This is a genomic window from Microbacterium sp. UBA1097 (assembly GCF_002313585.1).
In the GTDB taxonomy this organism is placed as follows: domain Bacteria; phylum Actinomycetota; class Actinomycetes; order Actinomycetales; family Microbacteriaceae; genus Microbacterium.
Window position 1 is genome coordinate 17,400 of record NZ_DCBW01000036.1, and the last position, 57,237, is coordinate 74,636.

Genomic DNA, 57,237 nt, shown 5'->3' on the forward strand with positions numbered 1-57,237 from the left:
TCCACGGATGTCGGGCCCGCGCCGTTGCCCGCATCTCACTGCAGCGGGCAATGGCAGGATCCGGCCGAAACGTGGCCGCAGGAGGGTGCCTGCGGCGCTCTCAATGTCATGACTTGCCTCTAGTGTCGGCATCATGAGCAGCGCAGACTTCTTCGCCACCCGCCTCGCCCACGAGACCGATCCGTCGGACGTGTACGCCGCTCAGAAGGCCGGAGAAGACATCGTGCTCGTCGATGTGCGCGGCGTCGACGCCTGGCGCCAGGGACGCATCACCGGCGCGATCCATATGCCCTACCGCGAGATCGCGGAGCGCGCCCCGCGCGAGATTGCCCCGGACGCCACTGTCGTCGTGTACTGCTGGAGCCCGGGCTGCAACGCCGGCGTCAAGGGAGCGCTCGAGTTCGCAAAGCTCGGCTACGCGGTCAAGGAGATGATCGGGGGGTTCGAATACTGGGCACGGGAAGGCCAGCCGACCGAGAACGATGACGGTCCGCTCCCCCGCGAGTTCGACCCGCTCGTGATGGTCGTGCGCCGGTGAACGAGGGGTCCGATTCCCGCCAGTGCCCTGGCCGCCCCGGCGAGTAGCGTGACCGTCGTGTCCTCGTCGCCGACTCTCGCGCCAGCGCGCTCCAGCACCGTGGTCCTCATGTTCGCGGCGCTGTCGCTGGTGTGGGGAGCGAGTTTCCTCTTCATGAAGGTTGCGGTTGACTCCTTCGACCCTGCTCAGGTGGCTCTGGGACGCATCATCCTGGGCTCTGTCACGCTCGCCACGATCATGGCACTCACGCGTCGACGGTGGCCGCGCGAAGGCCGCCTGTGGGTGCACATGATCGTCGTGGCGGTCTTCTTCTGCCTTCTGCCGTTTCTGCTCTTCGCCTGGGCTGCTCAGAGCCTGCCATCCGGGCTGTCGGCCATCCTGAACGCGACAACGCCACTGTGGACGACACTGGTGGCCGTCGTCGTGCTCCCCAGCGAACGGATGACGGCACGACGCCTGGTCGGGGTGATCATCGGAGCTATCGGTGTCGCGATCGTCATGGGCGTGTGGGATGTCGTCTCCTCCGCAGAGTTCGCCGCATCTCTTCCCGCGCAGCTCGCTTGTCTGGGTGCCACCGCCTCGTACGGCATCGCTCTCGGCTGGATGCGGCGCTTCATCACGGGGACCCACACCCACGACAGCGTGACGATCGCGTCGACACAGATGGCGGTGGCAGGGGTGCTCGCCCTGGCTCTGCTCCCCGTCATCGGTCTCTCGCCGGTAGCCTGGGCCCCGGCCCCGGTCCTCGCGCTCGTCGCCCTCGGATGTCTGGGAACCGGGATCGTCTACGTCTGGAACACGCGCGTTGTCACCGAGTGGGGCGCCGTCGGTGCGTCGACCGTCACGTATGTGATTCCGGTGGTCGGAGTGGCGCTCGGCATCATCGTGCTCGGCGAACGGTTCACGCTGAACGAGCTCATCGGCGCGTTCATCGTGATCGGCGGCGTGCTCCTCGTCCAACGCTCCCGCTAATCAGGGCTCTCAACGGAGAGCGCGCAGCGAGGGGACGGACGCAGGGCCTAGCCGGCGAAGCGGGAACCTAGCGGGCGAAGTAGCCGCGGTAGTACTCGTAGACCCAGCCGATGATCGCGACGACGAAGATACCGAGGCCGATGGGCACCATCCACGCGCCGACCGCGAGCCCGATGATGGCGACAGCGGCCGAAGATGCGAGGACGAGGGGCCACCAGGACCAGGGACTGAACTCACCGATCTCGGGGTCACCGTCGTCGATGTCCGCTGTGAGAACGTCCTCCGGCAGTTCACCACCCTGCGCGCGGTGAACGGCGCCGGTGTAGAACCCGATGAGTGCACCCATCAGAGCGGTGAAGAACAGGGCGACGGTGCCAACCCACTCGAGGTTGCCATACCAGATGACGCTCCAGACGGTGTACGCGATCGCAACGAGAGCGAAGAAGCCCGTGAGGATCCACCACAGCGACACATTGGTGCGCATGGACTACTTCACCTTCCCATCGGCAAGATCGACAACCGGTGTGTGTGGAGCATCCTTGGCCGGGCCGACACCGACCGTCATCGGCGCAGCCTCGGGGTGGTTCAGGTCGAATGCCGGACGCTCGCTACGGATGCGCGGGATCGATGTGAAGTTGTGTCGCGGCGGCGGGCACGACGTAGCCCACTCGAGCGAACCACCATAGCCCCACGGATCGTTGACCGTGACCTTTGGCGCCTTGCGAGCGGTGATCCACACGTTCAAGAGGAACGGAATCATCGAGACAGCGAGAATCATCGACCCGACGGTAGAGAGCTGGTTCTGCCAGGTGAATCCGTCGGCTTCCGCGTAGTCGGCGTATCGGCGGACCATGCCCTCGACGCCCAACCAGTGCTGGACGAGGAAGGTCATGTGGAAGCCGATGAACAGCAGCCAGAAGTGCACGTACCCGAGGCGCTCGTTGAGCATCCGGCCTGTCCACTTCGGCCACCAGAAGTAGAAGCCGGCGAACATCGCGAACACGACGGTTCCGAAGATGACGTAGTGGAAGTGGGCGACGACGAAGTACGAGTCCGACAGGGCGAAGTCCAGCGGCGGCGAGGCGAGGATGACGCCGGTCAGACCACCGAAGACGAACGACACGAGGAAGCCGAGCGAGAAGATCATCGGGGTCTCGAACGTCACCGAGCCGCGCCACATCGTTCCGATCCAGTTGAAGATCTTCACGCCGGTGGGCACCGCGATCAGCATGGTCATCAGGGCGAAGAACGGCAGCAGCACCGAGCCGGTGACGTACATGTGGTGCGCCCACACAGCGACCGAGAGAGCGGCGATCGCGATCGTCGCGTACACGAGCGTCTTGTAACCGAAGATCGGCTTGCGGCTGAAGACCGGGAAGATCTCGGACACGATGCCGAAGAACGGCAGCGCGATGATGTACACCTCGGGGTGACCGAAGAACCAGAACAGGTGCTGCCACAGCAGCACGCCCCCGTTCTGTGGGTCGTAGATGTGCGCACCGAGCACGCGGTCGGCGGCGGCGGCGAAGATCGCGGCGGCCAGCACCGGGAAGGCCATGAGGATCAGGATGCTCGTGATGAGCGTGTTCCAGGTGAAGATCGGCATGCGCCACATCGTCATGCCGGGTGCGCGCATCGTGATGATCGTCGTGATGAAGTTCACGGCACCCAGGATCGTGCCGAAACCGCTCATACCGAGACCGAGCATCCAGAGATTACCGCCGACGCCTGGTGAGAAGGATGCGTTCGCGAGTGGTTGATACGCGAACCAGCCGAAGGAAGCCGCGCCCTGCGGGGTCAGGAAGCCGGAGATCGCAATGATCGACCCGAACAGGAACAACCAGAACGCGAAAGCGTTCAGGCGCGGGAACGCGACGTCAGGTGCACCGATCTGCAGCGGCAGGATCGCGTTGGCAAAGCCCGCGAACAGCGGCGTCGCGAACATGAGCAGCATGATCGTGCCGTGCATCGTGAACAGCTGGTTGTACTGCTCTTTGGTCGGCAAGACCTGCATGCCCGGCTCGAACAGCTCGGCACGGATGATGAGCGCCATCACGCCGCCGAGCAGGAAGAACAGGAACGACGCGATCAGGTACATGTACCCGATCGTCTTGTGGTCAGTGGAGGTGATCCACTTGACGACGATGTTGCCCTTCTGCTCGACACGCGACGACGACATCAGCGCCGCCTGCCGTGCCGGGAGAGTGCGCGGGCGCGACGAGTCCGCGTCCTGAAGCGGCAGCGTGGTGGCCATCACTCGTTCCCCTCATCTGACTGCTGGACCGAGGGATCCGTGGGATCGTTCGGCGTGTTCTGCAGGCGGTCGTATGCGTCGTTGATGTCGCCGGTCTGACCCTTTGCCTCGAGACTTGCGAGGTAGTCCTCGTACTCGTCGGCGCTCACGACCTGGACGGTGAAGAGCATCATCGAGTGGTACTCACCGCACAGTTCCGCACAGCGGCCTGCGTAGGTGCCCTCACGGGTCGGAGTGAAGGACCAGTAGTTGTCCTTCCCGATGTACATGTCCTTCTTGTAGAGGAAGTCGACGACCCAGAACGAGTGGATGACATCCCGCGACTGCAGTTTGATCTGCACGGTCTGGTCGACCGGCAGGTACAGCGTCGGCAGCGCCTCCTGGTCGATGTTGCCGGCCTTGTCGGGCTGGGCCTGAATACCCATCGTCCAGACGGCGTCGGAGTTGTCTTCCTCGTCACCGTTGTACTGGAAGTCCCACGCCCACTGCTTGCCGATCGCGGTGATCGACACGTCCGGGTCTTCGTACTGCGTCTCGATGATCGCCTGGTCCCGCGCCGTGAAGGCGAAGAAACCGATCACGAGGATGAACGGCACGATCGTGTAGAAGATCTCGATCGGCATGTTGTACCGCAGCTGCACGGGCAGGCCGGTCTGGCCCTTACGGCGACGGTAGGCGATCGCGGCCCACCCCATGAGCGCCCACGTGATGACGCCGACAGCCAGCAGCACGATCCACGAGTTGACCCACAGTCCCGAGATCATCTCGGTGTGGTTGGTCGCAGGAGTTCCGTCTTCGACGAAGCCGGGAAGGAATCCGTTCAGCTCCGTCGGCGTACATCCTGCGAGCACCAGGGCCGCGGCGGCACCAACCGGAAGAAGAACCCAGCGGAGTCGGCGTTTGGATGGCACAGGCGCACCTTTCCACGTTGCGAAGTGTGACTGTGGTCAGTCTAGGGCAAGCTCACACCTGCTTGAGGCCAACCACTCAGCATCCACGCACTTTCGGGATACTGAAGGTCGGCCTTCTCGCAGGCTGAAGCTTCTGGGTCAGTGGAAGCTGTCACCGCACGCGCAGCTGCCCTGCGCGTTCGGGTTGTCGATCGTGAAGCCCTGCTCCGAGATCGTGTCCTTGAAGTCGATGGTTGCGCCGTCCAGGTACGGGACGCTCATGTCGTCGACGATGACTTCCACGCCCTCGAAGTCGACGGTCTTGTCTCCGTCGAGATACCGCTCGTCGAAGTACAGCTGGTAGATGAGTCCGCTGCATCCGCCGGGCTGGACAGCCACGCGGAGACGGAGGTCATCGCGGCCCTCCTGGTCGAGCAGGTTCTTGACTTTTGCGGCGGCGGCGTCGGTGAGCGCGACGCCGTGCTCGCGGGCGGTCTGGTCCGTGGTCAGTGCGGTGTCGGTCATGACTCTCCTTATCGGCTGAAGCCGTCGGGGCGGATGCTGAAATTCTACGCCCGCTCTCGGCGAGGACGGCGGAAATGCGGGCGGGTCAGAGCGTGCGCGCGTCCAGCTTCTCCAGCAGCAGCGCCTCGGAGATCAGCGCATGCCGGAAGGTCTCGAGGTGGAGTGACTCGTTGGGACTGTGCGCCCGGGAGTGCGGATCCTCCACACCCGTGACCAGGATCTGCGCGCCCGGGAACTCGCGGACCAGGTCCGCGATGAACGGGATCGATCCGCCCACCCCGATATCGACCGGATCGACGCCGTACCCCTCGGTGAGTGCCTCGCGGGCATCCTGGACCGCCCATCCTGTCGTGTCGACGAGGAACGGGTTGCCGAGGTCGACATCGAAGAACTCCAGCCGAGCCCCGAACGGCGCGTGGGCGCGAAGGTGTGCCTTCAGCGCTGCGTAGGCGTCCGCCGCGGACTGCCCGGGCGCGACGCGCGCGCTGATGACGACGGTCACCTCCGGAGCGAGCGTGTTGGAGGCCGAGGCGACATCGGTGGCGTCGATGCCGATCACGGTGACCGACGGCTTGTTCCAGATCCGCCCGATGATCGATCCCGCGCCGATCGGGCTCACCCCGTCGAGCAGGCCCGTCTCCGAGCGCAGGGTGCTCTCGCTGTACTCAGGGGTCTCGGCCTCGCGCGAGCTCAGGCCCTCGACGCCGACCGATCCGTCGGCGTCCCAGAGCGTGGCCAGCAGCGTGACCGTGGCGAGCATGGCGTCGGGCACCGCTCCCCCGAACATTCCCGAGTGGGATGCGTGATCGAGCGTGCGCACCCGCATCGAGAAGCGCGCGTTGCCGCGCAGCGAGACCGTCAACCCGGGGGTTCGGTCGTCCCAGTTGCCCGAGTCCGCGACAACGATCACATCGGCGCGAAGCGCGTCGGCGTTGTCGCTGAGGAACTGCGCGAACGAGCGCGAGCCGTACTCCTCCTCCCCCTCGATGAACAGGGCGAGACCGAGGTCGAAGTCGGGACCCAGCGCCTCGACAAGTGCACGGATCGCACCGATGTGCGCCATGATCCCGGCCTTGTCGTCGGCGGCGCCACGACCGTAGAGCCGGCCCTCCCGAACCGTGGGTTGGAACGGCGGGGTCTCCCACAGCGCCTCGTCACCGACGGGCTGGACGTCGTGATGGGCGTACAGCAGGACGGTCGGGCGACCGTTCCTCGCTGCACGTGTCGCGAGCACGGCAGGCTGCCCGAACTCCTCCGTGCCGGGAATCGCTGCCCGCTTGATGGTCACGGCATCGAACACTCCCGTGCCTTCGACCAGGGCAGCCACTGCCTCTGCGCTGCGTACGAGTTGCTGCTGATCCATCGATGGCCAGGCGATCGAGGGAATCCGCACCAGATCGCCCAAATCCGCCAGCGCACGGGGGATGCCGGTCTCGGCGGCGTCACGGACAGCATCGGAACGGGAGGCGATATCACTCATGCGGGTAATCTTAAGGACTACCCGTAACGCGACAGCGAGGATCATCGTGGCCAAGACCCCCGCCCCCGAGGCACCGAAGGACGCGTCGACGTCGACCGTCGGCAAGGGAAAGGCGACTCCGAGCCGCGCCGAGCAGGAGGCTGCACGCAAGCGCCCGCTCGTTCCCGACACGAAGGAAGCGAAGGCGCAGCGCAAGGCCGAGCTCGCATCAGCCCGGGAACGCGCCCGCATCGGCATGGCCAACGGTGAGCAGAAGTACCTGCCCGCGCGCGATCAGGGACCGCAGCGCAAGTTCGCCCGCGATTTCGTGGACGCCGGTTGGCACCTGGGCGAGGCAGTCATGCCCGCGATGGTCGTGGTCATCGTCGCAACCTTCATTCCGCTGAACTTCATCCAGTACTGGGCGTTCGTGGCGCTGTGGGTGTTCATCTTCTTCGTGATCGGCGACATGATCATCACGTCGATCCGCGTCAAGCGCGCCGTGAGCGACAAGTTCGGCGCAAGCAAGGTTGAGAAGGGGCTCGGCTGGTACGCCTCGATGCGCAGCGTCCAGATGCGCTTCATGCGCCTACCCAAGGCCCAGGTTCGCCGGGGCCAGTACCCCTCCTGAGATCGGTCTAGCAGCTTGGCGCGCTCCGCTGCGCGGGGGTGCCAGGTGTCGAGACATGTGCCCGTCCGCTGCGCTCACCGCGCGACGCTGATCGCGCGCTCATGGGCGTGCCTCGGATCAGATGTAGATGCGCGGGACGAGCGGTGAGACGCGGACGATGATCTCTTCACCGACCGTGCCGATCGCCTCCGCGAGAGTCGTCACACTGGACTCGCCGCGCGTTCCGGGGCCGAAGAGGTAGACCTCATCCTCGACAGCGGCGCCCGGCCACGGGTCGATCAGCATCGTCGCCGGGCCGATCTCGCGGACGAGACGCGGGCCAGCGGGAGTTCCCACCGACATCCGACCCGCGAGCGTCGACGGCAGGCCGTCCAGATACCCGTAGGAGACCGCGACGGCAGAGTCTCCGACGTCGCTCACGGTGGCGATCAGGGTAGCCGCGGGCGCGATTCCCTCCAGCTCGGGGCCGCCCGTCGAACGGATGCCGTAGCTGAAGGCACCGAAGCGGACGAGGTCGAACCGGAACTCCGGCCGTGCGAAAGCCGCCGCACTGGCTGCGAGGTGGCGAACCTGAGGGCGCAGGCCCACGTCCTCGGCAATCCTGATCGCCTCGAGGAACGCGGCACGGGACAGATCGTCGTCCTCGTCGCTGGTTTCGGCGATGTGGCTCCAGATTCCGACGACCCGGATGTCGCCGCTTGCCTCGAGCTCCGCGGCCCGGGTGACGAACGCCGGCCACGCCTCCGGCCTGACGCCGTTGCGGTGAAGTCCGGTGTCGATCTTGATGTGCACCGGAGCTCCTCGCCCCGCCGACACCGTCGCGATGTCTTCGAGGTACGAGGCATCACCCACGCCGAGTTCGATGCCGGCCTCCAGCGCGACCTCGATCTCGGGCTGGGTGATCGTCACCCACGAGAAGACGCGAGCGTCGGGGCCCGCGGCAGCTCTCGTGCGGACACCCATCGGCACGTCGAAGGCCCCGAACCAGCGCACGCCGTGAGCTGCAGCGGCGGCGACGACACGATCGACGCCGTGGCCGTAGGCGTCGTTCTTGACAACAAGCATGTACTCGGCCGGCGCGATGCGCCCCCGCAGCACGTCGATGTCGGCGAGGATCCGACCGAGGTCCACGACCATCCGCGCGCTCAAGCGACCACCTCCCGCGGTAGCCGCAGGCCCAGCGCACAGACGAGTTCGGCAGCAGTGAGTCCGGATGCCGCCTCCCACGTGGCCAGCGCCGGACCAGCCGGGCCGTCGCCGCCGAAGTAGATGACCTCGTCACCGCGCGCGATGTCGGCGTCACCGATGTCCACGACACAGACATCCATCGCGACCCGTCCGACAATGGGATACAGGGCACCCCACACCTCGACCGAGACCTGGTTGCCGAGCGAGCGCGCCACCCCCTGGCCGAAGCCGCCTGAGACGAGCGCGATCCGTGTGTCCCGCGGGGCAATATGCGTGTAGTTGTACGAGACTCCCTCGCCGGCGCGCAGAGCCTTGATCGAGAGCACGGAGCCGAGAAGGCTCATGACCGGCCTGGCGGGGTCCTCGGAGGCACCGGGGAGACCGAAGATCACGGCGGGGTCCAGCGTAGGAGCGTCCGCGGCCGGGGCGATCCCCATGCTCTGAGCCGCATCGACGGATTCAGCGTCGAGCATCGCCGCACGGATGCCGACCCGCGCCAGAGTCTCAGCGACGAACTGCATGCCGTGGCCGTAAGCATCGCGACGGAGGTCGGGAACGGCATCCGCTCCCCCGGCCTCGATCGCCCGGCCGGCGCCGGCGACAAGCGCCGAGCTACTCAGCCGGACGCGCGGCCCGGTCGGACTGATCAAAAGCCCATCGCCTTCTGGTATCGAGGGCGGTGTCCGGTACGGATGCCGAGCACGCTCGGCTTGTTCTCGTAGACGCCCGTGGCCCAGTTGCCCTCGATGAGCACGGGGCCGTCGGGGGTCACGGCGATGTCCCACCCGACGTACTTCACCTGCGGGACGTGACGGGCGACCTTGTCGACGAAGGCGATGACCTCATCGAACATCGGCAGCTGGAAATCAGCGATCGGGTAGCCCGAATCGGGGTGGAGCTTGTGCACGTGTCCGTGCGAGTCGTAGCCGTCGCCGAGCGAGGCTCCGGTCTCGGGGTCGAGCATCGTGTAGAAGCCGCCGAAGTCCATCTGGTCTGCGACCTGACCGCGACCGAACTTCTGCGCGATCGCGAGGATGTGGGTCTTCTCGCCGTCGAAGAACGCAGCGACGCGGGTCGAGTTGACCGTGCCGGCACAAACGGCGGCGACATCGGGATGCTGCACGATGTTCTCTTCGATCAGCAGCTCACCGCGCTCGCGCAGCTGCGCGTGGAAGTCTGCCCAGTCCTCGATCTCGGTCGAGTAATACCGGTTGATGGCAGCCCCCGAGCGACCCGCCTGCTTCTTGGTGATGAGCACGGGATGTGCCTCACCGAAAGCGCGCAGTTCGTCGACGTTGTCGTCGGTGACCATCATCCAGTCACGACCGAGGTACTCCGAGAAGACGCGGTCGAACTCCCACTTGTCGTAGAAGATCCCGCGGTACTCAGGATCATCGAACGTGTACGAGTACTTGTTTGAGTGCGGATGCGTCATCATCGTGCGCCGCTCGCGCCGGTTCAGGATCGCGAAATCGTAGTCGACATAGTCCTGAAAGCCGACCTGGTGGAAGGTCGCCTGCCAGAACATGTCCACGACCACCGCTGGGGTCCACTTGTGAAACTGGGCTGATACCTCGCGGGCGCGCTCGATGACCGAGGGGAGGTCGATGACCTTCAACCGGGCCACCATGTAACCGAAGCGCGAACCGAGTCCTCGCGATGCCATCGCTCTCTCTTTCCGAAGGGTGCTGCCCTCACACGTCGGCCGGCACCCGTCGGGGCGCCGGCCGCGTGCGATCAGCGAATGTCAGGCGCCTACCAGCTCGTTCTCCACCACACGGGGGTGGTTGATGCGGCGGTCGGCGGAGCGTCCGAGGTCATCGGTGATGATGACGCGCTGCAGCCAGCGGTCGGTGCCGTCGTAACGCGGTTCGAAGGGGGTCCGCGCGTGCATGACGCGACGGTTGTCGAACAGCAGGATGTCGCCGGCACCGAGGGTCACATAGATGCCCTCCTTGTCGGCGCCGTCGTGGAAGGCCTGGAGCGCCGCGGCAGCTTCGTCATCGCCGGTAACGGCGGCGGCGCAGTCCATGTCGATGCGGACGAAACGCTTGCCGTCCTCGCCGTAGAGCGCTGCGCCCTGGACACCGTCTTCGGGACGACCCGTTCCGCCGGATGCCTTGTCGATGCCGTGCATGAAGCGCGGTTGACGGAGGACCGCCTCATCCTCGGCCGACAGGTCGATACGGTCGACCGGCGCCAGCGCCGTCTGCACGCGCTCATCACCCCGGACGCAGAAGAGGCCGACGAACTGCGGGTGGGCGTCGTCGAAGGCATCCTCCGAGTGCCAGTCGAGCAAGCTCCGGCTTCCCGTTCCCACGGCGTCGTACTCGTGGCCGGGGATCGGTGTGACGTTCTGGATCAGCGCACCGCGGTGCTGACGGGCGAACGAGAAGACCTCGCCGGCCACCGAGGCAAACGCCAACAGTGCAGCCTCCGTCACGGGGTCACGATCCTTGCCCTCGAACGCAACCGGGTCCCGCGGGCTCTCACCCATGTCGTCCTGATCGACGGTGAGGCCATGGAAGAGAACTCCCCCGTCCGGGACCTCGGCCCGCGCGAACTGGCGGATGATCTCGACGGTCTCGGGGTCGGCCGCTTCGAATGCTGCCTTCGCCTCGGCGAGCAGCTCCTCGAAGGCTGCGTCATCGGAGTAGATACCCCGACGGCCTCGGGCGACATCGATGAAGATCGCGGCGACTTCGGGCTTGATGTGACGTTCGATCACAGAGGTTCCTTCCCATGGCGCGACGGCCGCGCTGAAGCACTCGACGACGCGAATGCCGGTGTTGTGCTGTCGGGAGTATATCCGAGGAGGTCCCCCGCATTCCCGAGGAAGTTAGGGCTTCCTAAGTCTTCGGGGCAGATGCCCCTCATGCGCGGACAAGCCCCCGGTTGATCTGCCGCGCCCAGAGCGGCCCTCGGTACAGAAACCCGGTGTATCCCTGCACCAGAGTTGCGCCGGCATCCAGCCTTTCGCGGACGTCGGCAGCAGTCTCGACACCACCGGCCGAGATGACGCAGAAACTGTCAGGCACCAGGGAGCGAACGAGACGCAGCACCTCGAGGGCGCGCGGAGCGAGTGGCTTTCCCGACAGCCCACCAGCGCCGGCTGCCGTGACCACCGCCGGGTCGGTGACCAGCCCGAGGTCATCGCGCGCGATTGTCGTGTTCGTGGCGACGATGCCCTGCAGGCCCAGTTCGAGCGCCAGGGCTGTGACATCGCGGATGTCGTCATCAGAGAGATCGGGCGCGATCTTGACGAGCAGGGGGATATCTTCAGCGGCATCCTTCACCGCGGTCAGCAGGGGCCTCAGCGACTCGACGGCCTGCAGGCTCCGCAGACCCGGGGTGTTCGGCGACGACACATTGACCACGAGGTAGTCGGCCACGGGCGCGAGAAGCCGCGTGCTCGTGACGTAGTCGACTACCGCGTTTTCGACATCCACGATGCGGCTCTTGCCGATGTTGACGCCCAGGACCGTGCGGTGACGCCGACGACGGGCGCGTTCAAGCCGACCCGCCGCGGCGTACGACCCGTGATTGTTGAACCCCATGCGGTTGATGACCGCGCGATCCGGGATGAGACGGAACAGACGCGGCTTCGGGTTTCCGGTCTGCGGAATCGCGGTCAGCGTGCCGACCTCGACGTGACCGAAACCGAGAGCGTGCAGACCGTCGACGCCCACGGCATCCTTGTCGAACCCGGCCGCGACGCCGAACGGCGCGTCGAAGGTCAATCCGAGCGTCTGCACGCGCAGCGACGGATCAGGCTTGGTGAGGGCCCGCGCCACCCACGAGAACGGCCGGAAACCGAGCAGCCGGATGACGAGCATCGCCGCGTGATGTGCTGTCTCCGGATCCATCCTCGAGAGGAACGTGCGAAACAGCCACGGGTACATGCTTACTCCTCGAGGTCGGATGCCAGGCGTTGATGATCCGCACGCAACTGTGCGATCGCCGACTCAAAATCCTCCAACGAATCGAACGCCTGATACACGCTCGCGAACCGGAGATAAGCGATTTGGTCGAGTTCGCGGAGTGGCCCGAGGATCGCCAGGCCGATCTCATTCGTGTCGACCTGCGACGATCCGGTCTGTCGAACCGCCTCCTCGACCGTCTGGGCCAGAACGGCAAGATCGCCCTCGGTCACGGGGCGCCCCTGACAGGCCTTGCGCACCCCCGACATGACCTTTTCGCGACTGAATGGTTCGATCACGCCCGAGCGCTTGATGACGTTCAGGCTCGCGGTCTCGATGGTCGAGAAGCGACCACCGCACTCGGGGCATTGACGGCGACGACGGATGCTGAGACCGTCGTCGCTGGTGCGGGAGTCGATCACGCGCGAGTCAGGGTGACGGCAGAAAGGGCAGTGCATAGCAGCCCCAGACTACGCGGTGAAGCGGGCGCGAACTGCTTCGCCGTGCGCGGGGAGCACTTCGGCGGTCGCAAGCGCCACGATGGCGTCAGAGACTTCCGCGAGGGCGTCCCGGTCATACTCGATCACCTGCTGCGGCCGCAGGAACGTCGAGGCCGATAGCCCCGCCGCATATCGTGCTTGCCCGCCGGTGGGGAGCACGTGGTTGCTCCCCGCGAGGTAGTCACCCAGGCTCACCGGCGAATAGGGACCGACGAAGACTGCCCCGGCGTGCACGAACCGGTGCGCAGCGGGGTCGGCAAGGTGCAACTCGAGGTGTTCGGGAGCGTACGCGTTCGAGAAGTCGACGGCGGCGTCGAGGTCGTCGACGAGCACGATCGCGGACTGCGGTCCCGTCAGCGCCACCTCGATGCGTGCGGCGTGGAGAGTCTGCGCGGCCAGCCCGCCGATCTCTGCCTGCACAGCGTCGGCCAGGCCCATCGACGTGGTCACGAGAACCGCGGATGCCTGCTCGTCGTGCTCGGCCTGGCTGATGAGGTCGGCAGCGACAAGCCGCGGATCGGCGGTGTCGTCGGCGACGATGAGGATCTCGGTCGCGCCTGCCTCCGAGTCGGTGCCGACGCGACCGGCTACGGCGCGTTTTGCTGCCGCCACGAAGTTGTTCCCCGGTCCCGTCACGACATCCACCGGATCGAGGCCCAGGCTCGCGGCCCCGTAGGCGAATGCACCGATCGCACCGGCGCCGCCCATCGCGTACACCTCGGTGACCCCGAGGAGTTTCGCGGCGGCAAGAATCACCGGGTGGACTCGCCCGTCCTCTCCCCGCTGGGGCGGGGACGCGAGAGCGATCTGCTTGACGCCGGCCGCCTGGGCCGGCACGACGTTCATCACGACACTGGAGGGGTACACCGCCTTGCCGCCCGGCACATACACCCCGACCCGGCGCACCGGTTGCCACCGCTGGTGAACGAGAGCTCCCGGGGCCAGCGTCGTGGTGGTCGGCGGCGGAACCTGCACGGCCGAGGCAGCCCTCACGCGGTCGATGGCCTGCTCGAGCGCCGCGCGAACCGCAGGATCGAGCTGCTCGAGAGCCTCGTCGAGGTGCGAGGCTGGAACACGGATGTCGTGACCGGTCACCCCGTCGAACTGTTCGGCCTGCTCGCGCAGCGCCGCCTCGCCGCGCGAGGCGACGTCATCGACGAGGCGCGCGGCGGTCGCGAGCGCCTCGGAACGGGCTGCGGTCGCGCGAGGGACGGCGGCGAGCAGCTCTGCGGGCGACAGGGATTGCCCGCGCAGATCAAGGGTGCGAAGCATCCATCTACGCTATCGCTCGCGCGAGGCGTGAAGCGCCCAGGGCATGCATCGCCCGAACGCAGTTCGGTCGCCGTACGGGGCGGAGCTACCCGAGGCACTGCGGGCCGAGGAGACCCTTGAGTTCGCCGTACAGGTCGGCAGTGACGCTCACCGGATGCGGTACCTCGAAGACCTTCGCCACGCCTGCCTTGTGGAGGCGCAGCGTCACCTCCGTGTCTCCCCGGTGACGGCGTAGGCAGTCGGCGAGATCGCCGATGACCGCTTCGGTGGCCCGCTGCTCGGGAATCACGAGCACGAGCGGTCCGGATTCGTCGACGGAGCCGAGGTCGGGTGAGAACGCCGCCTGCGCGTGAAGGTTCATGCCGTCGTCGCGCCGAGAGACGCGTCCGCGGACCACGAGGATCGAGTCGGCCTGCAGCATCGACTGGAACTCCGTGTAGGTCTTTCCCATGAACATGACGGTGATCTCGCCGTCGAAGTCCTCGACGGTGATCATGCCGTACGGATTGCCGCTGGACTTGGCGACGCGATGCTGCACACTCGTCACCAGGCCCGCAATGGTCACCTGATCGCCGTCAGCCAGGTCTTCGGAGGCCAGCAGGTCATGGATGTTGATCGACGCGTGTTTGGCGAGGGGCACCTCGAGGCCGGCGAGCGGATGGTCCGAGACGTAGAGCCCCAGCATTTCGCGTTCGAAAGCGAGCTTGTCTTTCTTCGTCCACTCGGGGCGATCGGGAACCTTGTTGACCTGTTGCGGTTCGTCCGCTCCCCACAGCGAATCGAAGTCGAACCCGACCTCGCCGTTGGCTTCGCGGCGCTTGTCGAGCACAGCCTGCTCGGTGGCATCCTCGTGGATCTCCAGCAGAGCGCGCCGGGTCGCACCGAGCGTGTCGAACGCGCCGGCCTTGATCAGCGACTCTACCGTTCGCTTGTTCGCTACCGAGACCGGCACCCGAGCGAGAAAGTCGTGGAACGACACGAAGGGCTCATCCACGCGCGACTGTACGATGGCCTCGACGACGTTAGCTCCGACGTTGCGCACGGCGCCGAGCCCGAAGCGGATGTCGTCACCGACTGCCGCGAAGTAGCGGATCGACTCGTTCACATCGGGGGGCAGCACCCGAATGCCCATCCGTCGGCACTCGTTGAGGTAGATCGCCATCTTGTCTTTCGAGTCGGCCACGCTCGTGAGGAGCGCTGCCATGTACTCCGCGGGATAGTGGGCCTTCAGGTAGGCGGTCCAGTACGACACGAGCCCGTAGGCGGCGGTGTGCGCCTTGTTGAAGGCGTAGTCGGCGAACGACTCGAGCACCTTCCACAGGGTCTGCTGCGCGGCATCCGAGAACCCGCGCTCGGTCATGCCGCCGAAGAAGACCTCTTTCTGCTTGTCGAGCTCGGACTTCTTCTTCTTGCCCATCGCGCGGCGCAGCAGGTCGGCCTGACCGAGTGTGTAGCCGGCGACCCGTTGGGCTACGGCCATCACCTGCTCCTGATAGACGATGAGCCCGTAGGTCGTGTCGAGGATGTCGGCGAGGGGCTCTTCGAGCTCTTTGTGAATCGGCTCGATCTCTTGCTGCTTGTTCTTGCGCAGGGCGTAGTTGATGTGCGAGTTCACGCCCATCGGACCCGGGCGGTACAGCGCGAGGACTGCCGAGATGTCCTCGAAGTTGTCGGGCTTCATGAGGCGAAGAAGGGACCGCATCGGACCGCCGTCGAGCTGGAACACCCCGAGGGTGTCGCCGCGGGCGAGCAACTCGTACGATGCCCGGTCGTCGAGGTCGAGCTCCTCGAGGACGAGGGGCTCACCGCGGTTGGCTTCGATGTTGTCGAGCGCATCGTTGATGATCGTGAGGTTGCGAAGCCCCAGGAAGTCCATCTTGATCAGGCCGAGCGACTCACACGACGGGTAGTCGAACTGCGTGACGATCTGGCCGTCCTGCTCACGGCGCATGATCGGGATGATGTCGATGAGCGGTTCGCTCGACATGATGACACCGGCTGCGTGCACACCCCACTGGCGCTTCAGGTTCTCGAGGCCCACCGCCGTGTCGAAGACCGTCTTGGCTTCCTGGTCGGTTTCGATGAGAGTGCGAAACTCCCCCGCCTCCTTGTAGCGGGGGTGATCCTTGTTGAACATGTCGGTCAGCGGCACGTCCTTGCCCATGACGGCCGGCGGCATGGCCTTGGTGAGGCGCTCGCCCATGCTGAAGGGGAATCCGAGCACGCGACCGGCATCCTTCAGGGCCTGCTTCGCCTTGATCGTGCCGTACGTCACGATCTGCGCCACCCGGTCGTCGCCGTACTTCTCGGTGACGTACTGGATGACTTCACCGCGGCGACGGTCATCGAAGTCGACATCGAAGTCGGGCATCGAGACGCGGTCGGGATTGAGGAACCGCTCGAAGATGAGGCCGTGCTGCAGGGGGTCGAGGTCGGTGATGCGCATGGCATAGGCAGCCATCGAACCCGCGCCCGATCCACGGCCCGGGCCGACGCGGATGCCGTTGCGCTTTGCCCAGTTGATGAAGTCGGCGACAACGAGGAAGTAGCCCGGGAACCCCATCTGCACGATGACGCCGACCTCGTATTCGGCCTGCTTGCGGACCTCGTCGGGGATCCCCGCCGGGTACCGCTCCTCGAGGCCGGCCTCGACCTCTTTGACGAACCAGCTCTCCTCGGTCTCGCCGTCGGGCACGGGGAAGCGGGGCATGTAGTTGGCGCTGGTGTTGAACTCGACCTCACAGCGCTCGGCGATCAGCAGCGTGTTGTCACAGGCGTCGGGATGCTGCCGAAAAATCTGGCGCATCTCGGCCGGCGTACGGATGTAGTAGCCGTCGCCGTCGAACTTGAACCGCTTCGGGTCATCCAGCGTCGAGCCCGACTGCACGCAGAGCAGGGCTGCATGACTGTTCGAGTCATGCTGGTGTGTGTAGTGCGAGTCGTTGGTCGCGAGGAGCGGAATATCGAGGTCTTTCGCGATCCGCAGCAGGTCGGTCATCACCCGACGCTCGATGTCGAGACCGTGATCCATGATCTCGGCGAAGTAGTTCTCTTTGCCGAAGATGTCTTGGAACTCCGCGGCGGCCGCGCGCGCCGCATCGTATTGGCCCAGGCGCAACCGGGTCTGCACCTCGCCGGAGGGGCATCCGGTGGTCGCGATCAGGCCCTTCGAGTAGGTCTCCAGAAGCTCCCGGTCCATGCGGGGCTTGAAGTAGTACCCCTCCATCGAGGCCTTCGATGAGAGTCGGAACAGATTGTGCATCCCGGCTGTCGTCTCCGACAGCAGCGTCATGTGGGTATACGCGCCCGAGCCCGAGACGTCGTCGTCGCTCTGCTCGGGTGACCCCCACCGCACCCGCGACTTCTCGGACCGGTGCGTGCCTGGCGTCACATACGCTTCGATGCCGATGATCGGCTTGATGCCGGCATCCTTCGCCGCCTTGTAGAACTCGAAGGCCGCAAAGGTGTTTCCGTGGTCGGTGACGGCGATCGCCGGCGACCCCTGGGCTGCAGCCTCCTGCACCATCGCGCCGATCCGGGCGGCTCCATCGAGCATCGAATACTCGCTGTGGACGTGCAGGTGGACGAAGGAGTCGGACGCCATGCCGAGAGTCTACGTTCGGGCTCGGACGCCGGCTCGCCTGGCCCGCCGAGGCGGCTACGGTTGCCGTGTGCCAACTCCCGACTTCATCCTTGAGCTGCGCCGATTCGTCGGCACCCGCCCGCTCCCCCTCGTCGGCGTCACCGCTGTCATCATCCGCGGCGGTGAGGTCCTGCTGGGCCGGCGCTCCGACAATCACGCCCTGACCCCGATCACCGGCATCGTCGATCCGGGCGAAGAGCCGGCGGATGCCGCGGTGCGGGAGGCTGCCGAAGAGGCCGGTGTCGTCATCCGTGCCGATCGGCTCGCGTGGGTGCATCAGGTCCCGAGGATCACCTACGCCAACGGGGACCAGAGCGACTACCTCGACCTCACTTTCCGGTGCACATGGATTTCGGGCGACCCGGTTCCCGTCGACGGCGAGATGACGGAGGTCGCCTGGTACCCGCTCGATGCCCTGGGCGACGTGGATGCCGACATGCGCGCTCGCATCGCTGCGGCAACGCCGGATCATGGCGAGGCTCGGTTCGTGACAGGCGGCAGCGACGCGCAGCCTCCCTCTGCCTGATTAAGTCCGGCTCGGCCGTCGACGCAGCGCCCTGACCGGTACCGACAATGGGCGGGTGGCCCTGCACCGACCCACCGTCGCCCTCGCCGTCTTCTGGATCGTCGGCGGGATCCTCGGCGCCATCGTCGCGTTCCTGCTGTACCTGGAGTACATCGGTCAGCTCACCGGCGCGGATGCGATCATCTCGTGTCAGTGGGGTGTGTTGGTCACGTGCGGCCCCAACCTGCTCTCCCCCGGCGGCAACATCCTCGGATTCAGCAACTCGATAGCGGGCATGGTGCTGTTCCTGGGCCCCGTCTACGCCGGCGTCAGCGAGCTGGCATCACCATCCGGCCTTCGTCGGTGGTACTGGCGGACGTACGGCATCTTCGTTGCCGGGGCGTTCGTTCTCGTGCACTACTTCGCATTCCAGAGCATCTTCGTCTACGGATCGTTGTGTCCCTGGTGCATGATCATCTGGCTCGTCACGATTCCGCTCTTCTGGTTCACCACAGGCTGGATGCTGCGCGACGGAGTGTGGACCGAAGCGCCTGCGGCGCGGCGCGTGGGAAGCGTGATCTTCTCGTGGGCGTTGCTTGCCACCGTGCTGGACTACGCGCTGATCGCGGTCACGGCCCAGCTGCGGCTCGATCTGCTCGGCAGCTTCTGAGGTCCTCGGAAGCTGCAGGGCTCAATCCAGCTCCTCGCCGCGGAGGATCGCGAGGGCATGAGCGAGATCAGGCGCATAGGGCGAGTCGAACGAGACCCACTCGCGGGTTGCGGGGTGCGCGAAGGCAAGCGTGCGCGCATGCAGCCATTGGCGGGTCAGGCCCAGCCGCTCTGAGATCGTGGGGTCGGCGCCGTAGAGCGGATCGCCGACGCACGGATGCCGGTGTGCTGCCATGTGGACACGGATCTGGTGGGTCCGCCCGGTCTCCAGGTGGATTTCCAACAGTGAGGCTCCGGGAAAGGCCTCGATGGTCTCGTAGTGAGTGATCGAGGGCTTGCCGTCGCGGGTGACCGCGAACTTCCAGGAGTGCGAGGGATGACGCCCGATGGGAGCGTCGATCGTACCGGCGAGCGGGTCGGGATGGCCCTGAACTACCGCGTGGTAGATCTTATCGACGGTGCGATCCTTGAACGCAGCCTTCAAGACGCCGTAGGCGTGCTCGGACTTGGCCACGACCATGAGTCCACTGGTGCCGACGTCCAGGCGGTGAACGACGCCCTGCCGCTCGGGTGCGCCGCTGGTCGCGATCTGGAACCCCGCAGCTGCGAGTGCGCCAAGCACCGTCGGGCCTTCCCACCCCACCGAGGGATGGGCTGCCACACCCGCCGGCTTGTCGACCACCACGATGTCGTCATCGTCGTACACGATGCCGAAACCGGGCACGACGACGGGGATGACTTCGGGCTCACGACGGTCGGTCCACTCGACCTCGATAACCGTTCCTGCCGTCAGGCGGTCGGACTTCCCGAGGATCCTTCCGCCTTCGCTGACTCCCCCGGCCTCGGCGACCTCGGCGGCGAAGGAGCGCGAGAATCCCAGCATCTTGGCCACACCCGCATCGACCCGGGCACCATCGAGCCCGTCCGGCACCGGCAACATCCGCGCCGGCACGTCAGCCGCCGTCTCGGGCGCGCCGGCCGTCGGGGACAGCACCTGCTCGCCAAGCGAAGCGGCTCACGAGTCGCGGCGGGATTCCTCGTCGGCGATCCGGTCGGCCTCTCGTGCGACAGCCTCCTGCTCGGCCTCTGTGAGCGGCGGGAGCCCGATCTCGTCACGGGGCACGCCCGCGTACGGGTCGGCGACGGGGAACTCCGAGTCGAACCCTCCGGCAACTCCGCCGCCGGGAGGAAATTCGTCTCCGGCGGCGCCGAGAATGGTCTCCTCCTCGGTGGGATCCGTCTCACGGTGATGGTGTCGCTTACCGTCCATCTGTACTCCTACGATCACGAGCAGTGCCACCCCGATCATCATCGACACGATGAAAATGTCGGCGATGTTGTAGATGGCGGGGCTCATCCAGAACCACATCCACGGTGTGTTGATGAAGTCTACGACGTGTCCCACGGGGAATCCGGGTTCACGGAACAGGCGGTCCGTGAGGTTTCCCAGCACCCCGCCCAGCAGAAGTCCCAGCACGATCGCCCACAGGCGTGACTGCACGCGGGTGGCCGCCAGCCACACGATCACCCCGGCAACCACTGCCAGGGCGATAGTGAAGATCCAGGTGTACCCCTCACCGAGCGAAAAAGCGGCACCGGGGTTCTTGACGAGGTAGAACTGCAAGAACTCACCCAGGACGGGAACCGACTCCTGCAGCGGGAGGTTGGTCAGCGCGAGGTACTTCGTGAACTGGTCGACGGCCAGCACCAGGATTGCGAGCAGCGCAATCGTGATGCCGGCCGCCGCGTGACGCAGAGGTGGCCGGGACGCCAAGAGCGTCCTCAGTTCGTGATGTTCGCGACCGACGCGCTGTCGGTCGAAGAGGAGTCGAGGTCCTTCAGGTGACCTTCGATGAAGTTGCGCAGCTGCGAGCGGTAGTCGCGCTCGAACTCACGCAGTTCGCCGATGCGGGCATCCAGTTCGGCCTTCTTGGCCTCCATGCGAGCGATCTCGTCGCGTCCGCGAGTCTCAGCGTCGGAGATGATCGAGGCAGCCTGAGCCTGGGCCTCGGCGATGAGCTGGTCGTGGCGCGCCTGGCCTTCGGCGACGTGCTCGTCGTGCAGACGCTGCGCGAGCTCGAGCAGGCCGGCGCTTGCCTGGGTCGGAAGCGGCGTGCTGGCCGGAGCAGCCGGGGCGGGAGCGGGGGCTGCCTCTTCGGCGGGCGCCTCTGCCGGTGCCGCGGGGGCCGCGGGCGCGCCGGACTCGAGTTCGGCGATGCGTGCCTTGAGCTCTTCGTTCTCGGCCAGGGCTTTACGCCACTCGACGACGATCTCGTCGAGGAAGTCATCGACCTCGTCGGGGTCGAACCCTTCCTTGAACCGGACGTGCTGGAACTGCTTGGTGACGACGTCATCCGGAGTCAGTGGCATTTCTTCCCTCTTTCGTTCGCCCGGCCGCTGGCCGATCGCGCCTTCCGGCACGCGGTTGTGGACGGTTGATAACAGCAAAGCATAGTCGTGGGTGGATTCATCCTGCGAAGGCGCGTGTCACCGACAGGAGGATGAAGCACGAGAGCATCGTGAGCGCGAACGCGAAGTCGATGGCGATGCTGCCGATTCGCAACGGGGGGATGAAACGACGGAGGAAACGGATCGGAGGGTCCGTCGCGGTGTACACACCTTCGGCGACAACGAGCATCGCGCCACGAGGACGCCACTCACGGTCGAAGACGGGGATCCACTCGAAGACGAGTCGGGCCAGCAGCACGAGAATGTAGATCAGGACTGCCGCGTTGAGGATTCCGGCAACGATCTGGATGACGTTCACGTATCAAGTCTGCGGGAAAGGAACCGCCTCCGGATCCGCTTGCGCCACGGCACCCTCACCCGACACCGCAACATTCTCGGGTGAGAGCAGGAAAACCTTGCTCGTCACGCGCTCGATGCGGCCGTACAGGCCAAGCGACAGGCCGCTCGCGAAGTCGATGAGACGACGCGCGTCGGCGTCGCTCATCTGCGAGAGGTTGATGATCACGGGAACGCCCTCGCGGAAGCTTTCGGCGATCACCTGCGCGTCGCGGTACTGCTTGGGGTGCACCGTGACGATCTCGTTGAGAGCGCCGACTGCGGGCTGACGAACCACCGCCGGACGGTGAATCGGCGTGACCGGGGCGGCCTTCTCGACGGATGCCGCGGCAGACTTGCGCGTGGGCGCAGGCGCTGGCGTCTCGTCGTAGACCTCTTCCTCGTCGGCGAGGCCCAGGTAGACCATGGTCTTCTTCAAGGGGTTCGACATCGCATCCTCCGTTTGCTCGTCTGCTCCGAGGTTAACCGCGCACAGGGCGCGGACCCGTGATTGCCGTGCCGATGCGCAGGTGTGTCGCGCCGGCGTGAATTGCAGCTTCGAAATCGCCGGTCATCCCGGCCGAGATCCAGGTGGCGTCCGGGAAGACACGGCGCACGGTGTGCGCGTGGCCGGCGAGCCGTTCGAAGGCTGCGGCAGGTTCTTCGCCCAGGGGGGCGACAGCCATGACTCCCCGGACCCTCAGTCCGAGACACCCGGCGGCGTGCTCGGCGAGCGCCGAAAGACTCTCCGGGGCGACTCCCCCGCGCCCGGGGTCGTCGGTGAGGTTCACCTGGATCAGGACGTCCAGGGGCACCTCGGCCTCGGCATCCAGCGCATCGGCGAGCTTCGGGCGGTCGAGCGAGTGGATGACCGAGGCCACGCGACGCACCGCCCGCGCCTTGTTGGTCTGCAGCTGACCGACGAAATGCCACCGCAGGTCGGACAGATCCCCGACCCCGACGACCTTCTCGAGTACTTCCTGAACCCGGTTCTCGCCGACGTCGCGCACGCCGAGGCCATAAAGCTCCTCGACCAGCGACGCCGGATGGAACTTCGTCACGACGATACGAGTGATGTCTTCAGGCGAACGCCCCGCTTGCCGCGCAGCAGCAGCGATACGATCGTCGATCGACGCCAGACGATCCGCGAGCTGCGCGTCCGACTCAGTCACAACTGCCGCCTCGAGCCGCGCACCCTCGCCGGCGCGGATGCGGTCACTTCAGGAAGTCGGGGATGTCGAGGTCGTCGTCCCCGAACGCCGAATCGAAGGCTGCATCCGAGATCGAGGGCACCGGAGCCAGTTGCTCAGGACGCTGCGGCTCGTCTTCGGAGTCTGCGGCTGCACGCTGCTCGACGGGCTCGCGACGGACCACCGGGGTGGCATCCGGACGCGCTTGCGGCTCGCCACCGTCGAACCCGGCGGCGATCACCGTGACGCGCACCTCGTCACCGAGCGTGTCGTCGATGACGGTACCGAAGATGATGTTCGCCTCAGGGTGGGCGGCTTCCTTCACCAGCTGGGCGGCGTCGTTGATCTCGAAGATGCCGAGGTTGGAGCCACCCTGAATCGACAGCAGCACACCGTGCGCACCCTCGATGGATGCCTCCAGCAGCGGCGACTCGACAGCAAGCTCTGCAGCCTTGATCGCCCGGTCCGCACCGCGTGCCGAGCCGATTCCCATGAGCGCTGAGCCCGCCCCCTGCATGACGGATTTCACGTCGGCGAAGTCGAGGTTGATGAGTCCGGGCGTCGTGATGAGGTCGGTGATGCCCTGGACACCGGCCAGCAGCACCTGGTCCGCGGTGGCGAAAGCCTCGATCATCGAGATCCCGCGGTCGCTGATCTCCAGCAGCCGGTCGTTGGGCACCACGATGAGGGTGTCGACCTCTTCTTTCAGGCGCGCCACTCCCGACTCGGCCTGGCTCTGGCGGCGGCGACCTTCGAACGAGAACGGCTTGGTCACCACACCGATCGTGAGCGCGCCGATCGACTTCGCGATCTTTGCGACGACGGGCGCACCGCCCGTACCGGTGCCGCCACCCTCACCGGCGGTGACGAACACCATGTCGGCGCCGCGGAGCGCCTCTTCGATCTCTTCGGTGTGGTCCTCTGCGGCGCGGCGACCCACCTCGGGGTCGGCGCCGGCACCCAGCCCTCGGGTGAGTTCGCGCCCGACGTCGAGCTTGACGTCGGCGTCGCTCATCAGCAATGCCTGGGCGTCAGTGTTGACGGCGATGAACTCGACCCCGCGCAGGCCGAGCTCGATCATCCGGTTGACGGCGTTGACGCCTCCGCCGCCGACGCCGACCACCTTGATGACTGCAAGGTAGTTCTGGTTCTGGCTCATGCCGACTCCTGTGCTCGTGTCCTGCAACCTTCAACCTCAACTGGAGGTATAAAGTATTGCCGGGTATGTATTTCCTAGACACGAAGCTAAGCGTCGACTCCCCCGATTCCGCGCGCTTGCGGGGGCGTGTCGCACATCCCGTTCTTTCGTGCACCCGCTCGGCCCGGTGGGCTCAGCGGATCACTGGATGACGACGGCTGACGGCGACGAGACGTCGTAACGCGAGACCGTGTCCGGCGGGCGCGATTGCATCGCCGCAGCCAGCGCCACCGACTTGTTCGAGGACTCGTCAGCGTTGCCCCAGACGATCTCGGTGCCGGTTCCACCGAGGGTGAGGGTCACGTCGTTGGGGGTCGTCGCCGACGCCGCGGTCACCTGCGACATGATCGTGTCGGGAAGCGACCGCAGCACGTGCCCGACCGCCTCGAATGCTTCGGATGCCGTTCCACCGGTGATCTCCAGCACGGGTCTGCCGGGAGCCGGGGTCTGTGTCGTCGAGAGCGCGACGCCGGCGGCATCCACGAGGGTGAACCCGGCAGGTGAGGCGATGACCCCGATCGGGGTGCGTTCGACGACGCGCACGATCAGATCATGCGGAGGCCGGGCCTCGACGGTGTACGACTCGACGAGCGGGAACGCGACCAGCGCCGCTTTGATGGCGCTCTCGTCCACAAGTGGCAGTGGCGTGCCCAGCTGTGACGACAACGCGTCGGATACCGCTGCGGTGTCCAGCTGCTCAGCGCCCGCTACCGTGATCGTCTCGACAGCGAACAGCGGGCTGTACGCCGCCCCGACGCTGCCGAGCGCTACGAGCACGACTGCCGCGATGGACCCGAGCCAGATCGCGCGACGGCGACGGGCCCTGACGGTGAACCGCCGCACCTCGGACTTGAGCGCGCGCCGCCGCGCACGCGCAGCGCGCCACACCTCGCGCATACCCACCGGCGACGAACCGTCAGAGCCGGGCGCAGCTGCATCTTCCGCGAGCGGCTCGGTTGCTCCGGCCTCGTCTGCGCCGAGCGCCCAGGTCGGAACGCCGGGAAGGACGGAGGCGGCATCCCGAGCGCTCGAGCCGGTGCCGGCATCGGTCGGGAGGGGCCAGACCGGTGCGGGAGCGGTGATTCCGGTGAGGTCGATCGGCTCCGTCGGGGCGTTCTCGACGGGAACCGATGCCGATTCAGCCCACCGGTCCGTGGGGGCAGCTCCGCGTTGCTCGGGTGAGACGCCCCGTCTGCCGTCTCCGCCGGATGGGGTGCGCAACGAGGATTCGTCGTCAGCGCCCGACGGGGCCCCGGAGGGCGGGAGCGGAGTCGGCCGGCGCACCGCTACTCCGCCGGTGCGCCCTGCTGGCCGAGCGCGGCGAGCACGTCGGGAATGATGAGGTAGACGTTTCCACAGCCGAGAGTGATGATGTAGTCCCCGTCCCGCGCGATCGATGCCGTGTAGGCAGCTGCGGCCGCCCAGTCCGGCTCGAAGTGGACGCGTTCGGCATCCGTGAACCTGCTCGACACGAGTTCGCCGGTGACCCCCGGGATCGGGTCCTCGCGCGCGCCGTACACATCGAGCACGACGGTGTGGTCAGCGTGGCTCTCGAGCACCTCGGCGAATTCCGCGGCCATGTGTTGCGTCCGGGAGTAGGTGTGCGGCTGGTGCAGCGCGATGATGCGTCCATCGCCGACGACGGTGCGGGCCGCGGCCAGGGCTGCGGCGACCTCCGTCGGATGATGTGCGTAGTCGTCGTAGACTCTGACGCCGCGCACGATCCCGTGGAGTTCGAAGCGACGCACCGTTCCGGCGAACGACTCGACGGCCTTCACGGCATCGGAAAAGGCATGCCCCAGGGTCAGGAGCACAGCCACGGCCCCGGCCGCGTTGACCGCGTTGTGCTCTCCGGGAATCGCCAGCGCGGCCGAGACCGTTTGCCCCGCGTGGGTGAGCTCGAACGACACAGGCCCGTCGGTGCGGATGCCGTGCACGCGCACATCGGCATCTTCCGCCTTTCCGAAGGTCATGACGCGCGGGTGGGTGAGGTGAGGAAGGATCCGACGCGCGCCCTCGTCGTCCGACGACAGGACGACGGCCTCGCGCGCCTTGTTCGCAAAGCTCGCGAACGCGGCATCGAAGGCTTCCCGGCTGCCCCAGTGGTCCAGGTGGTCGGGGTCGATGTTCGTGATCAGCGCGACAGCCGTGTCGTAGAGAAGGAACGTGCCGTCGGACTCGTCTGCTTCGATGACGAACAGATCGTCAGCACCGGTGCCGCCGGAGACACCGAGATCGGCAATGACTCCCCCGTTGACGAAACTCGGGTCGGCACCGAGCGCACGCAGCGCCGTGACGATCATCCCCGTCGAGGTCGTCTTGCCGTGCGCTCCCGCAACCGAGACCAGCGGGCGGCGGCCGATCAGCCAGTAGAGCGCTTGAGAGCGATGGATGACGGGCAGTCCCCGTTCCTTCGCCGTGACGAACTCAGGGTTTTCGGGCCAGATCGCCCCGGTGTGGATGACAGTGTCGGCACCCTGCAAATGCGCGGCGTCGTGCCCGACGTGGACACGCGCTCCTCGGGCAGCGAGGGCCTGGAGTGCCGCACTGTCGGCGCGGTCGGATCCCGAGACGCGGATGCCGCGATCCAGGAACATGCCCGCCAGGCCCGACATCCCCGAGCCGCCGATACCGATGAAGTGCGCTGCCTCGATGGTCTCGGGGATCGGGAGGCTGAGGTCGGGTCTGATCATGACCCGACAATCCTAGGTCGGCGTCGCTGAGGAACTCCTTCGGCACGCGGCCTATCGCAGGCTCACCGTATCGATATTCCATGATCGGGAATATGCTCGGGGTCATGGCTACCGCGCGACCTGACACGACCTTCTGGATTCTGACGGCGCTCGCGAACGGACCGCAGCACGGCTACGGCATCCTCCGGAGCGCGTTCGAGGCATCCGGCGGCGCGGCGTCCCTCAAGACCGCGACCCTCTATGCGACGCTCGATCGCCTGACCGCGAGCGGCGCTGTCGAGGAGTCGGGCGAACAGATCGTGGATGGGCGCGCGCGCCGCTACTTTCGCCTGACATCCCAGGGCGTTGCGCTGCTCGAGAGCGAAACCGCCGAGCTCGAGCAGCGGGTCGCCGCCGCCCGCCGGGCGCTGGGCACCGCAGCGGGCGGCGGTGCGAGACCGCGCCCCGCTCATCCGCGGAGCGCGCTGGCATGAGTCTCGACCGAGACCGCTTCGAGCGCCTCGTCCGCTGGTACCCGCGCTGGTGGCGCGACGCGAATGCCGCGGTATTCGTGGGCACAGCTATGGATGCCGCCGAAGCGGGCGGGCTGAGCGCGCCATCGCGCGGTGAACGAATGGCAGCAGCGCTGGCGGGCCTGGGCACCCGCCTCGACGCCACCACCGCGCGCGTGGCCGGCGTTGCCGCGCTGGCCGTGTCAGCTCTCGTTGCGGCAGCTGGCCAGCTCGGGCTCACCTACGCTGCCCCCTGGCTGTTCACGACGATTCTCGTGACTCAGGTCGGGCTGGTCCCGGCTCTGTGGTGGACGGTAGCCCTCGCCAGTGCCCGGCATCGTCTTCATCTCGATCCGATCCGCACGCTGGTCGCGCTCGGCATTTCCATGATCGCGACAACGGGCGCCGCGCTCGCCTTCACGGCCTGGAGCGTCGGGTTCGATGAGGCGGACGCCGGCGACCCTCGCTCCCTCTTCTCGGCCCTGTTCCCCGCCTTCATCGCACTCGGATCGACAGCAGCCGCATGTGCAGTGGTCGTGGCGGTCAGCGACCGGCTCGCGCGTCGCCGCGGGATGCGGGTCCTGATCGTCGGGACGAGCATCATCGGGGCCGCGCTGTCGCTTCCCCTCGCGGCCGTCATGCTCATGTCACCGATCACGACATTCCTCGTCTCTGCCGCGGCGGTCGTGATCGTCGCCCTCGTCTGGCCCGGGCACCGGGAGCGCAGCAGTGCGACAGCCTCTGCTGTCGACTCGCATGCGGGCCGGGTCGGACGGCGACGCGCTGCGCGTGCGCTTGCCGTTGCCGCCATCATTACGTCGCTGCTGTCGATCACCTTCGCGGTGACAGGGTCTCTGTACACGAGCCTCGACGGCACCGAAGCGATGCTCGTCGGCATGCGCGCGTCAGCCGGATGCGGCATCCTGGTGATCCTCGCGCTCGCCCTCCGCGCGCCGCGGCGGACCGCGACGCAGCAAAGAGCAGTGTGGGGGGCCACAACGCTGGGTGCGCTCACGCTTGTGCTCGTCGTGACCGGATGGGGAACCATGCTCCCGTCTGGCAACCCTCGCCCGATAGGCGCCGTCGTCTGGCTTCTTCCGGCTGCCGCGATCGTCTGGCTCGTGTGGGCCGCCTCGTGGCGAAACCGATCCCTCGCCCTGGCGGTCAGCCTCATCGTCGCGGTGGCGTTGCCGATCATGGGGCAGATCCTTGCGGCTGTTCTCGGCATCCTGACGCCGATCGTCGCGATCGTGTTGGTATGCCTGCGAGTGAGCGCACCGGTGCCGCAGCACATGCAGGTCGAGCTGGCTTGAACCTCATGGAACTGTATCGACACATTGCGACAATATTGATACAAAAGAGACATGTCTTTCGAGTTCGGCATGGTCTGGTTCACCGCCGCGATCTTGTGCGCGCTCGCCCTGGTGCCGATCATCTACCTGATCAGAAGCCGACGGCACGACCTGAGCGCGCAACAAGCCGCGCGATACGAGCGAGTCGTGAAGCTACCGTTCGGAACCGGCGAGAACTACCTGCGTCAGCCCTGGCGGCGTGTTCTGGCCCCCATAGCCCTCGGAACTGCGTCTGTGGGCGTGGCCGCTGTCCTCGCGTGGCGTTTGGTGCAGCCCAGCCGCATCGCGACCGAAACCGTGCTGTGGTGCGCCGGGCTTCTTGTCTTCGCGATCATCGTTTTCGTCGTGATGCGCGTGATGGAGCGGATCGTGCTATCCCAGCCGCAGGTCGCCAGCGATGACCTCCAGCTGGCGTGGGACGACCTGTTCCGCGCGGACGCGCTGTGGTCCCTGCGCAGCGCCGCAACAATGGCCGCAGCACTACCGCTGGGAATCGCTGCGGGAACGCTCACCCTGACCCCGATTGCCGCCACACCCCCGGAGTTGTCGACGCTGATGAGCCCATGGACTCCGGTGTTGATCGCCGCAGCGCAGGTGACGTACTCGCTGCGGCTCGGGAAGATGGCCGCGTCACGATATCCGGCCGCGTTGCGCCCGCAAAGTCGGCGATTCGCGAGCACGTCGGTCGAGCTTGCCCGGGGAGAAGGCGCATGATCGTCATCGACCCCGCCTCGCCCACACCTCCGTTCGAGCAGCTGCGCGCGCAGTACGTTGCGGCGATAGCGAGCGGTGAGCTGCCGCCAGGCTCTCGGCTGCCGACAGTGCGCCGACTCGCCGGCGACCTTGGACTTGCGCCGGGCACGGTGGCTCGGGCCTACCGGGAGCTCGAGACCACGGGCCTCATTGAAACGCGCGGCCGTTACGGCACGTTCGTGTCCGTCGACGAGAACGCCGCGCTCGGCCAGATTCAGCGAGCTGCCGCAGCCTTCGCCGAGCAGGTCCGTGGCCTGCGCGTCGACACCGATCAGGCCATCGCGGCCGTGATCGCAGCGCTGAAGACCACCGAACCGACGAACTCCCCGCCTGAGGTGGCAACCGTGCGCGCCGACGGTTAGGCGAGGGCCTCGTCGATCATCGCGATGAGATTCTCGGTGCCGGTGCGGATGCCGATCTCCGCGGCTTTCTCGGCCATACCCGCCCGCTCGTCGGCATCCGTCAGCAGGGGCAGGATGCGGTCCCGGACCGTCCCCGGGGTGAAATCCGCATCGGGGATCAGGATCGCAGCGCCATGCGCCACTGCGGAGGCAGCGTTCAGCGCCTGCTCCCCGTTGCCCACGGCATAGGGCACGTAGACGGCGGGGATTCCGAGCGCGCTGATCTCGCTCACCGTGGCAGCCCCCGACCTCGAGACGATGAAGTCGCACGCCGCGAAAGCGAGGTCCATGCGGTCGACGTAGCGACGGAGGGCGTATCCCGGCTCCCCCGGGTCCTCGAGATCGGAGCGATCACCGGTGACGTGGAGCAGCTGCCACCCGGCATCCAGCACGTCGCGCCACGAGCCTGCGATCGCGGTGTTCAGCCGCAGCGCTCCCAGCGACCCGCCGAAGACCAACAGGGTCGGCGCTTCCGGACTCAGGTCGAAGTGAGCAGCAGCCTCGGCGCGACGCGCCGCACGATCGAGGTCCTCGATCTCGCGGCGCAGGGGCATCCCGACCAACCGGGCCCGGGGAAGCGGCGTGCCCTCGAAAGCGACACCGACACCAGCGGCTCGGCGGGCACCGAGGCGGTTGGCAAGTCCCGGCCGGGCGTTGGCCTCGTGGACGACGAACGGAATGCCGGCGCGCCGGGCTGCAACGTACGCGGGGGCCGACGCGTAGCCACCGAACCCGACGACGACATCCACCTCGTGTGTCGCAATGTGTGCCCGCACCTGGGCCACCGCGCGGCGGAACCGGCTCGGAAACGCTGCGGCAGCACGATCGGGTCGCCGTGGAAACGGCACCTTGTCGACGACAAGAAGCTCGTAGCCCCGCTGCGGTACCAGCCGCGACTCCAGCCCCTCCGCGGTCCCGAGGACGCGCACATCGGCACCCGTGCCCCGAGCGCGCAGCCCATCAGCAACGGCCAACAGGGGGTTCACATGCCCGGCGGTCCCGCCGCCGGCCAGCAAGTAGGTCGTCACCGTCCGACCCTATCTCGCCCCGCCGAATAGCTGCGGGCGGCGACCTCAGCGGCGAGCGGCCGACCGGGGCGCCGGCCTCGCGGTCACCGGAATCGTCCGGGCGAACGCCAGCAGAACCCCGGTCGCAACGAGCACCGACACCAGCGACGTGCCACCCTGAGACATGAACGGTAAGGGGACACCGAGCGGCGGGAACAGCCGCAGCACGACGCCGATGTTGATGAGCGCCTGACCGACGATCCATACGGTGATCGCGCCGGCAACGATCCGCACGAAGGTGTCGTCGGTCTTGCGGATGATGTGGAAAGCGCCGATCGCGTAGATCGCGAACAGCCCGAGCACGACGATCGCGCCGATGAGGCCGAGCTCTTCACCGACGATGGCGAAGATGTAGTCGCTGGATGCCGCGGGCAGCCACTCGTACTTCTCTTTCGAGTTCCCAAGTCCGAGGCCGAAAATGCCGCCGCCGGCCAGTCCCCAGATACCGTGCAGCGGCTGGTAGCAGGTGCTGAGGTAATCGGCGGTGCAGTCGGTGTTGAAGACGCTGAGGATGCGCTCCATGCGGTTCGGGCTCGTGACCGCCAGCGCCGCGACTGCCACGATCGCCAGCAACAGCGGGATGACGAACACCCGCAGCTTCACACCGGAGAAGAAAAGGGCGCCGAGGGCGAGCAGGAACAGCACCATCGCCGTTCCGAGATCGTGCCCGGCCAGAACCGTCGCGATCACGGCGGCGGCCACCGGCACCACCGGGATGAAGACGTGCCGCCAGTCGCCGAGCAGCGTGCGCTTTCGGTAGAGGATGAAGCCGAGCCAGAGGGCCAGCGCGAGTTTCAGAAACTCCGAGGGCTGAGCCTGAATGCCAGCGATGAGGATCCAGTTTCGGTTTCCGCCATCCTCGACGCCGAGGGGCGTGAACACGAGGAGCTGGAAGGCGGTGGTGACGATCAGCGCGGGCCACGCGATCCGCTTCCAGAAGCTCACTGGCAGTCGGCTCGCGATGAACATGAGCGGCAGGCCGATCGCGGCGAACACCGCCTGCTTGATGACCGCATCGTACGGAGCCTGACCCGCCGCGGTCGCCGTTGCGCTGGTGGCCGAGAGCACCATCACGAGACCGAAGATCGTCAGCAGGACTGCCGTGGATGAGATGAGCAGAAACTCACCGGCAACCGGGCGGAACAGCGATCCGAGAGAGACGCGGGCAGCAAGCCCGCGCTTGGGCGTCGGCTCGTCAGGCTCCTGCGGGAGCGGACGGATCGGCGTCGGTGTCGCCATGTTCGCCCCTTCCCACTCGCTGCCTGACCGCCGCAGCGAACTTCTCACCGCGATCCGCGTAGGAGGCGAACTGGTCGAAGGATGCCGCGGCCGGTGCGAGGAGGACGACATCCCCCTCGGCCACGAGTCCGATCGCCAGGTCTACGACCTGCGCCATGACGTCCCCAGTCTCATCGGCAATGACCTCGTGCAGCGGAACGTCGGGCGCGTGTCGCTCGAACGCCGCCCGAACGGCATCGCGCTGGTCACCGATCACGATCGCTGCCTTTGCCAGACGCCCCCGCGTCGAGACGAGCGTGGTGATGTCGACGCCCTTGAGCAGTCCCCCCACGATCCAGATCGATCCGGGGTAGGCGGCAAGCGAGGATGCCGCAGCGTGCGGGTTGGTCGCCTTCGAGTCATCCACCCACGTGACACCGGCGACTGTCGCAACGATCTCCATCCGGTGGGGGTCCAGCCGGAACTCGCGCAGTGCAGTGGCTATGGCCTCGGGCGGTACGTCGAGCGAACGGGCCAGCGCACTGGCAGCAAGGATGTTGGCAACGACGTGTGGGGCCGCGAGGCCGAGCTCTCGAAGCTCGTCGATCGTCGTGAGTTCGAGAGCGCTGGTGCGCCGCTCGACAAGGAACGCGCGGTCCACGACGATGCCGTCGACCACGCCGAGGTCGCTCGGACCGGGAACGCCGAGGTCGAACCCGATCGCTCGCGCTCCCTCGATGACATCGGCTTCTTCGACCATCTCGCGCGTCGCGAGGTCGGCCTTGTTGTAGACGCAGGCGACGCGGGTGTGGTTGTACACCTGCGCCTTCGCGTCGCGATACGCCTCGAAGGATCCATGCCATTCGAGGTGGTCGTCGGCGAGGTTCAGACAGACCGCAGCGTGCGGCGAAACCGGTTCCGGCGAGGACTGCAGGCTGAGGTACCAGAGCTGGTGGCTGGACAGTTCCACGACGAGGACGTCGAAGCCCGACGGATCACGGACGGCATCCAGGATCGGCGTGCCGATGTTTCCGCACGGGACTGCCCGCAGACCCCCTGCCACCATCATCGTGGCGGCAAGGCCCGTGGTTGTCGTCTTTCCGTTGGTGCCGGTGATCAGCACCCAGTCGGCGGGAGCGCCGCCGGGGCGGACTACCTTGTCGCGCACGCGCCACGCGAGCTCGATGTCTCCCCACAGCGGGATGCCGCTTTCGAGCGTCCAGCGCACGAGCGGGTGCGTCGGGCTGAAGCCGGGCGAGGCGATCACGACCTCGGGAGCGAAGTCCACGAGCTCGGCGGGCGGCGTGCTGAGCGACCCCATCGATGACCGCACCCCGATGACGGGTAGCAGGCGCTCATAGGCCGGGTCGGCGGATTCGGCGAGAACGAGAACCTCCGCGCCGAGTTCTGCCAGCGTGTCGGCCACCGAGAAGCCGGTCACCGAGAGGCCGAAGACGGCAACCCGCAGGCCGCGCCAGTCGGCGTGCCAGCTGGTCAGTCCATCCAGCCGGGAGGATTCACCGGTCATGTGCGCGCGAGCCATTCAACGTAGAAGAAGCCGACGCCGGTGACTGCCAGTCCCGCGGCGATGATCCACATCCTGATGACGATGTTGGTCTCCGACCACCCGCGCATCTCGAGATGGTGGTGGAAGGGGCTCATGAGGAACAGACGTTTGCCGCGGGTGAGCTTGAAATAGATCCGCTGCAGGATGACCGAACCCGATCCGATGATGAACGCCCCGGCGGTGAGGACCGTGAGGATCTCGGTGTGAGAGAGGATCGAGACCGCGGCGATCACGCCACCGATCGCCATCGACCCGACGTCCCCCATGAACACCTGAGCCTTCGGCGCATTCCACCATAGGAACCCGACCAGAGAGGCAGCGAAGGTCGCCGCGATGATCGTCAGGTCGAGCGGGTCCCTCGTCTGGTAGCAGGCCTGCTGGTAGGCGGCCACGAGGTCTGCGCCGTCGCAGCGCTGCTGGAACTGCCAGAACGTCGTCAGGCTCATCGCTCCGATCGTGAACACACCCACACCGGTGGCCAGGCCGTCGAGGCCGTCGGTGACGTTCGTGCTGTTGGACCAGGCGACGCCGATGAAACTGATCCAGGCGATGTAGAGCAGGATGCCGATCGCAACCGGCAACGCCAGGAAGTTCAGCACCGAGATGTCGCGGAAGACCGAAACGTAGGCCGTCGCGGGGGTCTGGCCCTGGGCATCCGGGAACTGAAGTGCGACGAGCGCCCACGGCACGATGACGATCACCTGACCGACGATCTTGCGCCAACCCGACAGACCGAGGCTTCGCTGGCTGCGCAGCTTCATGTAGTCGTCGATGAAGCCGACGAGCGCGAAGCCCACCATCATCCAGAGCACGAGGAAACCCGAGATCGTGGGCGGGTTGCCGCCGGCGTAGGTTCCGATCAGGTACGCGATCGTCGTCCCCCCGACGAAGATGACGCCACCCATCGTGGGTGTACCGCGCTTGAGTTCGTGCTGAGGGTTGTTTCCCGCGTCGGGGGTACGGATGACCTGGCCCCATCCCCACCGGCGGAACAAGCGCAGGAAGACGGGTGTGAGAAAGAGCGAGAACGACAGGGCGATCGCCGACGCCATCAGGAGGGATCTCACGAGAAGGATTCTCCCAGACGGTCGCCGAGGTGCCGGAGGCCCGCGGAGTTGGACGATTTCACGAGCACCCGATCACCCTCACGCAGCTCGGACATCAGGTAGTCGTACGCTTCGTCAGCTGTCTCGAAGAAGACTGCCTCGCCATCCCACGACCCCTCGCTGATCGCCGAGAGGTAAAGCCGGCGCGCAGCAGAGCCGATGACGACGATCCGTTGGATGCGCAGCCGCACCGCGAGAAGACCGACGCGGTCGTGCTCCTCCCCCGCGTACTCGCCGAGTTCGCTCATCGCGCCGAGAACGGCGACAGTGCGCTGATCGGGCGCAGTGATCTGCGCGAGAGTGCGAAGCGCTGCGGCCATGGAGTCCGGACTCGCGTTGTAAGCATCGTTGATGATGCGCACGCGCTCCGAGCCCATCGGCTGCATCCGCCACCGCTCTGCCAACTCCATCGCCTGGAGCCGCTCGATGCAGGCTTCGGGACGGATGCCGAGACTTGTCGCCGCAGCAATCGCGGCCAGCGCATTCATGACGTGGTGCTCGCCGAGCACGCGCAGAACGACCGGAAACTCGTCGCCGTCGATGACGGCACGGAATCGCGTTCCCTCGGGCGTGACCTCCACGTCCTCGGCCCGCACATCCGCTGCCGAGCCTCGCCCGAACCAACGGACTGTCGCGCCGCGTTCGGTGGCGATACCGGCCATCGCTGCCACGCGCGGGTCATCCGCGTTCAGCACTGCCACGCCCCCGGGCCGGACGGCGTGGATCAGCTGCGACTTCTCGACGAAGGTCGACTCGATGCCGCCGAACCCGCCGGCGTGCGCCATCCCGACCATGAGGACGACCCCGATGTCGGGGTGGACGAGACCGGCAAGACGCGCGATCTCTCCCGGTGCACTGGCGCCGAACTCGCTGACGAGATAGCGGGTTCGTTCGGTGATCCGGAGCATCGTCAGCGGCGCACCGACTTCGTTGTTGAAGGATGCCTGCGGCGCTACGGTCTCATCCTCGGCCTCGAGGATGCGCGCCATCATGTTCTTCGTCGTCGTCTTGCCGTTCGAGCCGGTGATCCCGACGATCCGAAGGGCACCGCGTGCCCGCACCTCGCCCACAACGAAGCGGGCGAGGTCTGCCAGGGCATGCACAGCCCCCGGCACCACGATCTGGGTGATGGCGGCATCCAGCGGTCGCTCGACGATGGCGAGCACCGCACCCCGCTCGATCGCGGCGGCAACGAAGTCGTGGCCGTCAGCGTGCTCGCCCGGTTTGGCGACGAAGATGTCGCCGGGGCCGATCAGTCGAGAGTCGGTGTCGACGGTGCCCGAAACCACCGTGTCAGCGGAGTCGGCGCCGCGGAGGACGAGGGTTCCGCCGAGGACATCGGCGATTCGGGACAGAGTCAGACTGATCATGCGCAGGAGGCGTGCCGTCGAGATCAGCCGAATGTCGGGAGATCGGGTGAGGCGGAGTTCGAAGGCATGATTCGGTAGGTCTTGAGCACCTGGGTCATCGCCTCGCGGAACGCCGGAGCGTTGGCACTAGACGACTTTATCGTGGTCGGCTCATCGAGTGTCACCACGACGACGTACTGGGGATCGTCGGCGGGGGCGAAGCCCGCGATCGTCGTGAAGTACGAACCGACCTTGTACGTCCCCGCGCCCGGATCGACCTTCTCAGCGGTTCCGGTCTTGAGCGCGATCCGGTATCCGGCGATGCCGACCTTCTCAGAGACCGACCCCTTCGTGGCGACGTTCTCGAGCATGTCGGTCACCTGGCGGGCGGCCTCGGGACTGATCACCTGCGTGGGCTCGCCGTTCTCGGGGGTGGTCACGGTGCCATCAGCAGCAGTGCACGACTCCACCAGCCGAAGCGGCAGCTTCAGGCCGCCGTTTGCGATCGCCTGGTAGGCGTTCGCCAGCTCCGGAACCGTGGTCGTCAAACCCTGGCCGTAGGAGGTGTTGTACTTCGTCTGGTTGTCCCACTGGCCGGGGTCGCGAACGAGGCCGTTCGCTTCTCCAAGGAAGTCGACGTCAGTGCCCTGCCCGATCCCGAATCTCGTGAGGTAGTCGTAGCGAGCCTGGTCGCTCATCATCCCGGCGAACGTGGAGATACCGACGTTCGACGAGTTCACGAGCACACCGTTGAGCGTGTAGTCGTAGTCCGGGTGGGGAAGATCGTCACGAACGCTCGCACCGTTGTCGAAGGTCTGGCGGAAGGGCACGCGGACCACCGAGAAGGGGTTCGCGGTACCTGAGTCGACGAGCATCGCTGCCGAGAGCGCCTTGAACGTCGAGCCCGGCTCGAAGGTGTTGCGGAAGATCCGGCTTGCGCGATCGGACTCGTCAACGACTGTCGGAGCGTTGGGGTCGACGGTCGGGTACTCGGCTGCCGCACGGATCGCACCGGTCTTGACCTCGACGACGAAGATCGAGCCGTTCAGCGCCCCGGTGTTCTGCGTCTGCTCGGCGATCAGTTGCTGCAGATACCACTGCAGGTCACGGTTGATCGTCAGTTGCAGCGTCCCCCCGTCGATGGCGGGTATCTCGGTCATCGTCCCGGGGATGATGACGCCGTCACCGCCGCGCTGATACCGAATCTCGCCGTCGGTCGAGGCGAGGCATCCGTTCTGGGAGGACTCCAGCCCAGCGAGCGCCGTGCCATCGGACCCCACAAAGCCGACGAGGTTACCGCCGACCGCGCCGTCGGGGTACGTGCGCGCCGGGTGCGGGAACATCGCGAGGTACGGGATCTTCATATCCGCGAGTTCCCGGTACTGCGCCGTCGTGAGGCCCCGCGTGAGCATCGCGTATCGACTGTCGGGGTTCTCCGCGAGGGCGGCAGCGACGATCGCCTGAATCTCTTCGGCGCTCTGACCCGTGACGGCGCCGATCTCAGCTGAGATCGTCTCCCACGGAACCTTGACGTCCTCGCCGTCGATCTCACGGTCGATCGGGCCGACGAGTTTCGGATCGAGCTGCGCGTCGTAGAGCACGATGCTGCCGGCAAGGGTCGCGCCGTTCTCGTCGACGATCGCACCGCGGGTTCCGTATGTCTCCTGCGAGCTCGACAGCCCCAGTTCCAGGGACTGCTCGATGTGCTCCTTGGCATTGACGACCTGGATGTCGACAAGACGGATGACGAAAGCACCGATGACTGCCAGAACAACGAACATGGCGACGACGGTGCGGCGCCGTGGGCTTCGTGTGCTGCGTCCGGTCATCGTGTCGTGGGGGTCGGCAGGCCGTCGGTGAGCGCGGGCGGGATAACCGATTGACCGGTCTCGTCCGTGACCTCGACGGGAGTTCCTTCGATGGTCGCGGCGGGGTCGGTGACCAGTGGCGTCTGGGTGATGAGGGCGTTTGCCACTGCTCCCCTTCCGACGGCGTCGATCGATGACTGCCACCCTGCGGCCTGCGAGGCTCCCACCAGCGCTCCGTCCGAGAGACGGAGGAAGGTAGGCGCTTCGCTGATGACCATACCGAGGGCCGACGCGTTTGCCGCGAGGTACTGCGGCGAGCTGAGACCTGCAACCTCGTCGTAGAGGATCTGCCGGTCCCAGGTGAGCTGTCGCTGCTGCGAGGTGAGGGCCGAGATCGCGTACGTGTCTTGCGTCGTGAGGATCGACACCACCATCTGGGCCGCGACGATCGCCGCGGCTCCGAGGACCGCGACGATCCCGTAGGCGAGGCGCGGACGGCGCCGCGCTGCGGTCTGCTCCACCGGACGCAGCCGCGGGGCTTGTGTCTCGACCGGGCGAGCACTCGGGGCGAACTCATCAAGGGCTGCCAGCAGATCCGCGCTCATGCGGCATCCTTCACTCGTTCGGCCGCGCGCAGCCGCACGGGCGTGGCACGGGGATTGCGTAGCTTCTCGTCGTCGGAGGCCATTTCGGCGCCCTTGACGATGAGACGGAACTGCGGGGCGTGCTCGGGGAGTTCCACGGGTAGGCCCGCGGGGGCTGTCGAGCGGACCGCCTGGGCGAGGACGCGCTTGACGAGGCGGTCCTCGAGGGACTGATAAGACATGACGACGAGGCGGCCACCGACTGTCAACGCGTCAAGCGCGGCGGGAAGTGCCGTCTCGAGGGCCGCAAGCTCCGCATTCACCTCGATGCGCAGGGCTTGAAACACCCGCTTGGCGGGATGACCGGCGTTCTTGAGGGCAGCGGGAGTCGCGGCCTGCAGGATGTCGACGAGCTGAGCAGACCGCTCGATGGGCTGTTCGGTTCGCGCCTGGATGATGGCTCGGGCATACCGTCCGGCGAGCTTCTCTTCGCCGTATCGCTCGAAGATCCGGCGCAGGTCTCCCTCGCCGTACGTCGCGAGGACGGTCGCGGCTGTCACTCCCCCGGACTGGTCCATCCGCATGTCCAGCGGCGCATCCTGGGCGTAGGCGAAACCGCGGTCCGCGACATCCAGCTGCAGCGACGAGACACCGAGATCGAACAGGATGCCGTCCACGCGCGTGAATCCGGAGCGTTCGATCGCCCCGGCGATGCCGTCGTAGACGGTGTGCACCGGGATCAGGCGGTCACCGAACCGGGCGAGACGCTCGGAGGCGATGCGCAGGGCGTCGGTGTCGCGGTCGAGCCCGATCACCGTCAGCGCGGGAAACCGCTCCAGCAGCGCCTCGGTGTGCCCGCCCATTCCGAGCGTCGCATCCACCACGACGGGGTTCTCGCCGCCGAGCGCGGGAGTCAGCAACTCGATGCAGCGCTCGAGGAGGACGGGGGTATGGATGTCGCGCAGGTCCATGATGTCGGGCCGGACCACTGGGCTCTGATCCCCACCCGCTGAAGACCTGGCGCCGGGGAAGTGCGTCAGGGCCCCGCAGATGGGCATCACAACCGAGGGTCAGAACAGGCCAGGGATCACCTCCTGCTCCATCTCTGAGTAGGTGGCTTCGTTTCCTTCGAGGTAGTCGTTCCAGGCCCGCGCATCCCAGATCTCGGCGTGAGCGCCCACACCCGTGACGACGAGCTCGCGCTCGAGCCCGGCGTAGGCGCGCAGTGGCGGCGGGATGGTGATGCGGTTCTGGCTGTCGGGAGTCTCAGCGCTGGCGCCCGAGAGGAACATGCGCAGAAAGTCACGTGCCTGCTTGTTGGTCAGCGGCGCCTCGCGTATGCGGTCGTGGACTCGCTCGAACTCCTCAGCCGAGAAGACGTAGAGGCATCGCTCCTGCCCGCGCGTCACGACGATGCCGGCGCCGAGATCGTCACGGAACTTGGACGGCAAGATGACGCGTCCTTTGTCGTCCAGCTTCGGAGTGTGAGTCCCCAGCAGCATCCCGCGTCACCCCCCTTCGTCCGGCCCCTCCAGGTTGCTCGCCACTTTACTCCACTTCCCTCCACTTTGTCACCACATTCACGTCATAGTGCTCCCCCGGCGCGTCCAGGCGCGCCAAAGGAAGCGAAAGCTGACACCGGAAGGCGCTGTCGACCGGATGCCGAACCCGGCGGTTAACGACGAAACGCCGACCCGGAGGTCGGCGTTCGGTGGCCCGTCAGAGGGCGGTGGAGCGGTGTGGAGTCAAGCGGTGGAGCGCAGTGGAGGGCTCAGCCTCGATCGGTCAACGACCTTCCTGGCGGCGGTCCCAGCGCTCGTTCATACGGTCCATGAAGCTAGCGTTCGTGCGGGCCGTCGCTTGACGCTGATCAGCGCGCGGGGGTTCTGCGCTTGTGCGCTTGGCTGGCGTAACGGCGACGATCACTCCGGCGATCATCGCGAGGAACCCGAGAACACCCACGATGATCAGCTGCATTGCGACACCGACGATGAGGGCACCGATGCCCGCGAGCACGAGGATCGTGCCGTACACGACATTGCGATACGAGAGACCACCACCGCTGGACGCCGAAACGACATCGGCGTCATTGCGCATGAGATGGCGCTCCATCTCGTCGAGCAGACGCTGCTCCTGTTCGGAGAGTGGCATGAGATCCCCCTCGGGCTGGATCGGTGGCACGATTCTACGCGCGCCGTCGATTACTAGGCTAGGCCCGTGTCAGTAGGTAGTGATCCGGTCGCGGCAGTTTCTCAGCGAGTCGAGGACTTCTTGGCAGCACGGGAGGCCGAGGTCGAGCTCTTCGGCGATGAGGCGATCCTCCTCCACGGCGCCGCCGCCGAGTCCGTTCGCGGCGGAAAGCGGCTGCGCGCCCGCTTCTGCTTTGCCGGGTGGCGCGCTGTTCGCGAGCACTCCAGCGAAGCTGTAGCGCCGACCGAGGACGTGCTCGCGGTAGCGGCTGCACTGGAGGTCTTCCACGCCGCCGCCCTCGTGCACGACGACATCGTCGACAACTCCGACACGCGGCGCGGCCGTCCCTCCGCTCATCGCGCCCTCGAAGCCGCCCACCGCGCCCGCGGCTGGGTCGGCGACCCCGCACGCTTCGGCCGTTCGGGGGCCCTCCTCCTCGGCGATCTTCTGGTCGCGTGGAGCGATGATCTCCTCGAAGAGGGCCTCGCCGTGGCCACTCCGGCACACGCCGCTGCCGGTCGCCGCGAGTTCGCGCTGATGCGCAGCGAGGTGACGATCGGGCAGTTCCTCGATGTCGCCGAGGAATCGGCCTATGTGACAGAGGCTGACGACCGCCACGCCGAGCGCGCGCTGCGGATCGCATCCCTGAAGTCAGCGAGATACAGCATCCAGCAGCCGCTCGTCATCGGCGCGGCGATCGCGGGAGCGGACGCCGCACAGCAGGGGGCTCTGGTCGCGTTCGGGCACCCGGTCGGTATGGCCTTCCAGTTGCGCGATGACGTGCTGGGTGTCTTCGGCGACGCCGAAGCGACCGGCAAGCCGTCGGGCGACGATCTGCGCGAAGGCAAGCGCACGGTTCTCGTCGCGTACGCGCGGGAGGCGCTCCCCACGGGATCGCGCCGGCTGTTCGACGAGATGCTCGGCGATCCATCTCTCGAACCCGACCAGATCGCGGCGATGCAGCAGACGATCCGTGACACCGGCGCGCTGGAGCGGGTCGAAGACCTCATCCTCGACTACACCCGTACCGCCGAGCGTGCGCTGTCGGGCGCGCCGCTCGGCAACCGATCCGTGAGCGAACTGCGGGAGCTTGCTCGCGCAGCCACCGTGCGCACAACCTGAGCGCGCCGCCCGCCTGACTCCCGGGCGAGCATCTACTTCCTTAGGCGAGCGTCTGGGCCACCCGCCGGACCTCGCTCTTACGTCCCGCCCGGAGCGCCTCGATGGGCGCCACGCCGATCGTGTCATCGGGCGCGAGCATCCAGTCGATCGCTTCGTCGTCGGTGAACCCGGCGTCGTGAAGCACAATGATCGTGCCCCGCAACGACGGCAACGGGTGACCGTCCACGATGAAGACGGCGGGCACCGCGAAGGCGCCGTGGCGCTTGGAGCCGATCAGCTGTGACTCGTCCAGAAGTCGACGCACGCGGCCCAGCGGTTCGCCGAGAACCTCGACGAGTTCGGGCATCGTGAGCCAAGCGGTTTCGGTTGCAGGAGATGGGTTGGTCACGACAGCCATGATCTCACCACGGGCAGCGTCGCGACCGCGCTGCGACCAATCGACGCGCGATACTGCTCATCCGCTTCTGTGAGCCGCTCCCAGGTGGGGCCGCTCCTGCTCCGTAGACTCGGTGCGTGAGCACCAGCGCGCAAACCGATCCGTTGATCGGCCGTCTCGTCGACGGCCGATACCGGGTGCGCGCCCGGATCGCGCGGGGCGGCATGGCCACCGTCTACGTTGCGACGGACCTGCGCCTCGAGCGCCGTGTAGCGCTGAAGGTCATGCACGGCCACCTGAGCGATGACACTGTTTTTCAGAGCCGGTTCATCCAGGAAGCCCGTGCGGCAGCACGGCTCGCAGACCCCCACGTTGTGAACGTCTTCGATCAGGGCAGCGACGGCGAGATCGCGTATCTCGTGATGGAGTACCTCCCCGGCATCACGCTGCGCGAACTACTTCGCGAAGAGAAGCGACTGACGGTGCCGCAGACGATCTCGATCATGGATGCCGTACTCTCAGGTCTTGCCGCGGCCCATCGCGCCGGCATCATCCATCGCGACGTCAAGCCCGAGAACGTGCTGCTGGCAGAAGACGGCCGCATCAAGATCGGGGACTTCGGGCTGGCCCGGGCAACCAGCGCGAACACGGCGACCGGCGCACAGCTGATGGGGACGATCGCCTACCTTGCCCCCGAGTTGGTCACCCGGGGCACCGCGGATGCCCGCAGCGACATCTACAGCCTCGGGATCATGCTCTACGAAATGCTGACCGGTGAGCAACCGTATCGCGGTGAACAGCCGATGCAGATCGCGTTCCAGCACGCGACCGACTCGGTCCCCCGCCCGAGCGTCAAGAACCCCGGCGTTCCTGAGCAGCTCGATGAACTCGTGCTGTGGTCGACCGAGAAGAAGCCCGACGATCGACCCGCTGACGCGATGGAGATGCTGCAGCGGCTGCGGGAGATCGAGCGAAACCTCGGCATCTCACCGCAGGTCGTCACGGCGGCGACCTCCGGGATGATCGACCGCGAGGATCCAACCGAGCTGACGAAGGTTCTTCCCGCCACCACCGGCGCGACTGCTGTGCATTCCGAGGTCGACAATGCGGCGCGCCTGCGGCGCTCGGCGAACCGCCAGGGCGCGCGCACCGCCTGGATCGTCACTGTCGTGATCCTCCTCGCCGCCCTGGCCGCCGGAGTCGGGTGGTGGTTCGGCTCGGGCCCCGGCTCCCAGGTCTCCGTCCCTGCCGTCGCGGGACTGGACTACGAGGGCGCAGCTGCTGCCATCGAGGCCCAGAACCTCGTTCCGGAGCAGGCGGGTGAGAACAGTCTCGAGGTCGAACAGGGTGTCGTCATCCGTACCGATCCCCCGGCGGGCGACCGCGTCGACAAGGAGTCGACGGTTCGGATCTTCGTGTCGCTGGGCCCGGCTCAGCACGACATCCCCTCGGTGGCAGGGCAGTCAGCGGCCGATGCGCGCGCGACACTCACCGGTTATCAGCTCATCGTCACGGAACCCGACGCCGAGCTCTTCTCCGATGCCCCAGCCGGCACCGTCGTCGCGGTCTCTCTCACGCCGCGCCTGCAGAGCGATCCGGTGAACTGCACGGACGGGTGCACGGCGTTCGAGGGCGATACCGTCACGCTGACTGTCTCGCTCGGTCCCGTGCCCGACGTCCGGGGTATGTCGGTGGAAGCCGCTACCCAAACGCTCGAATCCGCGGGTCTGAGTGTGTCGGGCGAGAACATCGAGCAGTACGACAACGACGTCGCCGCCGGTGAGGTCATCGGCATCGCCGAGCGCCAGGATGGCGGACAATGGCGCCCGGGTGACACGGTGACCCTTGTCGTGTCCAAGGGTGTTCAGCCGGTAGAGGTGCCCGCGGTCATCGGTCTGTCGGTGCGCGACGCGGTCACCGTGCTCGAGGATGCCGGGTTCCAGGCCGAGACGGCGCTGCCGGAGGGCAGCCTCTGGGACGTGTTCCGCGTCAATGAGATCGACCCGAAGGCGGGAACCTTCCACGTGCCCGGCACCGTCATCACCATCACCGATATCGGGATCGGTGGCGGTAACGGCGGGGGCAATGGCGGCGGGAACGACTGACCCGCCCGGCGCTCAGCGCTTCTCGAGCTCCTCGGCGACGAGGAAGGCGAGCTCCAGCGACTGCATGTGGTTCAGTCGCGGGTCGCACAGCGACTCGTAGCGCGTTGCCAGACCCGCTTCGTCGATCATCTCGGATCCACCGAGGCACTCGGTGACGTCATCTCCAGTCAGTTCGACGTGGATGCCGCCCGGGTGCGTACCGACGGCCCGGTGGGCTTCGAAGAACCCGCGCACCTCGTCGACCACATCGTCGAAGCGACGGGTCTTGTAGCCCGTCTGCGACGTGATGCCGTTGCCATGCATAGGGTCGGTGACCCACAGCGGGGTCGCGCCCGAGTCCTTGATGGCTTCGAGCAGCGGAGGCAGCGCGTCGCGGATCTTGCCGGCGCCCATGCGGGTGATGAAGGTCAGACGGCCCGGCTCGCGCTCCGGATCCAACTTGTCGATGAGGGCCAGCGCGGTCTCGGGAGTCGTGGTCGGGCCGAGCTTGACCCCAATGGGGTTGCGGATGCGCGAGAAGTAGTCGACGTGCGCACCGTCGAGTTCGCGGGTGCGCTCCCCGATCCACAGGAAGTGGCTCGACGTGTTGTACGGCGTTCCGGTGCGGGAGTCGATCCGGGTCATCGGGCGCTCGTAGTCCATGAGCAGGCCCTCGTGCCCGGTGTAGAACTCGACGCGTCGCAGTTCGTCGAAGTCGGCGCCCGCGGCTTCCATGAACTTGATGGCGCGGTCGATCTCGGTCGCCAGGCGCTCGTAGCGCTGGTTCGCGGGGTTCTGCGCGAAGCCCTTGTTCCAGCTGTGCACCTCACGCAGGTCGGCGAACCCACCCTGCGTGAACGCACGGATGAGGTTCAGCGTCGATGCTGCAGTGTGGTACGCCTTCAGCATCCGTGCCGGGTCCGCTCGCCGCGAAGCTTCGGTGAAGTCGTAGCCGTTGACGATGTCGCCGCGGTACGCGGGAAGGGTGACGTCTCCGCGGGTTTCGGTGTCCGACGAGCGGGGCTTGGCGAACTGCCCGGCCATGCGTCCCATCTTGACGACAGGCATCGAGGCGCCGTAGGTCAAGACGACTGCCATCTGCAGCACGGTCTTGATGCGGTTGCGGATCTGCTCGGCAGTCGCACCCGCGAAGGTCTCGGCGCAGTCTCCGCCCTGCAGCAGGAACGCCTGCCCGGCGGCGGCGCGCCCGAGCTTCTCGCGAAGGATGTCGACCTCGCCGGCGAAGACGAGCGGCGGGAGTGTCGCGAGCTCAGCCGATATCTCGGCGGCGGCCTCCGGCGCATACCACGACGGCTGCTGCTTAATCGGGAGCGTGCGCCAGTGGTCGAGCGGGTCGGTCTTGAGGAGCATCCGCTCAGTCTATCGGGGCGGGAACTGCCTCAGAGCGCGGCGGGGCGGCCCGGTTCTTGACCGTCGACGCGTACACGTCGTCGTACTTCTGTTCCCCCAGCCGCTGCAACGCGACCATGATCTCGTCGGTGATGGAGCGGAGGATGTAGCGGTCCCCCTCCATCCCGTGGAAGCGGGAGAAATCGAGGGGTTCGCCGATGACGACGCCGACGCGCACGACGTTGGGGACCCGCTGCCCGATGGGCATCATGGTGTCGGTGTCGACCATGACGCACGGCACGACGGGGACGCGGGCTTCCAGGGCCATCCGGGCGATGCCGGTGCGCCCGCGGTAGAGCTGCCCGTCGGGACTGCGTGTGCCCTCCGGGTAGATGCCCAAGAGGTCGCCGCGACCCAGGACCTGGAGCCCGGTGTTGAGGGATGCCTCGGAGGCCTTGCCGCCGGAACGGTCGATGGGAAGCTGCCCGGTGGCCTTGAAGAACACGCGCGTCGCCCACCCCCGAATCCCCTTGCCGGTGAAGTAGTCGCTCTTGGCGAGAAACGTCACGGGGCGGTCGATCATGAGGGGAAGGAAGATCGAGTCCGCGAACGAGAGGTGGTTGCTCGCGAGGATCGCAGCGCCGGTCTTGGGGATGTTGCGCCGTCCCACGATCCAGGGGCGGAAGATCGCCTTCACGATGGGGCCGATGACCACGTACTTCATGAGCCAGTAGAACACCGCTCGCACGCTCCTTTCCCCGTCGCAGATGCCTCTGAAGTCTAGTCACGACGGACATCGCTCTCAGCCCGCTCGCCCTCCACTGCTGGCAACACGATCGGAGCTGGAACGTGGTGTCATCCCGACTGGGATCGAGTCTCATCCGGTAGGATTGGCCGTCAACCGATCCGCTTTTCACCGGTACCGAAGGAGTTGCCGTGGTCCAGTTCGAGACACCCGCGGTCGTGGCCCCCGATCCGCAGGCCAACATCACCGATCTGCTCGTGGAGCGGGTGAAGAAGACGCCGCAACTCGCGCTCTTCGCCGTGCCCGAGGGCACCGGCTGGCGAGACATCACCGCATCCGACTTCCTGAACCAGGTGGTGGCGCTGGCCAAGGGTCTCGTCGCAGCCGGCATCGAGCCGGGCGACAAGGTGGGTTTCATCGCGCGAACGACCTACGAGTGGACGCTCGTCGACTTCGCGATCTTCTTCGCCGGCGCCGTCATGGTCCCGATCTACGAGACCAGCTCCCCCACCCAGATCGCGTGGAACCTCTCCGATTCGGGAGCGGTGGCCTGCATCTGCGAGTCGGCCGATCATGAGGACCGGGTGCAGGAAGTGCTCGCCGAGCTCCCGAACGTCCGCTCGACGTGGGCGATGCACAAGGGCGACCTCGACGCGCTCGTCGAGAAGGGCGCCGCCGTCACGGATGACGAGATCGAACGGCGTCGCTCCCTCGCCGTGGGCGCCGACATCGCAACGCTCATCTACACGTCGGGGTCGACCGGTCGCCCGAAGGGCTGCGTCCTGACGCACAGCAACTTCGTCGAGCTCTCCCGCAATTCCGCGGAGGCACTGAACGAGGTCGTGGCCAAGCCGGGCGCATCGATGCTCCTGTTCATCACGACAGCCCACGTGTTCGCGCGGTTCATCTCGATCCTCAACGTCCACGCGGGCGTGAAGACCGGGCACCAGCCCGACACCAAGCAGCTTCTCCCCGCGCTCGGATCCTTCAAGCCGAGCTACCTCCTGGCCGTTCCCCGGGTGTTCGAGAAGGTCTACAACTCGGCGGAGCAGAAGGCGGAGGCCGGCGGAAAGGGCAAGATCTTCCGCGCGGCCGCGCACACCGCGATCGAGCACTCGAAGTACGTGCAGGAGGGACGCAAGGTCCCGTTCATGATGGGCGTGAAGTTCCGCCTGTTCGACAAGCTCGTGTATTCGAAGCTCCGCGAGGCGATGGGCGGGCGCGTCGAGTACGCCGTGTCGGGATCCGCGCCGCTGGGTGAGCGCCTCGGCCACTTCTTCCACGGCCTCGGCGTCGACATCCTCGAGGGGTACGGCCTGACCGAGACGACCGCGCCCGCGACCGTCAACCTCCCGGGCAAGTCCCGGATCGGGACTGTCGGCCCTGTGCTTCCCGGCGTCGGCGTACGCATCGCGGAGGATGGCGAGATCGAGGTTCGCGGCATCGTCGTCTTCAAGGAGTACTGGCGCAACCCCGAGGCGACAGCCGCCGCCTTCGATGGCGAGTGGTTCAAGACGGGGGACATCGGCGCCTTCGACAAGGACGGGTTCCTCCGGATCACCGGCCGGAAGAAGGAGATCATCGTCACAGCTGGCGGCAAGAACGTCGCACCCGCCGCGCTCGAAGACCCGATCCGCGCCAACCCCATCGTCGGACAGGTCGTTGTCGTCGGCGACCAGAAGCCGTTCATCTCGGCCCTGGTCACTCTGGACCCCGAGATGCTGCCGACGTGGCTGGCCAACAACGGTCTGCCCGGTGACATGTCCCTCGACGATGCCGCATCCCACGACGCAGTCCGCGCCGAAGTGCAGAAGGCCATCGACGGGGCCAACGCGTCCGTCTCTCGCGCCGAGTCGATCCGCAAGTTCGTGATCCTGCCGACCGAATGGACTGAGGCGAGCGGCCACCTCACCCCCAAGATGAGCATCAAGCGCAACGTGATCATGGCCGACTTCAGCGACCAGATCGAAGAGCTCTACTCGGTACCGGTCTCGACGTCGAACCTGTCGCTGTCGTAACCGACGCCGCCTGAGCGGATCAGAACCAGTCGGACTCGCGGACCTCGCGCATCGCTTGCTTGCGACGCGCGGGGTCCAGCCGGTCCAGGTAAAGAGTCCCGTCGAGGTGATCGGTCTCGTGCTGAAGCGCCTGCGCCATGAGCCCTTCCCCCTCAAGCACGACGGGGTTGCCGTCGAGATCGATGCCGTGCACAACAGCGTGGGGATAGCGCAGGGTGTCATGCCACAGGCCCGGCACCGACAGGCATCCTTCACCCACGAGCTCGGGCTCCCCCGACACCGAGACGAGCACGGGGTTGAGGACATACCCGATCTCGCCGTCCACGTTGTAGCTGAACGCGCGAACGCCGACCCCGATCTGGGGGGCTGCCACTCCCGCGCGCCCCGGCAGGGCGACGGTGTCGAGCAGGTCGGCGACCAGGGCCTTCGTGCCCTCGTCGATCTGCTCGATCGGAGCGCTCGGGGACTTCAGGACAGGGTCACCGAACACACGGATGGGACGAACTGCCATTCGAGCCTCAGACCGTCGCCGGAACGCGCAGCGACTCGACGACCGCTGCTGCCAGCTGGCGGGCAGCTTCCCGGGTCGCGGGGTGGATCTCGTGGAAGCCGATCGCCGCACCCGAGGCGATGTGGGAGTCGTACGGCATCCGAATGACCGAGCGGACGCGCGTGCGGAAGTGAGCCTCGACCTCGTCTGCGCGAACCAACGGTGAGCCAGGACGCGTCGTGTTGAGAACGACGACGGCGTTTCGAACCCGATCGCCGTATCCGTTGGTCTCGAGCCACGTCAAGGTCTCGGATGCCAGGCGTGCTTCGTCGATGCTGAGGCCTGCGACCACGACCAGTGAGTCGGCACGTTCCAGGGTTGCCGACATCACGGAGTGCACGATGCCGGTTCCCGTGTCGGTGAGGACCACCGAGTAGTAGTGCGCCGCGACCTCGGCAGCGGCGCGGTAGTCATCATCGCCGAAGGCCTCGGAGACACGCGGGTCGGCATCCGAGGCGAGCACATCAAGTCGCGTCTCGTCGCGGGCGACGATCGTCGAGAGGTCGTTGTAGCCGACGACCTCGTCTTTGATCCGCACGAGATCGCGGATCGTCTTGCCGCTGGTGCGGGCGATCCGCTCGGCGAGCGTGCCACGGTCGGGGTTCGCGTCGACAGCGACGACGCGGTCATCGCGGGCGTCGGCCAGCGCCATCCCGAGCAGCGTCGTGACGGTGGTCTTGCCGACACCGCCCTTGCGGCTGAGAACCGGCACGAAGCGTGCTCCCCCGGGAAGCGGCGCCGCAATGCGCCGGCTCAGCTCCTTGCGCTCACGCGCCTTCTTGCTGTCGCCGAGGTTGATCAGAGTGCCGGATGCCCGGTACAGCGCACTTTGCCAGAAACCCTCGGGCTCCACCTTCGCGACGTGATGCGGATCGAGCAGGCGGTCGGCGGTGAGCACGTCGGCACCCTCCCGGCTGACCTCGAGCTCACCCAGTCGCTTCGAGGCGAGCGTCACATCGAAGGCCACCGGTGAGGGCTCGACGGCACGGACCGGCTGCGCCACGGGAACAGCGACGCGCTCGGCGGGCGCTGTGGGCTCGTCTTCGCGGTCTGCCACGGCATCCTCCCGGGCCTCTTCCACGGCATCCTCGATGTCAGCGTCGTGGGTGTCGGTGTCGTTTGCATGCGTGTCGTATGCGTGCGTGTCGTTTGCGTGCGTGTCGTAGACGTGGGTCGCGTGCTCTGCGTCCACCGGGGTCTCGTCGACGTCATCGATGATCTCGGCTTCTGCCGTGTCGGTGTGCAGGGGCATGCCGTAGTCGGCCGCGATGTGCGCCGGACCGGAAGTTTCGTCGAAGTCCTCGTCGATCGAGTCGTCGTCATCGGCGGGCACCGGAAGGGTCACGTCGACCTGCGCCGTCGACCCGCCGAGGAAGATCCCAGAGGTGTCCACGCGCTCCTCGTCGAGGATGCCGTGCTCTTCGGTCTCCGCTCGTTCCGGGTCCGATCGATCTGCCACGTGCTCTCCCTGCCGTCGTTGTGGCGCGATGCGCCGCCCCTCAGGCTATCCGGCGGGTCGCACGACGAGCAAAAGATCTCCGGCGTCGACCTGCTGCGGGGACCCGATCACGAGCCGTTCGACGACACCGTCGACCGGCGACGTGATGGCGGCTTCCATCTTCATCGCCTCGATCGAGGCAACCGGCTGACCCGCGGAAACCCGATCGCCTTCGGCGGTCTTCAGTGTGACGACGCCCGCGAACGGTGCAGCCACCTGGCCGGGCTTCGAGGTGTCGGCCTTCTCGGCCTGGCGCACCTCGACAGAGATGCTGCGGTCTCTCACGAAGACGGGGCGCAGCTGACCGTTGAGCGTGGTCATGACGGTCCGCATGCCCTTCTCATCGGCTTCGCCGATCGCTTCGAGCCCGACGAACAGCTGTACACCGCGCTCGATCTCGACGACGTGTTCGGCGCCGTGTTCGAGTCCATAGAGATAGTCGACGGTGTCGAGCACGCTGACATCGCCGAACGTGTCCCGGACACGCTCGAACTCTTTGGTCGGCGCCGGGAACAGCAGCCGGTTGAGGGTCGCGCGACGCTCGACGGACGACCCGGCGAGCTTCTCGGCATCCTCTGCCTGCAACGGTGCCGAGCCGACGTGATGCTCGCGCCCCTGCAGGACCTTCGAGCGGAAGGGTTCGGGCCAGCCACCGGGCAGATCGCCGAGTTCCCCGGCCATGAAGCCGACTACCGAGTCCGGGATGTCGTAGCGCTCGGGGTTTGCCGCGAAGTCGGCGGGGTCGGCCTTCACCGCAGCCAGGTGCAGCGCCAGGTCTCCCACGACCTTCGAGGACGGGGTGACCTTGGGGACGCGCCCGAGGATGTCGTTGGCCGCCGCATACAGGTCCTCGATGAGCTCGAAGTCCTCGGCAAGTCCCAGGGCGATCGCCTGCTGGCGAAGGTTCGACAGCTGGCCGCCCGGGATCTCATGCCGGTAGACCCGGCCGGTGGGGCCGGGAAGACCGGACTCGAAGGGGCGGTACAGGTGACGCACAGCCTCCCAGTACGGTTCCAGATCGGATGCCGCTGCCAGGTCGATTCCGGTGTCCCGGTCGGTGTTGGCAAGGGCCGCCACGAGCGCCGAAAGCGAGGGCTGACTCGTCGTGCCGGCCATCGGTGCGGCAGCGACATCGACGGCGTCAGCACCGGCCGCGGATGCCGCCAGCAGCGTCGCCAGCTGCCCACCAGCGGTGTCGTGGGTGTGGACGTGCACGGGCAGGTCGAAGCGGTCGCGCAGCGCCGCGACGAGCCGGGATGCCGCTGCGGGCCGCAACAGACCTGCCATGTCCTTGATGGCGAGGATGTGCGCGCCGGAGGCGACGATCTGATCGGCGAGTCGCAGGTAGTAGTCGAGGGTGTAGAGGTCCTCGCCGGGGCTGAGCAGGTCGCCGGTGTAGCACATGGCGACCTCCGCGACGGCGGTGCCGGTGGCCAGCACGCTGTCGATCGCAGGACGCATCTGGGAGACGTCGTTGAGCGCGTCGAAGATGCGGAAGATGTCGACGCCGCTAGCTGCGGCCTCGGCGACGAAGGCATCGGTGACCTCCGTCGGGTACGGGGTGTATCCCACCGTGTTGCGCCCGCGCAGCAGCATCTGGATCGCGACGTTCGGCAGGGCTTCCCGAAGGCGGTCCAGCCGCTCCCACGGGTCTTCACCGAGGAAGCGCAGCGCCACGTCGTAGGTGGCCCCGCCCCACGCTTCGACCGAGAGCAGCTCGGGCGTAAGCCGAGCGACGTAGGGCGCTACAGCGACCAGATCCTTCGTGCGCACGCGCGTGGCAAGCAACGACTGGTGCGCATCGCGGAAGGTCGTCTCGGTGACGGCGAGCGGAGTCTGTTCGCGCAGCGCGCGGGCGAATCCTTCCGGGCCAAGCTGGAGCAGACGCTGGCGCGAGCCCGCGGGCGGCTCCTGGGTCAGATCGGCGGCGGGAAGCTTGAGAGCGGGGGTGACCGTCAGCGGGTTGTCGCCGTTGGGGCGGTTGACGGTGACGTCGACCAACCAGTTCAGCATCTTCGAGCCGCGGTCCTTGGACTCCCGCCCGCGCAGCAGCTCGGGCCGCTCGTCGATGAACGCCGTCGACAGGTCGCCGACGAGGAAAGCCGGGTCTTCGAGCACAGCCTGCAGGAATGGGATGTTGGTCGAGACCCCGCGGATGCGGAACTCGGCAAGCGCACGCCTGGCCCGCAGCACGGCGGCGCCGAAGTCGCGCCCGCGGCAGGTGAGTTTTGCGAGCATCGAGTCGAAGTGCGGGCTGATCTGGGATCCTGCCGCGGTCGTGCCCCCATCGAGCCGGATGCCGGCACCGCCCGGCGACCGGTAGGTCGTGATCTTGCCGGTGTCGGGACGGAACCCCTGAGTGGGATCTTCGGTCGTGATGCGGCACTGCAGTGCGGCACCTCGAAGTCGGATGTTCTCCTGCTGAAGTCCCAGCTCCTCGAGGCTCGCACCCGCGGCGATCAGCATCTGCGACTGGACGAGGTCGACATCCGTGACCTCTTCGGTGACGGTGTGCTCGACCTGGATGCGGGGGTTCATCTCGATGAACACGACCTCGCCGGTGCGGGGGCCCGCGGTTTCGAGGAGGAATTCGACGGTGCCCGCGTTCTCGTAGCCGATCGACTCGGCAAATGCCACGGCGTAGCGGTGCAGGTCATCGCGAACCGTCGGGTCGAGGTTCGGCGCCGGCGCGATCTCGATCACCTTCTGGTGGCGACGCTGCACCGAGCAGTCACGCTCGAACAGGTGAACGGTGTGGCCGGCGCTGTCGGCGAGGATCTGCACCTCGACGTGCCGCGGGCGCTGCACTGCCTGCTCGAGGAACACTCGCGGGTCACCGAACGCGCTGCCCGCCTCGCGCATCGCCTCGGCAAGAGCCGGCGGCAGCTCATCCGCGGTCTCGACCCGGCGCATGCCGCGCCCGCCACCGCCGGCGACCGCCTTGACGAAGATGGGGAAGCCGATCTCGGCAGACTGCGCCACGAGCGCGTCGACATCGTCCGAAGCATCCGTCGACCGCAGCACCGGCACCCCGGCACCCACGGCGTGCTGCTTGGCCGTGACCTTGTTGCCAGCCATCTCGAGGACCGCGGCGGGGGGCCCGATGAAGGTGATGCCGGCTGCTGCAGCTTTCTCGGCCAGTTCCGGGTTCTCGGAGAGGAAGCCGTAGCCCGGGTAGATGGCGTCGGCGCCGCTCTCTCGGGCGACGCGGATGATCTCGTCGACATCCAGGTAGGCGCGCACCGGATGCCCCGGCTCGCCGATCTGGTAGGCCTCGTCGGCCTTCAGCCGGTGCAACGAGTAGCGATCCTCGTAGGGATAGACAGCCACGGTGCGGGCCCCGAGTTCGAAGGCCGCTCGGAAGGCTCGGATCGCAATCTCGCCGCGGTTTGCTACCAGGATCTTGCGGAACATCACACCTCGCTGTTGGTGACGGGGCCTGCCTGAGTGTGCACCCAGCCTAGGGGACGGTAACGTAGAGCCTCGTGCACGTACTGTCGGTGAGCTCGCTCAAGGGTGGTGTCGGCAAGACCACTGTCACGCTGGGGCTTGCCTCCGCCGCCTTCGCCCGAGGTGTCCGCACCCTCGTGGTCGATCTCGACCCTCAGTCGGATGTCTCCACCGGCATGGACATCCAGGTGGCCGGCAAGCTCAACGTCGCCGACGTCCTGGCCAACCCGAAAGAGAAGGTCGTGCGCCAGGCGATCACCGCCAGCGGCTGGGCGAAGGTCCACCCCGGCACGATCGACGTCATGATCGGGTCGCCCTCGGCGATCAACTTCGATGGCCCGCATCCGAGCGTCCGCGACGTGTGGAAGCTCGAGGAGGCACTGGCGACCATCGAGGCCGACTACGACCTGGTCCTCATCGACTGTGCTCCCTCCCTCAACGCACTGACGCGAACGGCGTGGGCAGCGAGCGACCGCGTGATCGTCATCACCGAGCCGGGCCTGTTCTCGGTTGCGGCAGCTGACCGGGCCCTGCGTGCGATCGAAGAGATCCGTCGCGGCCTCTCCCCCCGTCTTCAACCGCTGGGCATCGTGGTCAACCGGGTGCGCCCCCAGTCGATCGAGCACCAGTTCCGCATCAAGGAACTGCGCGAGATGTTCGGCCCGCTGGTGCTCTCGCCTCAGCTGCCCGAGCGCACATCGCTGCAGCAGGCTCAGGGTGCGGCAAAGCCGCTCCACATTTGGCCCGGCGACTCGGCTCAGGAGCTGGCAGCAGACTTCGATGCGATCCTGGACCGCGTTATGCGCACGGGGCGTATCCCCTCCCCCGACGCCGCGGCATCCTGATCACGCCGCCGCCCTGATGAGGCGCCGTCCCGCGCCCGCGGAACCCACCCTCGCCGAGACTGCACCGTGCCCGCCAGAGTGCGTCAGAAACGCGCAGCCTCGCGGGCAGACTGCAGTCTCGCGGATCGCAGAGCGGATGCAGAAGTCGGGGAGCCGGCGTTGTGCGGCTCAGGCTGAGCGCGCGGCGCGCCGCGCGGCGAGTTCGTCGACGGCATCCGGTGCCTGCGGGTCGAACTCGACGAGCGTCGACTCGACCTCACGCCACACCTTGCCGACCGCGATGCCGAACACGCCCTGCCCGCGGCTGACGAGGTCGATGACCTCATCGTTCGAGGTGCACAGGTAGACCGAGGCGCCATCGCTCATGAGGGTGGTGCCGGCAAGATCACGGATGCCGGCGGCACGCAGCTGCTCGACGGCGGTGCGGATCTGCTGGAGTGAGATGCCCGTGTCGAGCAGCCGCTTCACGAGCTTGAGCACGAGGATGTCGCGGAAACCGTAGAGACGCTGCGACCCGGAGCCTGAGGCCCCGCGCACGGTCGGCTCGACGAGTTCGGTGCGAGCCCAGTAGTCCAACTGACGATACGTGATGCCGGCAGCTCGCGCAGCGACTGCTCCGCGGTAGCCGACCTCGTCGTCGAGGGCCGGAAGGCCGTCGGTGAACAAGAGGTCTGCCGTCAGGCTGGGCGTCGACTCCGCCTCGCGTGCCGTCATGGCGACCTCCCCAGTTCGATCGGACATGTCAACGCTAGATCAGCCGAGAGGCTCGGGCAACGACATCCGGCCGTTGCGTCTCGGCGTGTCGCACTATGAGAGGAATCGTTCGAGGGCCGAGCGCAAGAAGATCGAGCGCACTTCCTCCAGGCGACGCGCCAATTCGGGCGCGAGTTCCTCGGCTCTGCCTCGGGATGTTGCATCGGTGCGGCGGGACAGCGGCGCGACGGCGGATTCGACGAGGGCGGCGTCACGCTCGGCACTCTGACGCAGCGTCCTGATGTGACGGGGCTCGATACCGTGGCGATCGAGGGCCACCAGGCACCGCAGCAGCGCCACGGTCTGCTCCGTGTAGCTTTCGGCGGCGGCGATCACCCCGGTGCTGATCGCGTCGTTGAGCAGCTGCGGTGCAGCCCCGGCAGCAGCGAGCAACTCGTCACGCCGATAGCGCCGCGGCGCCGCGACGATCGAGGTCGGCGGCGCGGGGATCGGGGTGACCGGGTCGCGCCCGGCATCCACATCATCGAGGTACCCCCGGATGACATGGAGGGGCAGATAGTGATCGCGCTGCAGCGTGAGCGCAAGCCGTAGCCGCTCGACATCCGCGGGTGCGAACTTGCGGTATCCCGACTCGGTCCTGGTCGGAGTGACGATGCCCTGTACTTCGAGGAAGCGCAGTTTGCTCGAACTGAGCCCGGGAAACTCGGGAGAGAGCCGCGCGAGGACTTGGCCGATGCTCAGAAGCCCCGCAGACGAGGCGCGATCACGGGCGGGAACGCCCGCCATCACTGGTCCGCCGCGGGCTCGAGGTCAGCCGGCGAGACGAAGAAGTTCAACCGGAACTTGCCGACGCGCGCCTCTGAGCCGTTCGTCAGGACGGCCCGGTCCACGCGCTCGCCGTTCACGTACGTGCCGTTGAGCGAGCGCTGATCGACCAGCTCGAACGTCGTACCGGAGCGGGTGATCTCGGCGTGACGGCGAGAGACCGTCACATCATCGAAGAAGATGTCTGCCTCGGGGTGGCGGCCGACCGTCGTCACGTCGGCATCCAATAGGTAGCGGGCGCCCGCGGTGGGGCCCGACCGGACGATCATGAGTGCCGACCCCGACGGCAACGCCTCGATCGCCTCGAGCTCGACCTCGGTCAGTTCGGCGCCGAATGGCACGAATGACAAGTCGGAATCGTGTCCGAATGAAGCCGTCGTATCCGTGCCTCGACCACCGGGAGCAGCGGCTCCGGGGTCGCCGGAGGCGCGACGGATTTCGTCGGGTTCAGCGGGCGCATTGTGTTCCACGGGAGGCCTCCTCAGGCTCCCCAGGATAGTCGGATTTGGCAGGCGGATGTCGAGTGGGTCGTCGCTGTTCTCAACCCGGCTGCTGGCGCCGGCGGATTGTCTCCGAGGGATAGGCTGGGACCATGCCTCACTACGACGTCGTCATCCTTGGTGCCGGCCCCGGCGGCTATGTCGCGGCCGTTCGCAGCGCTCAGCTGGGCCTGTCTACAGCGGTCATCGAAGAGAAGTACTGGGGTGGGGTGTGCCTGAACGTGGGATGCATCCCCTCGAAGGCGCTGCTGCGCAACGCCGACCTCGCTCACACGTTCCACGCGAAGGCCGATCTGTTCGGCATTTCGGGCGATGTGCACTTCGACTTCGGTGTCGCCTGGGACCGCAGCCGTGAGGTGGCGGCCGGCCACGTCAAGGGCATCCACTACCTGATGAAGAAGAACAAGATCACGGAGTACGACGGCCGTGGCTCGTTCGTCGAC

54 protein-coding genes and 1 pseudogene (1 of these 55 cut by a window edge) are annotated in these 57,237 nt (G+C 66.8%); 14 read left to right on the forward strand and 41 right to left on the reverse strand.

What is annotated here, in order from left to right:
* Window positions 1-133 precede the first annotated feature (133 nt).
* Together B4F19_RS08425 and B4F19_RS08430 are read left to right on the forward strand one after the other, a co-directional pair.
* Window positions 134-538, forward strand: coding sequence for a rhodanese-like domain-containing protein (locus tag B4F19_RS08425; protein WP_228178618.1), 405 nt, complete (start codon window positions 134-136; stop codon window positions 536-538).
* Window positions 539-586: 48 nt separating this feature from the next.
* The gene (locus B4F19_RS08430) at window positions 587-1,510 is read left to right on the forward strand and encodes a DMT family transporter (protein WP_292734134.1); all 924 of its coding nucleotides are present in this window, start codon (window positions 587-589) and stop codon (window positions 1,508-1,510) included.
* Between the two features lie 67 nt (window positions 1,511-1,577).
* Here the strand turns inward: B4F19_RS08430 and B4F19_RS08435 are convergent, their stop codons facing one another.
* The 5 genes from B4F19_RS08435 to B4F19_RS08455 form a co-directional block, all read right to left on the reverse strand.
* The gene (locus tag B4F19_RS08435) at window positions 1,578-1,994 is read right to left on the reverse strand and encodes a cytochrome c oxidase subunit 4 (RefSeq protein ID WP_228178616.1); all 417 of its coding nucleotides are present in this window, start codon (window positions 1,992-1,994) and stop codon (window positions 1,578-1,580) included.
* Between the two features lie 3 nt (window positions 1,995-1,997).
* Window positions 1,998-3,764 carry a cytochrome c oxidase subunit I gene (gene ctaD, locus B4F19_RS08440; protein ID WP_292734137.1) on the reverse strand — a complete coding sequence of 589 codons (1,767 nt, stop codon included), beginning with the start codon at window positions 3,762-3,764 and terminating at the stop codon, window positions 1,998-2,000.
* Window positions 3,764-4,675, reverse strand: a complete 912-nt coding sequence (gene coxB, locus B4F19_RS08445) for a cytochrome c oxidase subunit II (protein WP_228178614.1) — start codon at window positions 4,673-4,675, stop codon at window positions 3,764-3,766. The genes ctaD and coxB overlap by 1 nt, the downstream gene beginning before the upstream one ends.
* Before the next feature lie 138 nt (window positions 4,676-4,813).
* A complete protein-coding gene (gene erpA, locus B4F19_RS08450) occupies window positions 4,814-5,179 on the reverse strand; it encodes an iron-sulfur cluster insertion protein ErpA (RefSeq protein ID WP_228178613.1) in 366 nt (121 codons plus the stop codon).
* An 85-nt stretch (window positions 5,180-5,264) separates the two neighbouring features.
* A complete protein-coding gene (locus B4F19_RS08455; protein ID WP_228178612.1) occupies window positions 5,265-6,659 on the reverse strand; it encodes a dipeptidase in 1,395 nt (464 codons plus the stop codon).
* A gap of 46 nt (window positions 6,660-6,705) precedes the next feature.
* Here B4F19_RS08455 and B4F19_RS08460 point away from each other — a divergent pair, with 46 nt between their 5' ends.
* Entirely contained in the window at window positions 6,706-7,269 is a 564-nt protein-coding gene (locus B4F19_RS08460) for a DUF3043 domain-containing protein (RefSeq protein ID WP_292726476.1), read from the forward strand.
* 117 nt (window positions 7,270-7,386) lie between these two features.
* Here the strand turns inward: B4F19_RS08460 and B4F19_RS08465 are convergent, their stop codons facing one another.
* From B4F19_RS08465 to dnaE, 8 genes are all read right to left on the reverse strand, one after another.
* Window positions 7,387-8,418, reverse strand: coding sequence for an alanine racemase (locus B4F19_RS08465; RefSeq protein ID WP_292734140.1), 1,032 nt, complete (start codon window positions 8,416-8,418; stop codon window positions 7,387-7,389).
* Window positions 8,415-9,107 (reverse strand): alanine racemase C-terminal domain-containing protein, encoded by a 693-nt coding sequence (locus B4F19_RS08470; protein WP_228178609.1) that lies wholly within the window; start codon window positions 9,105-9,107, stop codon window positions 8,415-8,417. Before B4F19_RS08470 ends, B4F19_RS08465 begins: the two co-directional genes overlap by 4 nt.
* Window positions 9,104-10,123, reverse strand: coding sequence for a sugar-transfer associated ATP-grasp domain-containing protein (locus B4F19_RS08475; RefSeq protein ID WP_228178608.1), 1,020 nt, complete (start codon window positions 10,121-10,123; stop codon window positions 9,104-9,106). Before B4F19_RS08475 ends, B4F19_RS08470 begins: the two co-directional genes overlap by 4 nt.
* A gap of 81 nt (window positions 10,124-10,204) precedes the next feature.
* Window positions 10,205-11,185 carry a TauD/TfdA family dioxygenase gene (locus tag B4F19_RS08480; protein ID WP_228178607.1) on the reverse strand — a complete coding sequence of 327 codons (981 nt, stop codon included), beginning with the start codon at window positions 11,183-11,185 and terminating at the stop codon, window positions 10,205-10,207.
* A 145-nt stretch (window positions 11,186-11,330) separates the two neighbouring features.
* Window positions 11,331-12,359, reverse strand: coding sequence for a quinone-dependent dihydroorotate dehydrogenase (locus B4F19_RS08485; protein WP_292734144.1), 1,029 nt, complete (start codon window positions 12,357-12,359; stop codon window positions 11,331-11,333).
* A 2-nt stretch (window positions 12,360-12,361) separates the two neighbouring features.
* The gene (gene nrdR / locus B4F19_RS08490; RefSeq protein ID WP_228178605.1) at window positions 12,362-12,835 is read right to left on the reverse strand and encodes a transcriptional regulator NrdR; all 474 of its coding nucleotides are present in this window, start codon (window positions 12,833-12,835) and stop codon (window positions 12,362-12,364) included.
* Between the two features lie 12 nt (window positions 12,836-12,847).
* Window positions 12,848-14,149, reverse strand: a complete 1,302-nt coding sequence (gene hisD, locus B4F19_RS08495) for a histidinol dehydrogenase (RefSeq protein WP_228178604.1) — start codon at window positions 14,147-14,149, stop codon at window positions 12,848-12,850.
* A gap of 85 nt (window positions 14,150-14,234) precedes the next feature.
* A complete protein-coding gene (dnaE, locus tag B4F19_RS08500) occupies window positions 14,235-17,753 on the reverse strand; it encodes a DNA polymerase III subunit alpha (RefSeq protein WP_228178603.1) in 3,519 nt (1,172 codons plus the stop codon).
* 67 nt (window positions 17,754-17,820) lie between these two features.
* On the opposite strand from dnaE, the gene B4F19_RS08505 reads away from it, so the two are divergent.
* Window positions 17,821-18,318 (forward strand): NUDIX hydrolase, encoded by a 498-nt coding sequence (locus tag B4F19_RS08505; RefSeq protein ID WP_292734147.1) that lies wholly within the window; start codon window positions 17,821-17,823, stop codon window positions 18,316-18,318.
* 55 nt (window positions 18,319-18,373) lie between these two features.
* Entirely contained in the window at window positions 18,374-18,967 is a 594-nt protein-coding gene (locus B4F19_RS08510; RefSeq protein WP_228178601.1) for a vitamin K epoxide reductase family protein, read from the forward strand.
* A 21-nt stretch (window positions 18,968-18,988) separates the two neighbouring features.
* Here B4F19_RS08510 and B4F19_RS08515 read toward each other — a convergent pair whose 3' ends face one another.
* The 9 genes and pseudogenes from B4F19_RS08515 to murC all read right to left on the reverse strand — a co-directional run bounded on the left by B4F19_RS08515 (window position 18,989) and on the right by murC (window position 26,831).
* Window positions 18,989-19,918, reverse strand: a complete 930-nt coding sequence (locus tag B4F19_RS08515; RefSeq protein WP_292734186.1) for an RluA family pseudouridine synthase — start codon at window positions 19,916-19,918, stop codon at window positions 18,989-18,991.
* Between the two features lie 252 nt (window positions 19,919-20,170).
* A pseudogene (gene lspA / locus B4F19_RS08520) lies at window positions 20,171-20,740 on the reverse strand (signal peptidase II); the annotation flags it as partial.
* An 8-nt stretch (window positions 20,741-20,748) separates the two neighbouring features.
* Window positions 20,749-21,336 carry a DivIVA domain-containing protein gene (locus B4F19_RS08525; protein WP_228178599.1) on the reverse strand — a complete coding sequence of 196 codons (588 nt, stop codon included), beginning with the start codon at window positions 21,334-21,336 and terminating at the stop codon, window positions 20,749-20,751.
* A 97-nt stretch (window positions 21,337-21,433) separates the two neighbouring features.
* Window positions 21,434-21,733, reverse strand: coding sequence for a YggT family protein (locus B4F19_RS08530; RefSeq protein ID WP_228178598.1), 300 nt, complete (start codon window positions 21,731-21,733; stop codon window positions 21,434-21,436).
* A 3-nt stretch (window positions 21,734-21,736) separates the two neighbouring features.
* Window positions 21,737-22,201, reverse strand: a complete 465-nt coding sequence (locus B4F19_RS08535) for a cell division protein SepF (protein ID WP_228178597.1) — start codon at window positions 22,199-22,201, stop codon at window positions 21,737-21,739.
* Between the two features lie 31 nt (window positions 22,202-22,232).
* Window positions 22,233-22,922: a YggS family pyridoxal phosphate-dependent enzyme gene (locus B4F19_RS08540; protein WP_228178596.1), complete on the reverse strand. Its 690-nt coding sequence runs from the start codon at window positions 22,920-22,922 to the stop codon at window positions 22,233-22,235.
* Window positions 22,923-22,965: 43 nt separating this feature from the next.
* Window positions 22,966-24,099 carry a cell division protein FtsZ gene (gene ftsZ / locus B4F19_RS08545; RefSeq protein WP_228178595.1) on the reverse strand — a complete coding sequence of 378 codons (1,134 nt, stop codon included), beginning with the start codon at window positions 24,097-24,099 and terminating at the stop codon, window positions 22,966-22,968.
* Window positions 24,100-24,279: 180 nt separating this feature from the next.
* Window positions 24,280-25,359, reverse strand: a complete 1,080-nt coding sequence (locus tag B4F19_RS08550) for an FtsQ-type POTRA domain-containing protein (RefSeq protein ID WP_292727480.1) — start codon at window positions 25,357-25,359, stop codon at window positions 24,280-24,282.
* Between the two features lie 65 nt (window positions 25,360-25,424).
* Window positions 25,425-26,831 (reverse strand): UDP-N-acetylmuramate--L-alanine ligase, encoded by a 1,407-nt coding sequence (gene murC / locus B4F19_RS08555; RefSeq protein WP_292734151.1) that lies wholly within the window; start codon window positions 26,829-26,831, stop codon window positions 25,425-25,427.
* Between the two features lie 104 nt (window positions 26,832-26,935).
* Here murC and B4F19_RS08560 point away from each other — a divergent pair, with 104 nt between their 5' ends.
* From B4F19_RS08560 to B4F19_RS08575, 4 genes are read left to right on the forward strand one after another with little or no spacing between them, the layout of a single operon-like run.
* Window positions 26,936-27,304, forward strand: coding sequence for a PadR family transcriptional regulator (locus tag B4F19_RS08560; protein WP_292734154.1), 369 nt, complete (start codon window positions 26,936-26,938; stop codon window positions 27,302-27,304).
* Window positions 27,301-28,635, forward strand: a complete 1,335-nt coding sequence (locus B4F19_RS08565) for a hypothetical protein (protein ID WP_292734157.1) — start codon at window positions 27,301-27,303, stop codon at window positions 28,633-28,635. The genes B4F19_RS08560 and B4F19_RS08565 overlap by 4 nt, the downstream gene beginning before the upstream one ends.
* Window positions 28,636-28,686: 51 nt before the next feature.
* Window positions 28,687-29,388, forward strand: a complete 702-nt coding sequence (locus B4F19_RS08570) for a hypothetical protein (RefSeq protein WP_292734160.1) — start codon at window positions 28,687-28,689, stop codon at window positions 29,386-29,388.
* Entirely contained in the window at window positions 29,385-29,789 is a 405-nt protein-coding gene (locus tag B4F19_RS08575) for a GntR family transcriptional regulator (RefSeq protein ID WP_292727488.1), read from the forward strand. The genes B4F19_RS08570 and B4F19_RS08575 overlap by 4 nt, the downstream gene beginning before the upstream one ends.
* Here the strand turns inward: B4F19_RS08575 and B4F19_RS08580 are convergent.
* From B4F19_RS08580 to B4F19_RS08625, 10 genes are all read right to left on the reverse strand, one after another.
* Complete coding sequence (locus B4F19_RS08580) at window positions 29,786-30,856, reverse strand: UDP-N-acetylglucosamine--N-acetylmuramyl-(pentapeptide) pyrophosphoryl-undecaprenol N-acetylglucosamine transferase (RefSeq protein ID WP_228178588.1); 1,071 nt, start codon at window positions 30,854-30,856, stop codon at window positions 29,786-29,788. The genes B4F19_RS08575 and B4F19_RS08580 overlap by 4 nt on opposite strands.
* Window positions 30,857-30,901: 45 nt before the next feature.
* Entirely contained in the window at window positions 30,902-32,134 is a 1,233-nt protein-coding gene (gene ftsW / locus B4F19_RS08585) for a putative lipid II flippase FtsW (protein WP_228178587.1), read from the reverse strand.
* Window positions 32,091-33,641 carry a UDP-N-acetylmuramoyl-L-alanine--D-glutamate ligase gene (gene murD, locus B4F19_RS08590; RefSeq protein WP_228178586.1) on the reverse strand — a complete coding sequence of 517 codons (1,551 nt, stop codon included), beginning with the start codon at window positions 33,639-33,641 and terminating at the stop codon, window positions 32,091-32,093. The genes ftsW and murD overlap by 44 nt, the downstream gene beginning before the upstream one ends.
* Window positions 33,638-34,747, reverse strand: a complete 1,110-nt coding sequence (gene mraY / locus B4F19_RS08595) for a phospho-N-acetylmuramoyl-pentapeptide-transferase (protein WP_228178585.1) — start codon at window positions 34,745-34,747, stop codon at window positions 33,638-33,640. The genes murD and mraY overlap by 4 nt, the downstream gene beginning before the upstream one ends.
* The gene (locus B4F19_RS08600) at window positions 34,744-36,156 is read right to left on the reverse strand and encodes a UDP-N-acetylmuramoyl-tripeptide--D-alanyl-D-alanine ligase (protein ID WP_228178584.1); all 1,413 of its coding nucleotides are present in this window, start codon (window positions 36,154-36,156) and stop codon (window positions 34,744-34,746) included. Before B4F19_RS08600 ends, mraY begins: the two co-directional genes overlap by 4 nt.
* A 23-nt stretch (window positions 36,157-36,179) precedes the next feature.
* Window positions 36,180-37,916, reverse strand: coding sequence for a peptidoglycan D,D-transpeptidase FtsI family protein (locus B4F19_RS08605; RefSeq protein ID WP_228178583.1), 1,737 nt, complete (start codon window positions 37,914-37,916; stop codon window positions 36,180-36,182).
* Between the two features lie 44 nt (window positions 37,917-37,960).
* Window positions 37,961-38,548: a hypothetical protein gene (locus B4F19_RS08610; protein ID WP_228178582.1), complete on the reverse strand. Its 588-nt coding sequence runs from the start codon at window positions 38,546-38,548 to the stop codon at window positions 37,961-37,963.
* Window positions 38,545-39,498 carry a 16S rRNA (cytosine(1402)-N(4))-methyltransferase RsmH gene (gene rsmH, locus B4F19_RS08615; protein ID WP_292734189.1) on the reverse strand — a complete coding sequence of 318 codons (954 nt, stop codon included), beginning with the start codon at window positions 39,496-39,498 and terminating at the stop codon, window positions 38,545-38,547. Before rsmH ends, B4F19_RS08610 begins: the two co-directional genes overlap by 4 nt.
* Before the next feature lie 99 nt (window positions 39,499-39,597).
* Entirely contained in the window at window positions 39,598-40,029 is a 432-nt protein-coding gene (mraZ, locus tag B4F19_RS08620) for a division/cell wall cluster transcriptional repressor MraZ (RefSeq protein WP_228178581.1), read from the reverse strand.
* A 283-nt stretch (window positions 40,030-40,312) separates the two neighbouring features.
* On the reverse strand, window positions 40,313-40,678 hold the full coding sequence (locus B4F19_RS08625) for a DUF3040 domain-containing protein (RefSeq protein WP_228178580.1): 366 nt from the start codon (window positions 40,676-40,678) through the stop codon (window positions 40,313-40,315).
* 66 nt (window positions 40,679-40,744) lie between these two features.
* Here B4F19_RS08625 and B4F19_RS08630 point away from each other — a divergent pair, with 66 nt between their 5' ends.
* Entirely contained in the window at window positions 40,745-41,839 is a 1,095-nt protein-coding gene (locus B4F19_RS08630; RefSeq protein WP_228178579.1) for a polyprenyl synthetase family protein, read from the forward strand.
* A 40-nt stretch (window positions 41,840-41,879) separates the two neighbouring features.
* On the opposite strand, the gene B4F19_RS08635 is transcribed toward B4F19_RS08630, so the two are convergent.
* Window positions 41,880-42,236 carry an Rv2175c family DNA-binding protein gene (locus tag B4F19_RS08635; protein WP_228178578.1) on the reverse strand — a complete coding sequence of 119 codons (357 nt, stop codon included), beginning with the start codon at window positions 42,234-42,236 and terminating at the stop codon, window positions 41,880-41,882.
* 116 nt (window positions 42,237-42,352) lie between these two features.
* Between B4F19_RS08635 and pknB the strand changes: the two genes are divergently transcribed.
* Window positions 42,353-44,320 carry a Stk1 family PASTA domain-containing Ser/Thr kinase gene (gene pknB, locus B4F19_RS08640; protein WP_292734167.1) on the forward strand — a complete coding sequence of 656 codons (1,968 nt, stop codon included), beginning with the start codon at window positions 42,353-42,355 and terminating at the stop codon, window positions 44,318-44,320.
* A gap of 12 nt (window positions 44,321-44,332) precedes the next feature.
* On the opposite strand, the gene B4F19_RS08645 is transcribed toward pknB, so the two are convergent.
* On the reverse strand, window positions 44,333-45,670 hold the full coding sequence (locus B4F19_RS08645) for a class II 3-deoxy-7-phosphoheptulonate synthase (protein ID WP_292727503.1): 1,338 nt from the start codon (window positions 45,668-45,670) through the stop codon (window positions 44,333-44,335).
* Window positions 45,671-45,674: 4 nt separating this feature from the next.
* Window positions 45,675-46,388 (reverse strand): lysophospholipid acyltransferase family protein, encoded by a 714-nt coding sequence (locus tag B4F19_RS08650; RefSeq protein WP_228178678.1) that lies wholly within the window; start codon window positions 46,386-46,388, stop codon window positions 45,675-45,677.
* Window positions 46,389-46,585: 197 nt separating this feature from the next.
* Between B4F19_RS08650 and B4F19_RS08655 the strand changes: the two genes are divergently transcribed.
* Window positions 46,586-48,412: an AMP-dependent synthetase/ligase gene (locus tag B4F19_RS08655; protein WP_292734170.1), complete on the forward strand. Its 1,827-nt coding sequence runs from the start codon at window positions 46,586-46,588 to the stop codon at window positions 48,410-48,412.
* 19 nt (window positions 48,413-48,431) lie between these two features.
* Here B4F19_RS08655 and B4F19_RS08660 read toward each other — a convergent pair whose 3' ends face one another.
* Genes B4F19_RS08660 through B4F19_RS08670 form a run of 3 tightly spaced genes read right to left on the reverse strand, consistent with a single transcriptional unit; the run spans window position 48,432 to window position 53,874 of the window.
* The gene (locus tag B4F19_RS08660) at window positions 48,432-48,923 is read right to left on the reverse strand and encodes a peptide deformylase (RefSeq protein WP_228178574.1); all 492 of its coding nucleotides are present in this window, start codon (window positions 48,921-48,923) and stop codon (window positions 48,432-48,434) included.
* A gap of 7 nt (window positions 48,924-48,930) precedes the next feature.
* Window positions 48,931-50,421: a MinD/ParA family ATP-binding protein gene (locus B4F19_RS08665; protein ID WP_228178573.1), complete on the reverse strand. Its 1,491-nt coding sequence runs from the start codon at window positions 50,419-50,421 to the stop codon at window positions 48,931-48,933.
* Between the two features lie 45 nt (window positions 50,422-50,466).
* The gene (locus tag B4F19_RS08670) at window positions 50,467-53,874 is read right to left on the reverse strand and encodes a pyruvate carboxylase (protein WP_292734175.1); all 3,408 of its coding nucleotides are present in this window, start codon (window positions 53,872-53,874) and stop codon (window positions 50,467-50,469) included.
* Window positions 53,875-53,945: 71 nt separating this feature from the next.
* Between B4F19_RS08670 and B4F19_RS08675 the strand changes: the two genes are divergently transcribed.
* Entirely contained in the window at window positions 53,946-54,755 is an 810-nt protein-coding gene (locus tag B4F19_RS08675; RefSeq protein WP_228178571.1) for a ParA family protein, read from the forward strand.
* A 168-nt stretch (window positions 54,756-54,923) separates the two neighbouring features.
* Here the strand turns inward: B4F19_RS08675 and B4F19_RS08680 are convergent, their stop codons facing one another.
* The 3 genes from B4F19_RS08680 to B4F19_RS08690 all read right to left on the reverse strand — a co-directional run bounded on the left by B4F19_RS08680 (window position 54,924) and on the right by B4F19_RS08690 (window position 56,764).
* Window positions 54,924-55,469, reverse strand: a complete 546-nt coding sequence (locus B4F19_RS08680; RefSeq protein ID WP_228178570.1) for a MerR family transcriptional regulator — start codon at window positions 55,467-55,469, stop codon at window positions 54,924-54,926.
* 93 nt (window positions 55,470-55,562) lie between these two features.
* A complete protein-coding gene (locus B4F19_RS08685; RefSeq protein WP_228178569.1) occupies window positions 55,563-56,255 on the reverse strand; it encodes a MerR family transcriptional regulator in 693 nt (230 codons plus the stop codon).
* Window positions 56,255-56,764 carry an FHA domain-containing protein gene (locus tag B4F19_RS08690; RefSeq protein ID WP_374198023.1) on the reverse strand — a complete coding sequence of 170 codons (510 nt, stop codon included), beginning with the start codon at window positions 56,762-56,764 and terminating at the stop codon, window positions 56,255-56,257. The genes B4F19_RS08685 and B4F19_RS08690 overlap by 1 nt, the downstream gene beginning before the upstream one ends.
* Before the next feature lie 122 nt (window positions 56,765-56,886).
* Between B4F19_RS08690 and lpdA the strand changes: the two genes are divergently transcribed.
* A protein-coding gene (gene lpdA / locus B4F19_RS08695) for a dihydrolipoyl dehydrogenase (protein ID WP_228178568.1) crosses the window boundary here: on the forward strand, window positions 56,887-57,237 show its 5' portion. 1,050 nt of this gene lie beyond the right edge of the window; only the first 351 of its 1,401 coding nucleotides appear in the window; its start codon is at window positions 56,887-56,889; the stop codon falls past the right edge of the window.

Bases quoted from the DNA above. Each gene is read 5' to 3' on its own strand.
- B4F19_RS08425 (WP_228178618.1), top strand. From the start codon at position 134: ATGAGCAGCGCAGACTTCTTCGCCACCCGCCTCGCCCACGAGACCGAT.
- B4F19_RS08435 (WP_228178616.1), bottom strand. From the start codon at position 1,994: ATGCGCACCAATGTGTCGCTGTGGTGGATCCTCACGGGCTTCTTCGCT.
- ctaD (WP_292734137.1), bottom strand. From the start codon at position 3,764: ATGGCCACCACGCTGCCGCTTCAGGACGCGGACTCGTCGCGCCCGCGC.
- erpA (WP_228178613.1), bottom strand. From the start codon at position 5,179: ATGACCGACACCGCACTGACCACGGACCAGACCGCCCGCGAGCACGGC.
- B4F19_RS08455 (WP_228178612.1), bottom strand. From the start codon at position 6,659: ATGAGTGATATCGCCTCCCGTTCCGATGCTGTCCGTGACGCCGCCGAG.
- B4F19_RS08475 (WP_228178608.1), bottom strand. From the start codon at position 10,123: ATGGCATCGCGAGGACTCGGTTCGCGCTTCGGTTACATGGTGGCCCGG.
- B4F19_RS08485 (WP_292734144.1), bottom strand. From the start codon at position 12,359: ATGTACCCGTGGCTGTTTCGCACGTTCCTCTCGAGGATGGATCCGGAG.
- nrdR (WP_228178605.1), bottom strand. From the start codon at position 12,835: ATGCACTGCCCTTTCTGCCGTCACCCTGACTCGCGCGTGATCGACTCC.
- hisD (WP_228178604.1), bottom strand. From the start codon at position 14,149: ATGCTTCGCACCCTTGATCTGCGCGGGCAATCCCTGTCGCCCGCAGAG.
- dnaE (WP_228178603.1), bottom strand. From the start codon at position 17,753: ATGGCGTCCGACTCCTTCGTCCACCTGCACGTCCACAGCGAGTATTCG.
- B4F19_RS08525 (WP_228178599.1), bottom strand. From the start codon at position 21,336: ATGCCACTGACTCCGGATGACGTCGTCACCAAGCAGTTCCAGCACGTC.
- B4F19_RS08535 (WP_228178597.1), bottom strand. From the start codon at position 22,201: ATGTCGAACCCCTTGAAGAAGACCATGGTCTACCTGGGCCTCGCCGAC.
- ftsZ (WP_228178595.1), bottom strand. From the start codon at position 24,099: ATGAGCCAGAACCAGAACTACCTTGCAGTCATCAAGGTGGTCGGCGTC.
- murC (WP_292734151.1), bottom strand. From the start codon at position 26,831: ATGATCAGACCCGACCTCAGCCTCCCGATCCCCGAGACCATCGAGGCA.
- B4F19_RS08560 (WP_292734154.1), top strand. From the start codon at position 26,936: ATGGCTACCGCGCGACCTGACACGACCTTCTGGATTCTGACGGCGCTC.
- B4F19_RS08565 (WP_292734157.1), top strand. From the start codon at position 27,301: ATGAGTCTCGACCGAGACCGCTTCGAGCGCCTCGTCCGCTGGTACCCG.
- B4F19_RS08570 (WP_292734160.1), top strand. From the start codon at position 28,687: ATGTCTTTCGAGTTCGGCATGGTCTGGTTCACCGCCGCGATCTTGTGC.
- B4F19_RS08575 (WP_292727488.1), top strand. From the start codon at position 29,385: ATGATCGTCATCGACCCCGCCTCGCCCACACCTCCGTTCGAGCAGCTG.
- ftsW (WP_228178587.1), bottom strand. From the start codon at position 32,134: ATGGCGACACCGACGCCGATCCGTCCGCTCCCGCAGGAGCCTGACGAG.
- murD (WP_228178586.1), bottom strand. From the start codon at position 33,641: ATGACCGGTGAATCCTCCCGGCTGGATGGACTGACCAGCTGGCACGCC.
- B4F19_RS08600 (WP_228178584.1), bottom strand. From the start codon at position 36,156: ATGATCAGTCTGACTCTGTCCCGAATCGCCGATGTCCTCGGCGGAACC.
- B4F19_RS08605 (WP_228178583.1), bottom strand. From the start codon at position 37,916: ATGTTCGTTGTTCTGGCAGTCATCGGTGCTTTCGTCATCCGTCTTGTC.
- B4F19_RS08610 (WP_228178582.1), bottom strand. From the start codon at position 38,548: ATGAGCGCGGATCTGCTGGCAGCCCTTGATGAGTTCGCCCCGAGTGCT.
- rsmH (WP_292734189.1), bottom strand. From the start codon at position 39,498: ATGGACCTGCGCGACATCCATACCCCCGTCCTCCTCGAGCGCTGCATC.
- mraZ (WP_228178581.1), bottom strand. From the start codon at position 40,029: ATGCTGCTGGGGACTCACACTCCGAAGCTGGACGACAAAGGACGCGTC.
- B4F19_RS08625 (WP_228178580.1), bottom strand. From the start codon at position 40,678: ATGCCACTCTCCGAACAGGAGCAGCGTCTGCTCGACGAGATGGAGCGC.
- B4F19_RS08635 (WP_228178578.1), bottom strand. From the start codon at position 42,236: ATGGCTGTCGTGACCAACCCATCTCCTGCAACCGAAACCGCTTGGCTC.
- B4F19_RS08645 (WP_292727503.1), bottom strand. From the start codon at position 45,670: ATGCTCCTCAAGACCGACCCGCTCGACCACTGGCGCACGCTCCCGATT.
- B4F19_RS08660 (WP_228178574.1), bottom strand. From the start codon at position 48,923: ATGGCAGTTCGTCCCATCCGTGTGTTCGGTGACCCTGTCCTGAAGTCC.
- B4F19_RS08670 (WP_292734175.1), bottom strand. From the start codon at position 53,874: ATGTTCCGCAAGATCCTGGTAGCAAACCGCGGCGAGATTGCGATCCGA.
- B4F19_RS08680 (WP_228178570.1), bottom strand. From the start codon at position 55,469: ATGACGGCACGCGAGGCGGAGTCGACGCCCAGCCTGACGGCAGACCTC.
- B4F19_RS08685 (WP_228178569.1), bottom strand. From the start codon at position 56,255: ATGGCGGGCGTTCCCGCCCGTGATCGCGCCTCGTCTGCGGGGCTTCTG.